Below are 57,671 nucleotides of genomic sequence, written 5' to 3'. Positions count from 1 at the left end.
GAGATGAGAACCTTTGTGCGAGACCACAAAGCCGCATTATCAATTAAATTCCCTATAATTTCTTCTAAATCCTCCCTTTCACCAGAAAAAACAATATCATCGACATCCATAACAAATTGAAACTGTTTTTTAGGATTAAGCTTTTCCATAACTCGCATCAAGCGATCAATCACTCTGCGAACAGATGTATGATAAATGATACTATCACATTGTGCTACAATCCGTGCACGCTGGAGATAATGATTTATTTGTGCCTGCATTATTTGCGTTTGCTCTCTCAATAAAAGAGCCTGTTCTCCACACATCTTATCAACCTCATTCATCATCACTGATAGCGGTGTCTTCAATGAATGAGCGAGATTTCCAACCTGTGTACGAAATCGTTCAATAATACGCTGATTATTATTAATGAGAGCATTCATCTCTTGTACTAGCGGCATGACTTCGCTTACTAAATCCATATTCATATAATGAATTCTACCTTCACGTATATCATTTACTCGTTGTCGTATAAGCTTCAACGGTTGTAAACTAAAAAAAATAAGAGCAATATTGATAAGAACACTACCTATACCAAAACTCCAAAGAAAAATTTGTAAAGTTTGCTTAAATTCCCGTACTTGTGCATGAGCTTCATCAATATTCCCAATAAGGCGAAAACGTGCAATATGATTTTTATTATCAAGAACAACATCACTCTCAATGACTTGTAGCTTTTGACCACGCTCCCCCTTTATCCGATAAGAGCGAAAGAATTTGTTGTCAAAAGGTACATCGATATTGTTGGGTGAAAATATGTTTCCCATTCCCAAGGAAGGTGATGTTAATCTTCCTTTTAGATTATGTGATATTGCAACGACTTCCCAATACCATCCCGTTGTTGGATCAGAATAACGAATACCATCAATCCCAATATTTCCTCTTAAGTTTCCCTCTGGTGAAACTGTCACTGTTGCAATGAGACTATACAGATGTGCAGAGAGAATACGTTCTAAGTTTTGTTCACTTGAGCGCCTATAAAATAAAATACTGACTGCAGAAATTGATGAAAGTGAAATAACAACCCATAACGTTGATAAGATCATAACGCGTAAACTAAGAGATCTACTAACAAAAAAAATAGCCTCCGGAGTTGATTATTTTTCTTTAAAATATTCATTGGTCACCTAACGTTTTCACGCGATAGCCCATTCCTCGAATAGTTTCAATCAAATCCATTCCAAGTTTTTTACGTAAGCGTCTAATAAAAACTTCTATCGTATTGGAATCTTTATCAAAATCCTGATCATAAAGATGTTCAGTAAGTTCCGTTCTCGAAATCACCCTATCACAATGATGCATGAGATATGAAAGAAGTCTGAACTCATAGGATGTTAATTTAATCAACTTGCCATCAATAAAAACACGAGAAGTCTTGGTATCCAATAAAACATTCCCACAACATAATGTACTTGTTACATGCCCTGTTGTGCGACGAATTAACGCCCGCAACCGCGCCATCACTTCTTCCAAATGAAATGGCTTAACAACATAATCATCAGCACCTGCATCAATTCCACGTACCTTATCAGACCAGCGGTCTCGCGCCGTTAGGATTAAAATAGGCATGGAACGTCCTTCTTGGCGCCATTTTTCAACAATACAAATCCCATCTATATAGGGCAAACCTATATCAAGTATCACAGCATCATAAGACTCTGTACTTCCTAAAAAATAAGCCTCCTCACCATCGAAAGCATTATCTGAAACATATCCCGCATTCTTTACAGCTTCCGCTAATTGATGATTGAGGTTTCGATCATCTTCGGCAATTAAAATACGCATGATAACATCTACCAAATACTAATCGGCGGGAACCACAGCCTCAACACGGCGCAGTTTTTCACCGTTACGGGCTGGTATAACAACCACAATCATACACATATCTTTTTTATCATGAACAACTAATTTTGAGCGTACTAATACCCCATTTTCTTGGATGGCAACCTTTCTTCCCACCTCAGTGCACTCAGAAGCTAAAACAGAATTCGCTCCTAAAAAAAATGCTAGCATCATAAATAAGGAATTTTTTTTCATCATAAAGGCTTCATAATCTATTCTAAATGAATATAGGATGAACAATGGCTCTCGTTTCTTCAAAATCATACTAGAGTGAAGATTTAATTTCTGTATAACAGAATAATAAGGCTGTATTGCTTCCAATTTTAAAATTGGAACCTTTTTCGTTATAAAATAATGGAAAGAAAAATGTTTTCAACAAATTATAAAAGCTTAATACATAGTCAAAAAAAATAAATGATCTTTTTTTAAGTAAAATCTTTCTTCGTTAACACTATAGCAAAAAATTACTTTGGCTCCATATAGCTATTGTAAATTTGTTTAATTGTATTGCTTTGCCGTAGGCCCTTTATTTAATGTTTGATTTTTTTAGAAAAAAGAAAAAAAACATCATAAGCCATTTCATAGTCCTGCACTTATTGAATTAGATGCATTGTTTGACACAACAATTTATCGCATCCGCTCTGCTCACAACTCCTTCTGGAATACAGCAAAAATTACCTCACAGTATTTTCATATTCGTGGATGGAAACGCTTTACAGTAGAGCTTCTTGATGAAATACTCACGTTAGGATTAATTGGTCTTACTCTTTTCACTATTATTGGTATTTCTGTTTTTGCGTTAACAAAAAAAGATTGGTATTTGCCTAAAAAAATTTCCATTCTTTTTCTAGATCGTTATGGAAATCCCATAGGCCACCGTGGTGCATTACCAGCTGTATCCGTCCCCGTTGAAGAAATGCCCAGTTTTGTTATTAAAGCAGTTCTTGCAACGGAAGACCGCCGTTTTTTTGATCACTGGGGGATTGATTTGCAAGGTCTTACCCGAGCAATCTCACAAAATATGCAAGCTAAAAATGTAGTTCAAGGTGGCTCAACTCTTACACAACAACTGGCTAAAAATTTATTCTTAACAAATGAACGAACCATAACACGCAAAATTAAAGAAGCTTACCTCGCCCTTTGGTTAGAAGCAAATTTCAGCAAAAAACAGATTTTGCAACTTTATCTTGACCGTGCATATATGGGAGGAAACAATTTTGGTATTGCAGCAGCAGCAAAATTTTATTTTGGGAAAGATATACGCAATATATCTCTTAGTGAATCCGCTATGTTAGCAGGTCTCTTCAAGGCCCCAACTAAATATGCTCCTCATAGCCACCTTTTTGCTGCTCAAGCACGTGCTAATGTAGTACTTGCTAATCTTGTTAATAGTGGTTTCATGACTGAGAGCCAAATTATCGATGCTCATCGCCATCCTGCCAGAGCACTTACAAAAATAAATAATACTCAACCTGATTATTTTCTTGATTGGGCATTCGGCGAAGTCAAAAAAATGGATGACCAACTTCCAAGCCATACTTTGATCGTTCAGACTACTCTCGATCCGGATATTCAAAAAGCAGCAGACGAAGCAATCGCCTATCATTTACATCAGTATGGTCAACAATATCGCGTAACACAAGCAGCCACCGTAATACTTGATAATAACGGAGCTATCTGTGCAATTGTTGGAGGACTTGATTATAGTAAAAGTCAATTTAACAGAGCAACACAAGGCGGTCGGCAACCTGGTTCTTCATTCAAGCCTTATGTTTACGCAGCCGCAATGGAACGTGGTTTGTCTCCCTCCACAATAGTCTCAGATGCCCCCATAAATTGGGGAGGTTGGTCACCCAAAAATAACTCGGGTCGTTATCTTGGTAAAATTGATTTAGCAACCGCTTTAGCTTTTTCTATCAATACAGTGCCTGTCTACCTTACCTATCAATATCTTAACCAAGATACCCAACCTATCATAGATCTGATCAAAAGTATGGGAGTTCATGCACATATTTTATCACACAAAACTATGGTTCTAGGCACATCCAATATGACACCAATGGATCAAGCAATTGGTTTTAATGTTTTTGCTAATGGTGGTATAGCTGGAAATCACCATGGTTTCACACAAATCAAGACAACAGATGGACATGTGCTGTGGGACTTTGAGCATAATGGTAATAAGCCCCATCGAGCACTCAGTAGCCAATCAGCAGCTTATATGAACCAAATGATGGTTGGTGTTACAACACGTGGATCGGGTAAACGTGCAGCTCTTCCTATGACCCTTGTTGCTGGGAAAACTGGAACATCACAATCTTATCGTGATGCTTGGTTTGTCGGCTTTACCGGTAATTATACGGGAGCTGTATGGATGGGTAATGATGATTTTTCATCAATGAATCACGCTTTTGGTGGGGGTGTTCCTGCTATGATATGGCATCGTATTATGCTTTCTGCACACCAAAATATCATGCTTAAACAACTCTATGGCGTAAAAAATTCTCTCCTTTCTTATCAACCTCAAACACTTCCTTCTTATAATGATTCTGAATTTGCTCCGCATATACCTTATACGCTCTCATCTGAAACATTAAATATTTTACGTCTGATTAATGACGATCTGAAAAAGCTATCTGCATTCTCTTTGAGAAAAAAAACTATCGGAGCTTCAAAACTTTGAATTCAAGATATCCTATAATGTTTGTTAAAATTATCACTCCCTTTTTTATTTTTGTTTTTTCCATTTTACTTGGGGTACTAAGTATCGATTATACACTCAATTCCTTTAATTATTTTGGAAGATTCACAATTGGAGCATGGAGTGCTTACCCTCAAGTGGGTACATCCAACACAGACCCTTATACGCGCGCACGCGCTGCAAAACGGGGTGATATTTCAATTGGAAACACAGAAGGGCTTATTTTTAAAATTTGGCAAGATAATTACGGGCGTCCACTACAGCCTCATTGCCATTACTTACTTAAAGGACACATTCCTAAAACCCGTCTCTTTACTCTTTATACAGCGGACAAATCACTCAAACCGTACATTTCATCCAAGGCTATACCTTTCGAGCTCTACACCAATAATACCAATTATGAAAGTGATGGCACATTACGTATTAATATTTCACCAACACCTCAAACCGGCAATTGGCTTGCAACAGTTAGTCAAAAAGAATTCGGTCTTATTCTCACTTTGTATGATACCTCTATCATCTCTGCAACACCATTGCAAAAACTCATTATGCCATCGATAGAACAAATCCCATCAGGACAAATAGACTGTGATTAGATTCATTCACACCGTACTTCTTATAATTATCGGCGCTCTTATTGTTCATATTTGCGTTCTCTTTCTGATCCCTTATTGGATGCAAAATAAAATATGGGAAGAACTTAAAAAAACAGGAAATCCTTATCAGTTTGTTGAGTTGAATATGCGTAATCCTCTTCAGCAGACTACCGATCCACTCTTTCTTCTTAAAGTTTGCAGATTTGATCTCGAAAATGGCCCCGTTCATTTAAAAGCTTCAAAAACAATCCAATTTTGGTCACTCGCAGCTTATACACAAACCGGAACTATTTTTTACAGCCTTAATGACCGTACAGCACCTGATGCAACACTTGATCTCATCATTGGAAAACCGATACAAATCATAGAACTGAAAAAATCAAAACCTCAAAATAATGGAAATGCAATTTTGGTTGCTAAAAATTTGGATAAAGGTTTTGCACTCTTACGCATCTTTGCCCCCTCTGTCCTTGCTAAGAAAAAAAGCGAAGCCTTTTTTTCATCTGCAACCTGTCATATACTGAATCAATAAAAGCACAGCAACTTCTCATTACACAAATGTTTCTTTTCTATAAATCTGCTACACAAATGCATAAAAAAATCCCTTTGCCCAAAAAATTATAAAGATAACTAAAAATACTGAATAAACAGATTTATAAAAAAATTAAAGTGTGTTAGCTAAATTTGTTTTTACATTATGATAATTCTCCTGATAAAATTAGAGTAATACTATCGTAAACCATAAAAGCAATGACCATTGCCTTCATGAGTTAATGAGAATAACGACCACAAACGAATGGAGTATCACACATCCTTGACCTTAAAAGGAAATGCTTTACTTTTGTTGTATGATCAGAAGCTTTTTGTGAGATATAAAATCTAAACAAATTATACTTCTAATCCGTGGTTGAAGGGGAAAAACTTCATGAAGAAGAGATATGTTCGGTTAGTCTCAAGGGCAGCTGTATGGTCCCCTCGTTTTGGTGGATTGGCTTTCTTTATTTTATTGTTTTCAGTTCTTTTACAGCGTTTTTCTGTGATTAATGTCGTTGATTTCATCATTTTGATTATCATCTCTACTTGCTGTGTTGTTGCCTCTCTTTTTCTTGCATTCAAAGCACTGCATAGTTTGTGGGTATATAACGCTCTTGGGGGAATGAAAGCTTTAAAAGGGATCATTTATTCGTTGATTACTGGTACACCATTGGTACTGTTTTTGGGATTTTGGTTTGCTTTGCCAGCTCTTCATGATATTTCTACCGATACACGCAGACCACCAGCTTTTTTTCGTACAACACGTCCCAGCAATGCTTTGCCACTTAAGAGTATTTTGATCGAACAAACAGCATTACAAATGTCACAATGGCCAGAAATGTCAGGGCGTCGTTATGATGGTTCTCCTAATCGTGTTCGTGATTCCGTTCTTAATGTATTAGCTGCTTACGATTGGCCTATTATTGCTCAACGGGAGTTTAAAGGTGAAGAACATGAAATCTATATTGAAACAATAGCAAAAACTTTTTACCTCGGTTTTATTTCAGATATTATTATACGTTTAACCGATGAAGGCGATACGACTTTTGTTGATATGCGCTCTGCTTCACGTTATTTGCCAAGAGACTTGGGGTCTAATGCTGCTTTTATTATCAATTTTATGGATGCGCTTGATACAGAAATAGCTTCACTCCCTATTTCTCAAGATGATAGGTAAAAATTTGAAAGTCTTATACACTCTATATGAATAACGCAGCTTATTCCTAAAATAAATTTCTCAATGTGCGAAGATGAATAAACAACTTATCACCTCTTAATAAATTATTGGTATCTTTCAACCGCGTTCCCCAAAACCTTATAGAAGCTTCTGAGCACATAAATTATGATTAAAATGCTTGAATTCGAATTTTCAATTTTAATATCATCGTAAATTGGCTTTTATTACAAGATTAGGAAATAGAAATGATACAATGAGCTAACAAATACCCTTTATAAGCTTACCTCCCGAAATCAGATAATTGCATTCATCAAAACACTACAATAATATTTACCGAGATATCTAATGTAAATGAATATAATCAAAGAAGAATCAACAATAAATAGCATATTTACATTGTTACCATGCTAAATTTTGTAGCCATTGTTTTGCACACTTGCATTGAGCGAATCGATGTCTAATAATTACCGTCCACATCTTGCTCTTCCGGTGCATGAAAAGCTTCTATGTTTTTGTTATTCTGATGGCTGTTATCATGCTGTTTTGCTTAGCAGATAAAAGGAATTTTACCATGAATCCAACCCCAAAGGCCTAAAAATTGGAAAGAAAAGGAAATAAGTTAAAAGAATCAATGGAATCAAAATTCCCGAACTTTTATATAACCTATTGATTTGATTAAATATTGGCTGGGGTACCTGGATTCGAACCAGGGAATGCCGGTACCAAAAACCGGTGCCTTACCGCTTGGCTATACCCCAAAAATATGCTCACAACCGCTTTTGCACCTTATAGCGATTCCTGTGAATGTGCGCAATATCTGAAAATCAAAGCTTTTACTTTTTCATCATAAAACTTTGAAATCTTATCCCTGTTGTGTTGATACAAAATTTGTCACAAAAATCTTATATTAGCTTTTTTTAATACAAGGAATAGCTATAATTCATCAGTTATTTTGCATTTTGAATCAATATTAGGTATCATTGAACTTATAAAAAGTTGTTCAATTCTATAGTAGCTGTCCCCAAAGAAGCTCCAATACTCTATTCGCAAAACACTGTGATAAATGCAATGCTATAGATATATGAATAGGGGAGAAAAATTGTATGATATTTGGATATTTTTAAATAAAACAATAATTTATAATCTATAATTATCTTTACTGCTCATTTAATAAGCATGGCACTACCATGATTTAAAGTGATAATTGATTTTTATTAGTCCACAGATGAAAAATTTTTCAGAAGCAGCTTTTATAAATTAATGATATTTTTTGTTTAAGCGTGTAAACTAAGAAATACTTTTATGAAGAAATCATCATCAAAATTTTAACATAAATAGCCATTCAACATTTGCTTTTAGATACTGTAAATGGCAAATTGAATTTGTGGAGTGAGCTTAAACAATTAGAATCAAGGAGACTTTTAAATGGCTTTTGAATTGGCCCCTTTGCCTTATGACTATGATGCTCTTTCGCCTTATATGTCACGCGAAACGCTTGAATATCATCATGATAAACATCACCTTGCTTATCTTACCAATACAAATAATTTTGTGAAAGATTTAGGCTTAGAAAATGAAAGCCTTGAAGATATTGTGAAAAAAAGTTTTGGAAAAAATATTGGATTGTTTAATAACGCAGCGCAATATTACAACCATAACCATTTTTGGCTTTGGATGAAGAAAGACGGCGGCGGTCGAAAACTTCCTGAAAAATTAGCAAAAGCTATTGATGTAGATCTAGGTGGATATGATAAATTCCGCGCTGATTTTATTGCTGCTGGCGTTTCCCAATTTGCTTCTGGATGGGCATGGGTTGCTTTTAAAGATGGGAAGCTTGAAATTATGAAAACACCTAATGGTGAAAATCCTTTAGTTCATGGTGCCCAACCTATTCTGGGTGTTGATGTGTGGGAGCATTCCTATTATATTGACTACCGCAATGTGCGTCCAAAATATCTTGAAGCTTTTGTAGATCATCTTATTAATTGGGACTACGTTTTGAAACTTTATGAAGATTGTGAGTTTTAATTTAGTGTTCCATGCTTTATGAAAGGCTTCATAAGCTAGAAATTATAAAGCCTTTCAAAAAAATAAAAATACCTAAATTAATAACAGTTTTTTCCTGTTATTTTTAGAATATATGCATAAATATATGCAACTTCTTCTAATTTTGAAAAACGTCCAGCGGCTCCTACATGACCTGAATCCATATTAATGCGTAATAAAATCTCATTATCGTCTGTTTTTAAATCTCTTAATTTTGCTACCCATTTTACAGGCTCCCAGTAGGTTACACGAGGATCGGTTAATCCTGCAATTGCAAGTATAGGAGGGTATTTTTGTGCTTTAACATTATCATAGGGGGAATAAGAAGCGATAAGCTTATAATCTTCTTTTGATTCAAGAGGATTTCCCCATTCTGGCCATTCAGGGGGAGTCAATGGTAGTGAAGCGTCTAACATTGTCGTTAATACATCAACAAAAGGTACATTTGCTACAATTCCAGCAAAATCCTGTGGTGCTATATTGGCAATAGCCCCCATCAACATCCCCCCTGCTGAGCCACCATAAGCAATAAGCCGGTCGTGAGAAGTAAATTTGTTATTTACAAGATAACGCCCACAAGCAATAAAATCTGTAAATGTATTGTATTTAAAAGAGTGTTTTCCTTTCTCATACCATTCAACTCCCTTTTCTTTTCCTCCACGAATATGGGCAATAGCATAAATAAAACCTCTGTTTACCAAAGAAAGTATATTGCTATTAAAACTAGCTGGTATAGAAATTCCATAAGCACCATAACCATAAAGCAAACAGGGTGCACTACCATTAAGAGTCGTTGTTTTGTGATAAAAAAGTGAAATAGGAATTTTTTCACCATCATCTGCTATCGCTGTAATACGTCGTGTTACATACTCTTCTTGATTATGCCCAGAGGGAATTATTTGCGTTTTTAAAAGTATTCTTTTGCGACTTTTCATCTCATAATCAAACACTTGATCAGGTGTTGTCATAGACGAATAGCAAAAACGAATGGTTTGACTGTTATATTCTGCTGCTCCTTGTAGACCTAACGCATAGGCCTCTTCAGTAAACGCAATGGAGTGAATTTGTTTCGTAATACGCTCCATGATTTTTATACGAGGAAGCCCTTCAAAACGTTCAAGCCAGATAAGAAAATCTTGATAAGCATCATGAGATAATATCAGACACCCAAGTTGATGTGGTACAAATTCAGACCAATTCTCCGATTGTGGAGATGTGTATGGTGCTACCATAATCTTGAAATCTTTTGCGTTATCTAGATTGGTCAAAATATAAAAAACATCACCACCTTCTGTAAGTGAATATTCAATACCTTTTTGTCTTTTCCGTATACATTGAGGAACAGAAAGAGGTTCTTTAGCAGGAATCAACCAAATCTCTGAAGTTTCATGATCATGAATATTAATATAAATAACGTCATTAAGCTTAGAACCATTTACATGTAAGAAAAATCCTGGGTCTTCTTCACGGAAAATAAGCTTATCTTGCGATTGGTTTGTGTTTAATTGGTGATAATATAGCTCTGAAGGTCGGTGGTTTTTATCCATCTTCGTATAAAAAAAACCTTCAGATTTAGCATCCCAGACAATCTGTCCGGATGTATCAATAATTGTGTCCATATAGTCAGATAATGTTTCTAAATTACGAATTTTAGCTGTGTAAAATTCTGATCCTTTATCATCATAGGTCCAGACAACATGTGTATGGTCAGGAGATTCTTGAACTAAACCAAAATTAAAATATTCTTTACCTTCAGCCAAAGCATCACCATTAAGATAAACGTTCTTCTCTCCACCATTCCTTGAGGTACGAAAATAATGTGGTTGTTGACCTCCAGTAACATAAGAGAACCCATAAGCAAAAAGCCCATTTTTTATAGGAACAGAACTATCATTTTCTTGAATACGACCTTTCATTTCAGTAAAAAGTAAATCTTGTAATGATTTTGTATCAGCCATCTGAGCCGCCTGATAAGCATTTTCCTTTTCGAGGTGATGCTGAATATTTGCGTCAAGACAGCTAGGTTTTTTAAAAACATCTTGCCAATTAGATGCACGTAACCAATGATAAGAGTCATCACGACAAATACCGTGATGCACTTCTTGATAAACAATTTTTGATGCTTTGGGAGGAAGTACAAAAGAACCAGTCATACACAATCCTACGTAAAAGATATTGAAAATTTTATTTGTATGTTAGAATCACAAAACATATGCAAGCGTGTATTTTCATAATTTCTACTTAACAACAAAGGAAGAGCTATAATATTTTCCACAATTATACTTTTATATTCCCATTACATAATATCACAAAGATTATCTTCTGAAGAGAAAGCCACTTTTATAAAATTTATACGCTAAAAAAATGAGGCTATTTGATAGCAAAATTGAATTTTTCTTTAAACAATAAAACTAACTTTTGGATATATATAAATTAAGATCTATTTTGATATGGTATACAGATATTAAAAAAGAAAAAGACCTCTCTATGCTATATGACAAATAATTTATTATTCTGTGATATTTTTTATTTCTTCATAGAGTGTAATCATTGCGATTTTTTATTTTATTTATCACATTTTTAATTTTTACGAATCATTTAAGATATTTTTTCTTTTAAAAAAGAAAATTTATAAAAAAATATTTATTTTAGTAATAAAATATTAAATTTGTAAAAGTATAAATTAACATCTTTATTTATATTTTATCTATAAAATACATAACTTTGTGACATATTATTTTTTATCTTTATGATAAATTTTGATTTATACGTGAAATTTTATAGAACAAAACTATATTTAATATCTAAGCGTTTGGTTTTTCTTATTATATATTATGACTAAAAAGAGGTATTTATTTGATTTTTTTGTGTTTTGGTAATTTTGTAGAATAATTGAATTGACAAAAAAGATTTTTGTACAATATGAAACCCATGTGCGTGAGATCTCTGTATCGTGAGTATATGTGCTGTATCTCGATTTTAAATTACTCGATTCTAAATTAAAGGAAACAAGAATGGAACATCGTCCAGTCTTAGAGACTGAAAGCAATTTAGTTATTACATTGGTTGCTGATATTGTTGCTGCCTACGTAAGTAATAATTCTATTCGACCGACTGAAGTACCAAGTTTGATTGCTGATGTCCATGCCGCTTTTCGTAAAGCGGGGAATGTAGAATTAACAGAAAGCGAAATAGAAAAGCAAAGGCCTGCTGTTAACCCAAAGCGTTCGATTTTTCCGGATTATCTCATTTGCCTTGAAGATGGGAAAAAATTTAAATCTTTGAAACGTCATCTCATGACACATTATGGAATGTTGCCAGAAGAATATCGTGAAAAGTGGCAATTAGACAGTTCTTATCCTATGGTAGCACCTAATTATGCGAAAGCTCGTTCAGCTTTAGCAAAAGAAATGGGGCTTGGGCGCAAAAATAAACGGAAAAAAAGCAAATAATTACATTTTCAAACAAATGATATTTCTGAACTGTAAAAGTGTTTTTTCGTAGATGTATTTCTTGTAAGAATGTTGAGTGTTTTTGTTATGAAACATTAGTGCTATATATAACTTTCTTTACGAATTCGTTCAATCATCGATTTAAGACCATTTGAGCGTTGTGGTGTAAGATTGTCGTTTAGGCCAAGTCTTTTAAAGAGTCCTTCGACGTCAGCGTTGCGGATTTCAGAAGCTTTTTTACCCGAATAGAAAGCAAGAAGAATGTAGATAAGCCCACGTACGATATGTGCATCGGAGTCGCCTTGAAATGTTATTGTTGGATTGTCTGTATTAGTACGTGAAGATAAAAGCCATACTTGACTAACACAACCAGGCACTTTATGCGTTTCATTTCGAGCACTTTCAGGAAAAGGCGGCAATTCGTTTCCAAGTTCAATCACATAACGATAACGATCTTCCCAATTATCCAAAAGAGAAAAATTTCCTATAATCTCATCGATCCTTTCTGTCATAATATCAGTCCTGCCCTATTTTGCTAATCCTATTGCACGCAATTATTTTACAGATAAAAATTATTCTTCTTAGTGTAGTGCCAATGATGAATGCTAAAGATTTTGATTTCAAGGTAACACTTTATGTCTCCGTGTGGATTCTTCTGTGCCTATCTTGGAAGTGTCATCTGGAAGAGCTGCCGTCTTCTTGTTATCCAATATATGTCCAAAATATTCATAAGCTGCTCTTGCTCCATCACGTGCACGCTCACCAAGTGAGCTTAAAAATGATTTACCAACTTTGCAGGCTTCTATATTACGGTCACAGAATTTTCCTAAATCATTTAAAGTTTGCCTAAAAGCCACAACCACTTCGCCCGTTGTTGTTTCACTATTTGTTTGAAAAGAGGAATCATTACTGCTTGGTTTTGCTACAAAAAATGAAATGGTGACAAAAATAAAAAATAAAAAAATAATAATTTGATTAAAAAACGTATCATAGGCAACCAATGTACCGCAGTTATAAATGAAACAAAAATAATAATTTATACCCTTCTTCTTTATAAAAAATTTACAAAATTACCATTTTATGGAATTGAACATTTGTTTAGCAAATTTATATCATTGAGAATGAAGCTGGTGCAAAAATGAGCTTTTAAAATCTGTAAGCTTATACTCTCATTAATATAGTCAAATGTATAGCGACAAAAAACGAGGTATCAAAACCATGATATACGAGAACTATAATACGATATAATATTCTGATTCATAATAATAATCTATTATTTCGTATATTAAATGTAAGCCCCTAATACGATCACATTCTCTCATTTTAAACCCTCTTAATGAATGTTCTCAAAGTAAGGGTTATCATAACTCTGAGAGCTGACAAAGAATATGATGGAGCTATCTTGTACAACATATATTACAATTTTTTGTTTTATAAAAAATACTATTACAAAATTATCAAGGCAAAGAAGAAATCTATAGAGATTTTAGAATCACTTGTGTTAATATTTATGAGATTTATCGAATCTGAGTAAAGGATATTTGTACTAAAATATATATGGCATTAGGGAATAATTATGTTCATGATACTATTTTATGAGAATATACCCCTTGTATATATAAGATATTTAAAAAAGATACACACTGCTATCAGTTCCGCAATATAATAAAAAGCCATTTTAACTTAATCTCAAATACTGCTCAATATATTGCACAAAAAAATGAAAAAATAATATAGCATTTTATTAATTTGATAACGATAGGTGACGAGATAACTTATGAAGTATAAAAATGGTACTGTAGAATTGAAACCCCTTTTTACACCTATTAAAAATTCTATAAAATATGGAACTAAAAAATTGTATGAGGGCTATCGTTCATTTATCGCCTTATGCATTTATGTGATAACCTTATTCATTTTTAAAAATCTATAAAGATAGAGATACATCTTCTTCTCATTGGACATAAGAATAATTCATATTCACTTCTATGTAAGAAACAACCGTAATTGGAATAAAAAATAAAAATAATGACAAAAAGACGAAAAATGCGCAAAACAAAAAATGCAAAAAAGCGTAAATACTATAGTAGTCTTGTTATAAGCTTTTTTCTTATAAGTAGTTGTTTTCTTTTTTGGATAGTAAAAACACTTTATTTTTATACACGTAAAAATACTTTTTTTTTCCTTGGAGCCTTTCTCTTTATCATTAGTTTGGGATTTGTTTCCTTTAATGCCTTATTTTCCCAAATGACAATGCATCAGGGTAGCTTTACTAAAATGAAGTTTATATTTCCTCCAGAGTTAAAGCAAAATTCGACTTTATCCGAAAAAAAAGCAATATCTCACCCGATTTCTCACATTCCTTTTATACCTTCTTCAAACAAACTACATAAAAACTCATCTTCACATTCTCTGTCAAAAAATACACTGGAAATGCAAAATAAATTGGCAAAACTAGGTTTCTATGATGGTCCTTTAGATGGAATTGAGGGGCCTAAAACGCGTCGTGCCATAGCACTATGGAAACAACAAACTGCGCAAGAGATGCAAAATAGTACTTTATCCAATACTACAGCAGATGAAATTGCAATATTAATTCAACAGAGTGAAATAAAAATTGCAAATGAAACAAAAGATACGCCGCACTCAGTAAAAACTGTTTTAAATCCTCCTGTAGCAGATATTATACAAGTGCAAAAAGCTTTACGTATTTTTGGTAATCAGGAAGTTATCGTCACAGGTGTAGAAGATCAAAAGACAATAGAAGCTTTAAAACAATTTCAAAAAATGTTTAATCTTCCTATAACAGGTAAGATTGATCATATAGTTTTGGTCAAAATGCGTGAAATTGGTTTGTTGAATTGAAGGAAAACATCTATTTCATAAAGCAAACACTAATAACAGGGTATAATTTACTCTTCTGTCGTATAGTTTTTCTCATAAATATATCAAAGACACTCTTCTTTTTTCATACATAAAATTTGTAACATAGCCTAGAATTTTTTGCTTTTTAGAAAAAATAGAGAGTATATACAATTTATTCTGTATATTTAGATTAATATATTAGTTTATAAAAATAATTATCCGTTTTGCAATTTGAATAAGAACCCAGCATATAGAAATATTATTTTATTTCAATTCCTTAATTCAAAATAAAAAAACATAAAATGCCTCATGAACTACCCTAATATACAAGCGATGACAATATTGGGAACTTGTAAATAGAGTGAAAGTTTAGATCTTGATTTTCATAAGCATAAATATGGCAGTATACAACGAATTTTACACCACACCTCTCATAAAATAATATAATGAGAAGAGCTCTGAATTTAGCTGATTACTATAAGTTCATCGGCTAACTGCACAGTGAGCATGCAATTCTTTGTAAAAGCATACTTCTCTTTAAAACGTGACTAAATAAAGTACACATTAAAAACGTATAAATAATGATTATTTTACTTCTATTTTTGTAGACTTATCAAAAATATACTTTCCTCTCACTACATACAACTTACAGTATATCTTAGAGATATGCTTTTCTCCTTCACAGAAAATAAAAGGTCTGTAATGATTTATTTTAGCGTATGGCAACCACCACACGATAACAGATATTAACTCATTATATTTTTTTAGCTATCACAGCCTGTGCTGCTGCTAAACGCGCAATTGGCACCCGAAAAGGAGAACACGAGACATAATCTAGAACATTTTCTTCACATAAAGCAATAGAAGCAGGATCGCCTCCATGTTCACCGCAAATTCCTAATTTTATTTTTGGTCGCCGTGAACGACCACGTTGCGCAGCAAATGTAATAAGTTCCCCTACTCCATCACGGTCAATGGATACGAAAGGATCTTGTTCTAAAAGTCCTTTTTGAAAATAGATTGCTAAAAAGGGTGCGGCATCATCACGAGAAATGCCAAAAGTGGTTTGTGTCAAATCATTTGTTCCAAATGAAAAAAATTCTGCAGTTTCTGCTATTTCATCTGCCCGAAGAGCTGCTCTTGGAAGCTCAATCATCGTTCCAACCATGTACTGGATACTGCTTCCCTTTTCCTTCATCACTTCACCAGCTACCTGATCAATACGCGCTTTTACAAAATCAAGTTCAGATTTAAGTGCTACGAGTGGTACCATAATTTCAAGCATAACAGAAGAGCCAGATTTTTGCGCAGCTTCTACGGCTGCTTCAAAAATCGCTCGTGCTTGCATTTCTGCAATTTCTGGATAAGTAATAGCCAAACGGCATCCTCGTAATCCAAGCATGGGATTAAATTCGTGCAACTGTTGCGCGCGTTCAGAAAGTACTTCAGTAGAAACCCCCATAGCCGTTGCAACTTCAAGAATTTCTGCATCAGTTTTTGGTAAAAATTCATGTAGTGGTGGATCTAGCAAGCGAATAGTAACAGGCAAACCATGCATAATTTCAAACAATTCAGCAAAATCTGAGCGCTGCATTGGCAAAAGCTTATCGAGTGCTTTACGACGACCACTTTCATCATTGCTTAAAATCATTTCACGCATAGCAACAATACGTTCACCAGAAAAAAACATATGTTCTGTACGACAAAGACCAATACCTTCAGCTCCAAAAGAACGCCCCATACGTGCATCAGACGGTGTTTCAGCATTAGCGCGAACTCTTATACGCCGCATTCCATCAGCCCATTCCATTAATTTTGCAAAATCTCCACAAAGCTCCGGTTGCAACATGGCAACCTTTCCTTTTAAAACTTCTCCGCTTCCACCATCAATCGTAATAACATCACCCTTTTTAAAACTTTGCCCTGAAGCAAACATGGAGTTTGTATTATAATCAATCCTTATACTACCAGCACCAGAAATACACGGCTTTCCCATACCACGGGCGACAACAGCGGCATGGCTCGTCATACCGCCACGCGTGGTTAAAATCCCTTCTGCAGCATGCATACCATGAATATCTTCTGGACTTGTTTCTACACGTACTAAAATAACTTTACGACCTTCTACTGATGCATTTTCTGCTTCTTCCGAAGTAAAAACAATTTCACCCGTTGCCGCTCCTGGAGAAGCAGGTAAACCACGTGCGATAATAAAACGTTCTGCTTTAGGATCGAGGGTGGGATGAAGAAGTTGGTCAAGCGATTTTGCATCAATGCGCATCACCGCTTCTTCACGACTTATCAACCCCTCTTCAACCATTTCCGTCGCGATCTTTAGTGCCGCACGAACCGTTCGTTTTCCTGAACGCGTCTGCAACATCCATAACTTACCTTTTTCAATGGTAAATTCTAAGTCTTGCATATCCCGATAATGCTGTTCAAGCTTCTGCGCGATCTGAGACAGCTTCAAAAAAGCCTCTGGCATAATCTTTTCCAAAGATGGTTTATTTGAACCAGCAACGATACGCGCATTTTCTGTAATATTTTGTGGGGTTCGAATACCCGCTACAACATCTTCACCCTGTGCATCTACTAGAAATTCACCGTACAGTTCTTTTTGTCCTGTTGATGGATTGCGCGTAAAAGCAACACCCGTTGCTGAATCGTCCCCCATATTGCCAAAAACCATCGCCTGTATATTAACTGCCGTTCCCCAATTTTCAGAAATATTATGTAAACGGCGATAAGTCACAGCACGTGCTGTCATCCAACTAGAAAAAACTGCTCCAATCGCCCCCCACAATTGCTGTTCAGGATCTTGCGGAAAAGGCTTCCCTAATTTTTCTTCTACATATGTCTTATAAGAAACAATAATAGCTTTCCAATCATCCGCTGTCATCTCTGTATCAACACTATAACCATTACGCGCTTTTGACTCATCGAGAACCTCTTCAAAATACGAATGGTCTAATCCTAAAACAACATTAGAATACATTTGAATAAAACGACGATAACTATCATAAGCAAAACGTTCATTACCGGTTTGTAAAGCGATTGCTTTCACAGTCTTATCATTCATACCAAGATTGAGCACTGTATCCATCATTCCTGGCATAGAAGCTCTAGCACCTGAGCGAACAGAAAGTAAAAGAGGTCTTTCTTCATTCCCAAATTCACGTCCTGTTTGTTCACCAACACGCTTTAATGCTTGCTTGACAACTTCTTGTAATTCTTCTGGATACGATTTGTTATGTGTATAATAAAAATTACACACTTCTGTTGTAAGAGTAAATCCGGGAGGTACGGGCAAACCAAGATTACTCATTTCCGCTAAATTAGCTCCTTTGCCACCGAGGAGGTTGCGTTTGCTTGCACTTCCTTCCGCACTGCCATCTCCAAAACTATAAACCCATTTTTCCATCGCACAATTCCTCTTAATATAGGCATCAAAATATCATGTGATCCCGCTTCACCACCAAAACAAGGACTCGATCAACACTAGCCAAACAAAAATATTGCTTTATAAATACTCCCCACCTTTTCAAAAGGGCAATCAAACACAACTATCCATACCCATTTTCATACAGAGTTTATACAGAGAAAACTTAATTTTTAAGAAAACCATCAATCACCGAAGAGAAATTTTCTACCGACATGACGCCTTCATACTTATTACCATTGATAAAGAAAGTAGGCGTCGCTGTAACACCAAGTTCTTTACCACGCTCAAAAGATGCATTTACTTCATCTAAAATGGACTGATTTGTTAAACAAGCCTTAAAACTTTCATCTGTAAAATCTGCCTTTAAGCTAATTTCCTTCAACGGTGTCAGAACATCTCTTTCAAAAATCCACTCAGACTGTTTTTGAAATAAAACTTCTATCAAAGGAAAATAGCGATCTTCTGGTGCACATCGTGCCAACATAAAACCCGCCGTTGCCCGAGGTTCAAAAGCATATTCTCGGAAAATAAGTCTTACTTTTCCCGTTTTAATATATTTTTTACGAATTTGAGGAAGTATATCATTATAAAAATGTGCACAATGAATACAGGTTAATGAAGCATATTCAACAATTGTTACTGGTGCATCCAGCTCCCCCTCAAACCTATCTCTTACTTTTCCTGATTGAAGGACCTCTGCCATATCAATAGTTGAAACTGATTTAGCACTATTAGCAACAACGGCAGTTCCACTGATTTGTACAGTTACCATTAAGAAAAAAATTATCCCGAAAGATAAAAAAGAACGATACATGAACATAAATAATACTTTTCTGTTGTTATTAAACGAATAAGAATCCCACCTTTTTCATATAATAAAGGGAAATATATAAGATATCTTATTATTTATTATTTTTTTCTGCAAAAATGCAACAACCAAGTTTATAAAGTGATTGGCGTAAATTCTCATTTTCAATCTCCTTAAGCATTTTTTCTATGTGTTTTTTGTCTTTTTTTTTCGGATCTTGTTTTATTGGCCAATGATTTTTTGGAATAGATACAGATCTTTGCTTAATCTTAATACGATCAATCGCGATATAACCAAAAAAGGCATTAATTCTATGGAGCAATTCATCTGTTTCATGCATTAATTTTAAAGCAGCAAATCCTTCACATGCTACAACAAGTGTTGCAGGTTGGAAAACTTCATCTTGAACGGCACGATATTTCCAAATAATTTTAAGAGGCATTGTATGTTCACTGATATCATAACCTGCAATTTGTGGCCAATGCTCTATAAGTGCAACATTAAGTCCTGTCCGTTTACGTAAAACCGGATCAAGCATTTTAGATACCGTCTCAGAAAGAGAACAAAAATAGCGCTTTTTAAATTGTTTGCTCATTTTTTTAAATCATTATTCAGACATATCTTAAATTATAATAGGTTCTTTTATCTAAAAGCTACTTACCAGAACACCTTATCAAATAGCAAAAAAGCCAATTATTACCTAGCCAAAGTCTCTATAATAAAGTAGCAAAAATAAACCATAAATTGCAAAATACATGCTTTTTTCTTTTGCATTTTATATCTCCCTATGATTGAAAACAATCATGCATGAAATTTCTTCGCGCCTCCTTTCTTGGTACGATCAAAAGCACCGGCATTTACCATGGCGTATTACCCCTGATGAACAAGCACGAGGTATCCGTCCTGATCCCTATCGCATTTGGCTTTCTGAAATCATGCTTCAACAAACAACTGTCGAAGCCGTAAAACCTTATTTTCAAAAATTTGTGAAACTGTGGCCTGATCTTTCTTCTTTAGCAAAAGCCTCACAAGATGATATCATGAAAGCATGGGCTGGTCTTGGTTATTATTCGCGTGCACATAATCTTAAAAATTGTGCTAAGCAGCTTGTTGAAAACTATGCAGGACAATTTCCACAATCTGTAAAAGCATTACGCACCCTATCTGGTATTGGGGATTACACTGCCGCAGCCATCGCTGCAATCGCCTTTAATCAGCCTATAGCAGTTGTGGATAGTAATGTCGAACGCGTAGTTACCCGCCTTTTTGCTATCACTTCAATATTGCCAAAAGCAAAAATTGAAATCAAAGAAAAAACACAAGAAATTACCGCTTTAAATCGCCCAGGTGACTTTGCTCAAGCAATGATGGATCTGGGAGCAGCCATTTGTACACCACGTAAACCATCTTGTTACATTTGCCCTCTTCAAACCTTGTGCCAAGCAGCAAAGATGGAAAGAGCAGAGTCTTTTCCAGTTAAAGCACCTAAAAAAGAACGCCCTGCAAAAACTGGTGTTGCTTTTGTTGTACTGAATGAAAAACGACAAATATATCTAGAAAAACGCCAAGAGAAAAAACTTCTCAATGGAATGACCCAAATTCCTAACAATATTGGGATAGACAACGAAAACGGACTCCAAAATGCGCCATTTAGAGCCAATTGGCAATTCAAAGGACAAATTACACATGTATTTACCCACTTTTCTCTGAAACTCGACGTTTACTACACTAATAGTGTTTACGAAATGAATCATGAAAATGGCTGGTGGTGCGATATACAAAATCTTGCTGAAGAAGCACTTCCTACTGTTATAAAAAAAGCCATTTCTATAGCAGTTCCCGATTGCTTTAGACTAAAATAATTCTTGTCATTAAAATAAGCTGTACATGATGTATCAGAAAAAAAATTCTGCTTGCAAATTACAAAGGAAGTTAAGATAATATAATAAAAATGTTTAAAAAAAAGCAGATATGCCTCTTTGATAAGTTATCTCAATATAAAAACACGACATTTAAGAGCTAATAATTATAATGATACTGTCAGCTTAATTCACACAACACCTGTTTTTAACATTTGTGAACGTATGACCGTCCTTAAATTATCTATAGGCTTTAACCTTCCATTTTCCTGATAATACCAAAAAGTCCAGCCGTTACAGCTTTGTGAATCTTGCGCTTTTCGTCCCATTGCATGTATAGAACCAGCTTCACCACCATGCATGATCGTACCATCAGCTCTTACAATAGCAGATACTTGCTTTTTGCGATCATAAAGAACTTCTCCAGGATAAAGTAAGCCCGCTTCAAGTAAACTATTAAATGCTACACGTGGTTCGGCTTTTTTTCTATCCAAAATCGCCAATTCTGGTTTGTCTAAAGGTTGCACTGCCGCAATCCTCTCACACGCCGCATCAATATAATCTTGTTCGCGTTCAATTCCTACAAAATCACGTCCCAACAGTTTGGCAACAGCGCCTGTCGTTCCCGAACCGAAAAATGGGTCAAGGATAACATCACCAGGCTTACTAGACGCCATAATAATGCGCGCTAATAAAGCTTGTGGCTTTTGTGTTGGATGCAATTTACGTCCTGCTTCATCTTTTAAACGTTCAGTGCCAGTACAGAGGGGGAAAAGCCAATCTGAACGCATTTGTAAATCTTCATTGGCAGCTTTCAAAGCATCATAATTAAACGTATATTTTTTATCCTTTTGATCTCGAACAGCCCAAATAAGTGTCTCATGAGCATTTTGAAAACGACGTCCTCGAAAATTAGGCATAGGATTGTTTTTACGCCAAATAATATCATTAAGCATCCAAAAACCTAAATCTTGTAATGCCGTACCAACCCGAAAAATATTATGATAAGATCCTATAACCCAAATCGTCCCATTGGGTTTTAATACACGACGACACGCAAGCAACCATGCTCGCGTAAAAGCATCATAAGAAGCAAAACTCTCAAACTGATCCCATGCATCATCAACTGCGTCAACAAGCGAATAATCTGGACGATATAGCGCACCATCCAATTGTAAATTATAAGGAGGATCCGCAAAAATCACATCAACAGAATGTTTTGGAAGTTTTTCTAGTACTGCAACACAATCTCCTTTGAAAATTTTATTGCGCCATGGCACCTGTGAGGAAGTACGAGTGAAATCTTTTTGAAGATGAATAACTGTCATGAAAAACCCAACAAAATGAACTAAATTTGCCCTATAATCAACCAAAATGGTTTATAGGCCCGCATTACTCATCCATATTTACAAAATAGAGTAAACGTATCGTTAAACTTCTGCAAAATTGATATTTATTTTTGTACTTTCAAGAAAAATAATGGAATTTCATACTGACAAGTCCCTATTTTCCTCTCTTACACCGCGCTGTTCCCATATTTTTTATTTTATTAAATGAATAAGAATCACTTTCAAAGCATCTTTTTATACAATAGAGTCTCTCAATGGCATTTCTATAAAAGTTTTTCTATAAAAGTTTTCAAGCTTTAAGATAATATGTAAAGGAATATCTCATGCCTCAAATAGATCTTATTATTTTTGATTGTGATGGAGTTTTGGTAGATTCTGAATATCTTGTAGCAAAAATTGGATCTCAGCTACTGAAACAAACAGGATATGAAATATCGCCTGAAGAATTGAGTAAGCGTTATGCGGGACTCATTTTTCGCGATATTCTTAAACACGTTGAAAAGGAAACAGAAAAACCAATTTCTGCTCAGCTCATAGAGCAAATGTCGAATCTTTTTCGCGCACAAATAAAAACTGAATTACGTGCTATTGATGGTATAAGAAAAGCGTTAGAGGTTATTCAAACTCGCTATCCTTATTGTATCTGCTCTAATGCAAAGAGCATAGATATAAAAGAGATGCTTATTGCTGTTAATCTCTACGATCTTTTTAATAATAAAATATTTTCTGCTCCTGAAGTTGGAACAAAAAAACAAAACCAGCTCCTGATGTTTTTCTTTTTGCCGCACAACAATTACATGCAAAACCAGCAAACACTATTGTTATAGAAGACTCACTTCATGGTGTACATGCTGCAATAGCAGCAGGTATGCGCGTCATCGGTTTTACTGGAGGGTCACACAGTTATCTTGGCCACTCTAATGCACTTGCAGAAGCTGGTGCTGAAACAGTTATCGCCAAACATGCTCATTTAGGAGAAGTCTTAGAGGCAATGGCAGTATGGCAAAATTTATCATAAAAAAATCTCTTGAATGCATCTTCATTGATAAACTTGTTCAGTACATTTTTATCAATATGATTTTATCTTGGTTAAAACATATCTCTAAACAATTCGTATTCTGCTTATTATAGAATAATAAATATGCATCTGATTTCCTCTCTATAACAAAATATGAAATTGATAATATTGAAAATGAAGCATGCTATTTTTTTAGTAATAATGACATAGATAAACAACTTAATCAGCTAAAATCAAACTAACCTTTAAATTAGATAATGTGTAATAACTATCATTATAAATAAATCTCTAATAAACAGAAATAGTACTTCATTTAAAAAACTATTTGTATTTAAACAAAATATTTCGAATATCAGACTTTCATAGTTCTTATGTCTATCTCTTAGTAAGATATTATATAATAAAAAATATTTAAAAATACAGACTACAATAATAAATTTAGTAGCTTTATTTTACCTTATGAATTCATATAGATATTGAATTTAAAATTAGTATTTTTAATAGACTATAGTATATTTAATACATAGAATAGCTTTAACAAATTTTATAATATAACTATAAAAAATAACTTAAAACTTATATTTTTTTATATATTTGTAATAAAAACACATAATATATATGTTTTATTATTGACTATAAATTCATAATGTAGTATATAATTGCGGATAGTGAAATCTGTAAGAACATTTTGTGTGTTATTGCGGTATGCTAAACAAGCATCATTAGATTCACTTATTTATTAAAATAAAAAAATATTTGAGGTAAAGTTATGATTAGAATATTTAGAAAATACATATTCAATATCTTCATGGCAACTACTTTTTTTCTTTCACAAATTGTAAATGTTAATGCAAATTACTTGAGAAATGTTTCTCAAAATGACGTTACTGATTGCATAACAGAATACGTGAAAGATACAACATCTAAAGTAGCTAGCACAAGTGCTTCATATATCCCAGCTGTAAATTATGAAACAATAAATGGAACCATAGCTGAAGAAAAAGTTGAAAAAGTTGTTGAACCGATCACAATAGGAATGGGACTCTTGGTTGCTGGATACGCAATAAGCTTCATCAGTTCAATTATAGGATGGATAAAGGATATTGTAATAATCTTTAAATAAAAACCTCTTCTTCAAAACTTCAAAAATGACTCCATTATGTGCTTAATTATTTACTAAAAATATATAATGGGGTCCTTTTCTCTCAATAATAAATACGAGAAATACATTCTATCCTCTGGTTTATTATGACAGATAGTCTGATCTACTAGTTGCTAAGGGTAGAGTGTATTTGAAGTAAAATTTGAGCCTATTATGCTGAGGTTTTTCCATAGTAGAAGCTTTAGGTTTTGAATTTTTTATCAGAATCATTATGGCCATATTTAGTGAAATAATCGGATTAGCAATAGGTAAAATTAAAAAATAAATCATGATGTTATATCTTATGAAAAAGAGAGCTCTTTTTAATAATATAGCAAGCTAGCAAAAAAGGTTTTAAGAGTTACAATTTAAAGGTGTTCCCCCAAAATTGAGGCGCTTATTGAGAAAAAGATAAGCAGATGAATTTCAAAAGGATTGTATCATATCACAAAGGTATGGGATTTTACTCAATTTAAGACAAAAATGATATTGTTTAAAGAATGCTCTATTTTAAAGTTAACAAACCAAAAACTGGATTGGTTGATTTTGCCAACTCAAAATTGAACTGGCTAATTTGTCAAGAGGTTACGTTTGGGAACAAAATGAAAAGATATTTATGAGAGCCTCTCTAAATGAACTTTTAAACGTTTAGAACCATAAATGAGATCTCTATAAGAAATATTTGAAACTGATGTTTTATCACAATTATAAGCTTATTATCCTTTCATTTGCTTTAAGAGAATTTTTTCTTTTGAGTAAACCTCAGCTATAGATTTAATAACAGAGCAAATCTTCAAGCCTTATATTTGTAAAAAACACTGCTTTTATCTTATAAGAGGTTGTTTTGAAAACCAATGCTTGCAAACATAAAAAGAATGTTTTTCAGATATTTACTTAATATGCATTTACTTTTGATTGGATTGATAAAGCTACCAAACGTTTTGATACATTTTGATTTTAGAATTTAAATTATTTCAATCCACTCCGCTCGATTTTGAGCTTAGTATTTTAATAATGCGCCTTGTTTCAAATAAATCGCCTCAAATATGAGGACGTTATTATTGCGCTTGATAACCATAACAAAGTCTCTCTCATGCTAATGAATAATATCAAGATCATACCCATCATTTACATTCCTTTTGATAAATTTTAATCAATAGAATAAAGGACTTGCAATATGATACGTTTTGTATATATGTGGCTCATTACTCTAATTGTAGACGTTATTATGAGAATAGACATTTAAAAGCCGCATTATATGACTTAGCATGGCTTTCTTTTTTAAATTCTCTTTTTGGGAATCAATTTTACTTTGCTTTTTTTGTTGAGTTTTGTATTGCCATATGCCTTCTCCCCAAACCTTAGCACAATATGAGATCTTGGCATTCCTATAGACAAAGCCATAAACCTCAGAAGATCTACCAACACCAGCAGTGCCATAAATCTTTGTACAACCATTAATAACAGCATAATTAATAAATTTTTGCATGGCTATGCATGTGAGAAAAACCAAAAAACTTGGCACGCCCATAAATCCTTGCGTAACTAAACACCACAGCATCATAAAAAACATGGACATGATCATAAATATAGGCATCATCATGAACGCAAGCGCCCACCACTCACATGAGCATTGTACTTTGTAAAAAGCCAGCATATCTCTCCAATCTATAACTGGTTTATCGTGGTTTTATGGCGTTTTTTGCCTAAGAGAGCGCGCGCTTTTTTGTTGCTTGTAAAATCAACATTCAACCCTAACGCAGCAGCATATTTGAGACAAATATTAAGTATTAAGGCGATAAGAGCTCTAACAGCTGTTACAGCTTTTGTATAACAAATAGGGGTAAGAGTATTGCATATCTCTGTTTGTGTAATCTCTGAAATAAGAAGACGATCTAACTTTGGAAGAGTATGAAGTTTTACAAGGTAAAAACCAGTTCCTATTCTTACTATTACTGTTTAATTCAGCTTTACGGCTTTCAAAAGCATCTAAGGCAATATCTTTTAAATAATAGAGATTATACATTGCCACACGCTTTTGTTTATTGCGTTCCTTAATGAGACCACGCCCCTCATACAAAACAGAACGCCATTGGTTTATACATTTACGGGCTTTCTTTTAAGAAACATTTCGCAATGCACCTACCCCCATTTCGCGGTAGCACCCATGAATAGTATAACAATAAAGTCATTGAACACCCCTATCTTTACGCTTAATGAAACAACAAGCTTGCACTATCATTATATTTGCCAGCCCCCAATGTTGCCGACATCCCTTGCATTAGGACGGTTTACAAGAGGTATTTTTAGTCCTTTCTTGTACAGTCTTTATCTATACATACATCCTGCTTATGATACGCAAGAGAATGGTTTTGATTGATTTAAGATAAACAGACTTGGAATAGGAGAATCTGATGATATCCGAGACTCTCATTCAACATGCAAAACAATTAATTATTTTTGTAAATCAATATTTCACCATATAGATGAGAGATAAACTACTTTTTTGTATTTTCTTCATTACCAATAACATTGCAGAACATAGATATAATACGTATTAATATAAAAACCGATAATATAGAAAAAATGCCCCAGATATACACTTAAAGATGAAATGCCATGAAATCACCTTATAAATCTCTCAATCTGCATTCAGACTATATCATTTAAGTATTTATTTTAGAGAGTTTGATCGTTATTAAAAGATTAAAAGCATAAGCAATTGTGTCTTTGCGTGAGGAGGCTTAAATAAATACCGTCTTATGTATTAACCTTATCATTTAGGAAATTGCATAAATGAATACAGATTGTAAAATTAATTTAATGAATAACAAAAAAATCTCTCCAGTATAATAAGCTTTCTGTGAGTATTTATATTTCAAAAAGGAATCGTTAAGGTTGTTTCTTTTCATTCTGTATTAAGAAGAACAAAACAAAGTTTTTTTCATTTAATAATTTAAATATTATTAAAAACATGAAATAAATAACCTCATCAATTTACCAAAAATAAACGAAGGGAAAGATGTATGAGATATATCAGCACGAGAGGTGAGGCTCCTGCTTTAGGTTTTACGGAAACTGTTATGACTGGGCTAGCTAATGATGGTGGACTTTATCTTCCAGAAAAATTTCCCCAATTATCATTCGATGCATTACGAGCACTCCGCGGCCAATCCTATATAACAATTGCTAAAACACTTCTTTGGCCCTTTGTTAATAATGAAATTGAATACACAGCTTTTGAAAATATGATTGCTGAATCTTATGCAACCTTTCATCATCCAGCGGTCTGTCCGTTACTGCAAACTGGAACAAATGAATTTGTTCTTGAACTTTTTCACGGCCCCACTTTAGCATTTAAAGATGTTGCAATGCAGTTTCTTTCTCGACTGATGGATTATATTCTGACTAAAAAAAACAGACGCGCAACGATTATTGCTGCCACATCAGGTGATACAGGTGGCGCTGCAGTACAAGCCTTTGCTGGAAGAAAATATTCCGACGTTTTTATTTTGTTTCCTAAAGGACGCGTATCACCTGTTCAACAGAGGCAAATGACAACCCATAAAAATGTAAATGTTCATGCTATCGCCATTGAAGGAAATTTTGATGATTGCCAAGCGCTTGTTAAAGCAATGTTTAATGATCACACTTTCCGTCAGCAAAAAGCACTTTCAGGAGTTAATTCGATAAATTGGGCGCGTATCATGGCGCAAATTGTTTATTATTTTTCATCTGCACTTTCTCTAGGTGCTCCTGATAGAGCTGTCTCATTTACTGTTCCTACTGGAAACTTCGGTGATATTTTTGCAGGTTATGTCGCTGCACGTATGGGATTACCCATCGCCAAACTGGTCATTGCAACAAATGATAATGATATCCTTGTACGCACATTGAAAAACGGTATTTATGAAACACAACCTATAACCCACACAACATCACCTTCTATGGATATTCAAATCTCTTCTAATTTTGAACGCTTACTGTTTGAAAGTGGTAATCGTGATCCATTATGGATTCGCAATGCTATGGAAAACTTGAAAAAAACAGGATATTTTAATCTCAATGAAAAACAGCTCAAAAATATATCCTCTCTCTTTTCTGCTGGGAAAAGTAGCATAGCCGAGACAGCACAAACAATTAACAGCGTTTATAAGGAAAGCGGCTATCTCGCTGATCCGCATACCGCTGTAGCGCTTAAAGTGGCGCGCGAAAACAAGCAACCACACATTCCAATGATTGTCCTTGCGACTGCTCATCCTGCTAAATTTCCTGATGCCATCAAAAGTGCCTGTGGACTTAATGCCCAATGGCCTCCTCGTCTCAACGATTTAATGGAACGCAAAGAACATTTTATAGATCTTGCTAATGATGAAAAAATAGTCAAAGATTACATTTCTTTAAAATCGCATGCATCTTATTGAATTTAGTTGCATTAATTTAAATCAGCAATATTCCAATTCCCTTAGAAATGAGGTATTGGGCCTGTTTAATGGAGTCGTAAACACATGGGTGTAGATATTAGTTGTCTTAGTAATGGCCTGACTCTCGCCACACATACAATGCAGCATATTGACAGTGTGGCACTCGGGATATGGATTAAAGTTGGCTCACGCAATGAAGCCTTTACACAACATGGTATCGCCCATCTTCTTGAACATATGGCTTTCAAAGGGACAGAAAATCGTACAGCCTTTCAAATTGCAACGGATATTGAAGATGTTGGAGGTGAAATCAACGCTGCCACCAGTACTGAAACAACAGCCTATTTTGCTCGCGTACTCAAAAGCGATATCCCACTTGCTATTGATATTTTAGCCGATATTTTGATGCACTCAAAATTTGATGAAGAAGAATTAGAACGAGAAAAACAAGTTATTCTTCAAGAAATTGGTGCTGCTCATGATGTTCCTGATGACATTGTTTTTGATCACTTTACTGAAACAGCTTTTCGTCATCAATCGCTTGGTCGTTCGATTTTAGGAACCCCTAAAACAATACAATCCTTCACATCTGCTGACCTTCATAATTTTATGAATAAACAATATAGTGCAGACCGTATGATCATCGTGGCCGCAGGAGCTGTACAACACGAAAATTTCTTGCGAGAAGTTGAAAGCCGTCTTGGCACCTTTCGCCCCCATTCAACTGCACCCCTTACCAACCTTGCAAATTATGTTGGGGGTGATTTTCGTGAGTATCGCGATTTAATGGATACACAAATTGTTCTAGGTTTTGAAGGACGTGCTTATCATGCACGTGACTTTTATGCTGCCCAAATTCTTTCCATTATTCTTGGTGGTGGCATGTCATCACGCCTTTTCCAAGAGGTGCGAGAAAAACGTGGATTATGCTATTCTATTTATGCTTTTCATTGGGGATTGTCAGATATCGGACTCTTTGGTATCCATGCCGCTACCGGACAAAAAGGACAAAAAGAACTACTTCCCGTAATTCTTGATGAGCTCTCTCAGATAAGTAAAAATATTCATGCCAATGAACTTCAACGAGCACAAACGCAGTATCGCGCTAATCTTACAATATCGCGAGAAAATCCATGTAGTCAAGCACATCTCATTGCCCGCCAGATGCTCCTTTATGGTCGACCAATTCCCATATCAGAAACAATTGAACGTTTAGATCTTATTACGCCTGCAAGGTTAAAGGATTTAGCGCGTCGTATTTTTATCAATTCTACTCCAACGTTGGCTGCCATTGGTCCTGTAGGTCTCCTGATGAATTTTGAGGATTTAAAATCAACTCTTTCATACAAAATAAAATAAGAAAACAAAATTTTTTTAAATTCTTTTGTAAATATTGGATATATAAAAATTGCTTCACAAGGAGCAGCATACTGCAGATTTTATGATAAAATTTACCAAAAAAGTTTTTATCACTAAATAAGTTTGGGAAATATTTATCAAATAGCTCTACAAAACTACTCAACTCCTACTTCGTGTGATAGAGTATCTAATGGATAAAGCTATATCTATGAAATCTGCAAACTCATAGTTTTATTTTGTCCTAAAAAAGTGTAAATTTCTATTAGCTTTAAGCTTTATTGGAGCAATTTGGGAAGAATTCTTTTTTTATAAAATAGTATAACTTTTCAAAAGAAAATAATAACCGCTTGTTATGTAGCAGAAATTATAAAAGGTGGACGTTTTTTCTCGAAAATCTAAATTAAAATTAAATATCCTAAAATGCTGAGAGTGGGAAATTGTGAAAAGTCTGCGTAAAATCATTGAAATTATTTTCATTGTAGTCATCAGTTTTTTTGTTCAACTTACGTCAGCACAGGCAATTGAGCCCGTTAAAATTTCTTCTCAAGATGCAGTCCTTGATCTTTCAAAAGCAATCGAAATTTACCACACAAATAGCTCTATTTTTCAAACAAGTACAGCCCCAGGACCAGATGGTATTGTGTGGCGCATTGAAGTACAGGCAAAAAGTGAAAATTTTTCTGGAAACTGGGCTGTATTTTCTCTTGCAAACCCAACAGATGAACAAATTGATCGTCTTATCGTTGCTCCACATTATCGCATGGCTCATTCAGGCTTCTTTTGGCCAGATCTTGGATCAGCACGAATTCAATCCATCACTCCAAGTGAAGGTTTTTCTCTCGATCGTCAGCCTAGTGCAAACTCTGATATCTTTCGTATTACACTTAATCCTGGTGCTGTTGTTACGTTTGTTGTTGAACTTAACTCTGCAAATCTACCACAAATTTATTTATGGCAGCCTGAAGCGTATAAGGATTCCATTAATTCTTATACGCTTTACCATGGAATTCTTCTTGGTATATCAGGTCTTTTAGCACTCTTGTTAACTGTTCTTTTTGTTGTTCGTGGAACAGGACTCTTTCCTGCAACAGCTGCTGTCGCATGGGCAGTACTCTTTTATATTGGCATTGATTTTAATTTTTTAAATAAATTCTTTGCTGTAACACTCGCAACACAACCAATCTGGCGCGCTGGTACAGAAGTCGCACTTACTGCTACACTCTTCTTTTTTCTTTTTACCTATCTCTGTCTTAACCGCTGGCATTATCATTTTAGTTATGGTGCTGTTGTATGGATCATTGCTTTTTGTGGTCTGGGAGCATTTGCTATTTATGATCCAGCTAGAGCTGCTGGTATCGCCCGTCTGTCATTTGGCCTCACTGTTGTGCTTGGTATCATTTTAATCGGCTACTTTTCACTCCGAAGCTATGACCGTGCTATCATGCTTATTCCAACATGGTTGCTCATTAGTTTCTGGTGTGTTGGAACTTATGCCTGCATAGCAGGCTATTTAAACAATGACATTATCCAGCCAGCATTAGCAGGAGGACTCGTGCTGATTGTTCTTCTCATCAGTTTCACTGTCATGCAACAAACTTTTTCTCATGATGCTTTCCATGAAGGAATATTTTCTGATCTTGAACAACAAGTGCTTGCCGCAAAGGGAGCTGGAAATATTATTTGGGATTGGAATGTTGAGCGTGACCGCATTGTTGTACACCCAAATATGGCGACCCTTTTTGGCACGGAATCCCATAAACTCAATGGTTCTATGCGCAACTGGATTTCAGCCTTGCACCATGATGATCGTGAGCGTTTTCAAGCCATATTGGATATCATTCTTAAAAATAAAAAAGGACGTATTGATCAAATTTTTCGACTGTCTTCTGGTGGTGGCTATTATCATTGGTTTTCTCTTCGTGCACGTCCTGCCATGCAAAAAGATGGAAAAATCACACGTGTCATTGGTACTATTGTCAATATCACCAATCATAAAAAATCCGAAGAACGCTTATTGCATGATGCCATCCACGACAGCTTAACGGGTTTGCCTAACCAACAGATTTTCTTCGACAGACTCCAAAACTATACCTCTTTGACTAAAGCAAATATCAAAATTAAACCAACTGTCTTTATGATTGACTTCGATAATTTTCGTCAAATTAATCGTAAATTAGGCATAGCTGTTGGTGACACCGTGCTGCTCATTATAGCACGTCGTTTAAGCCGTCTTATTAATTTTCAAGATACATTATCACGTCTTTCTGCAGACCGTTTTGCAATCATTTTACTCAGTGAGACCGAACCACAGAAAATTGCTGCATTTGCAGATCACCTGCATAAAACAATCTCAGCACCTATTTCACTTACAGAACAACAAATAACACTTTCAACATCAATTGGATTGGTTACATGGAGCGAAAATAGATCAACTGCTAAAGATATTCTAAATGATAGTGAACTGGCAATGATCTATGCAAAACAAATGGGTGGCAACCATATTGAACCTTTTCGCCCTAATTTTCGTACCTTAGGCATCGAACATAATACAATGGCAAAGGACATTCATTATGCTATAAAACGTAATGAAATTAAAATCCTTTATCATCCCATTCTTAATTTATCGGATGGACACATTATTGGTTTTGAAACAATTGTAGAATGGCATCATCCAAATTATGGAAATCTCAATATCTCTGATTTTATCAAGATCATAGAAAATGAACAAATCGTTATGGATTTAGCACAATTTATCATTGATAATGCTGTTATTGATCTTACAAATGTACAAGAAAAATTTTCTCAAAAATCTTTTTTTATTTCTATTAATTTACCAAGCACAGAAATGGTACATCCTCGCTTCATTAGTCAATTGCGTTCTGCTTTGCTTCGCTACCCACTAAAAAAAGGAAGCTTGATGATAGAAATATCTGAATGTGTCTTAAGAAAAAATCCTGAACAATCAGCACATTTTCTTGAACAAATTAAAGCTCTCGGAATGAATCTTGCACTCGATAATTTTGGAACAGGTTATTCATCACTTGCTTATCTCGTACGTTATCCATTCGATATGGTTAAATTAGACCGTTCACTTATCTCAATCGACTCTCCTAAGAAAAAGCTTGTTCTCAAATCTATTATTAACATGGCAACAGATCTTAATTTACAAATCATTGCAGAAGGCGTCGAAAATGAAAAAGAAGCTCTCTTCCTCCGCCAAGAAGGTTGTAAATATGTTCAAAGCACACTTGTTACAAAGCCAATTGCCATTGAAGAATTGATAACTCTCGTTCAAACTCACTTTCCTTATACAATTCAACATAATGGATAGAACATTATAAGAAATAAAAAACTAGAAAATAAGAAGTTCTACGCGTGCCCCATTTCAGAAACGAGATAGGCTGGATTGATCCCCATACGAACCAAGCTTTCATCATATTTACGGCTTAAATCACTTTCAAAAAGAAAACTAGGTGATGTAGAGCTAATGAGCCAACCATTTGTAGAGATTTCTGCCTCGAGCTGTCCGGCTTTCCAGCCAGCATAACCTAATGCTATGAGAGCATGTTGAGGGCCTTTCTCACAACTAATTGCTTTTAATATATCAATCGTTGCAGTGAAACAAACCTTATCTGTAATAGAAACTGTTTCTTCACAGGCATAATCATCGGAATGCAATACAAAACCACGTGCGGGATCAACTGGTCCACCATAACGTACGGGAAACTTTTTTATTGGTTCAGCAAGACATTTTTTCTGACCATTGTTTATGACTCCAAGATGAAGTAAAAGTTCTGGAAAATCAATATGGTGCAATTGATTAAGAATAATTCCCATAGCACCGGCATCAGAATGCGCACAAACATAAATAACAGAACGAATAAAGCGTTTGTCATTCATCCCTGGCATTGCTATGAGTAATTGTCCGCCTAAAAAGCTATTAAACTGCTTCATCAATCTGTTATTCTCCATAATTTACATGATAAAATTCACTTTAGTTAGTACAACAGGGAAATAAAGCTCCAATGAGAAAAATTCAAATATTTACAAGTTTAAAAAATATAGTAATTTGCTTTTATAAAAAAATTTTGTTACTTTAATCTTAACATCCATATTTTTAGAATTATTTAATCTCCCTGTCAGTGCTCAAATAAAACAAGAAGCGTATCTTTTTGCAACGACTTGGCATGAATCAGATGGTGGCCGTGTCAGATTAGCTATTACCAAACCATCTCCTTCTGGAATAAGAGACGGTATTATTGAAATTGTTTTGAAACCAGGATGGAAAACATATTGGCGTAATCCAGGCAATTCAGGCATAGCACCATTTTTTAATTTCAATCAAAAAGTTTCTTATGAAATCTTTTATCCTACACCACAGCTCTATGAAATAGAAAATGACTGGTCATTAGGCTATAAAGATAAAGTGATGTTGCCTTTCACTATTTCTGATTCAAATAAAAATTTAAGTGGTTCTTTAACGCTTGGATTATGCTATAAAATTTGTCTTCCATTCACTGTTAACTTTGATTTTTCTCCATCTGTTCAAAAAAATAAACATCTCCCTCTCTCTTTGTTAAAAAAAGCTCAAGATGCCTTACCTCGTACAACACATCATGGATTTAAAATAAGCGCTGAAAAAGAAAAGAATACCCTCTTTATAAAAATACAAAATTACAATAAGAGCATACCTTCTTCTCTTTTCTTGGATGGAGGCGAAATGCAAATTGGTCCAGCAAAAAAAATAAGCGAAAACGCAGAATATATACTTTTTAGCGCACCACTTTATTTCATACCAGATGAAGGAAAGTATACAATTTTTTATACGATTTCTTTTAAAGATCATGCTTTCAGTGGAAAATTTATACTTTTATAGACAACGCATTGATTTATAATGATAATTTATTATATTTAACTTAAATTTTCTCTGAATATGATAAGGTTTTCTTAATTTTAACCCTTCTTATATTGAAACAATCAAAATTATTTGCTTGTATATCATAAACAAAGTTGGCGTATAAACAAAAATGATTGAAGAAAAAAACATCTTTTATGGACCACTTTAAGCGTCAAAAGTTATCGCAACATTTTGAATTGACAAATAGCATGATGGTGGTTTGTGCCTTCATCAACGTAAAGGTGGTGATATGCAATAGATTTTATATTATACCATGCGCAGAAGTGTCGTGAATAATGCTTTGAGAACATTGAAAAATATCTTACATGTAACAAACTCTTCTCTCTACTTATGATAAGAATAAAGCTTGTAAAAAAATTATTTTGAAAAGGATCCTTTTTCACGCAATTCAACAATTGCTTTCCGAGCCAGGGCATCTGCGCGCTCATTATCTGGATGTCCTGCATGTCCTTTCACCCAATGCCATCTGACAATATGATGAGAACAAGCCTCTTCAAGAGCTTGCCACAACTCTATATTTTTTACAGGATTTTTTGATACAGTACGCCAATTATTTTTTTTCCAACCTTCAAGCCACGTGGAGATACCGTTGCGTACATAAACCGAATCCGTATAAAGATCGACAAAACAGGATTGTTTTAGCGCCTTCAATGCACAAATTGCTGCCATTAGTTCCATTTGATTATTAGTGGTATGCGCTTGTCCACCATAAAGTTCACGTTCATAACCTTTCCAGCGTAGAATTGCTCCCCATCCGCCAACTCCAGGATTACCCGAACAAGCACCATCTGTATAAATTTCAACGACTTTCTGTTGATCTGACATACAATTCAAAAACCCAATTCATTCAGTGAACCTATCTTACTGAAAAAACGAAGCTTGTGCCAATATTCCCATGGGTTTTTCTTAATGACAAAGCTCTCTGATGGTGTATTAAACCAATCATAAAGACGCGTAAGTAAAAAACGCAAAGATGCTCCACGCGCCAACAAAATCATCGCATCCAATTCTACAAGAAGCAATGGTCTTATTTTTTGATAATTTTCCAAAAGTCTACGTGCTTTAGTAAGGCTATAGGAATGGTCCGGTTCAAAACACCAAGCATTCAAGCAGATCGCTAAATCATAAGCCAAAAAATCATTACAAGCAAAATAGAAATCTATAATACCAGAAAGATGATGGTTCAAAAAAAACACATTATCATTAAATAAATCAGCATGAATAATGCCGGTTGGTAAATTTGACGGCCAATTTTCCTGCAAAAAAGTCAATTCCATATCAATTTTTTGTTCAAATTCTCTTAATGATGCATCTTTGCTTGTTTGGCAATGTTTCCATAATAGCTTCCAATTCATAATAGAAAGAGTATTTTTACGACAGAGCGTAAAATCCTGTCCTGCTAAATGCAACTGCGCTAAACTCGTTCCCACTTCACCACAATGATATATATTAGGCTGGCGAATCCACATTCCTTCCAGAAAAGTAATAATAGCAGCAGGACGTCCTGCTAATTCACCGACTGTTGTTCCATCATTTTGTGCTACTAGTTGAGGACAAGGAATTCCACGTTGATTTAAATGTTGCATAAGGCTGAAAAAAAAGGCAAATCATCTTTTGCAATACGTTTTTCATAAAGTGTGAGAATAAATTTTCCTTCTGTTGTCTGGAGTATAAAATTAGAATTCTCTATCCCTTCTTCTATGCCTTGGTAGGATACAAGTGAACCTACCGAATAACGTGTCAAAAATATCTTCAAATCACTTGGTCGAATATCTGTATAAACTGCCATTATTTTGCTTTCGTTATAGGCATGATTGCACCTTGTTTTTCATTTTTTAGTGTCTTAACTCCACCATTCACAAAAGCCATATCTTGAGGTGTCAAAGTGATATCACGTAATTCACGACTCACTAAAAATGTTTCCGTTTCTACTACTGTTTCTGCCAATTCTATTGTAACATCATAACGCTTACGAAAAACTGAAATAATTTCATCAATAATAATTTCAGGAGCAGAAGCCCCCGCTGAAAGACTTATAATAGAAAGAGCACCCAGATGATCAAAATCTATTTCATCGGCACGCTGAACTAAAACTGCCCGCCGTGCACCAAACCTTTCAGCAACCTCTACCAAACGTCGCGAATTAGAAGAGTTTGGTGCTCCAACAATCAAAAATAAATCACTTCCCCTTGCTGCTGCCTTAACAGCATCTTGTCGATTCGTTGTAGCATAACAAATTGATTCGGAAGCTGGTGCCTCTAATGTAGGAAAACGTCGGTGTAGTATATCAAGAACTTCCGCCGTATCTTCAACAGAAAGGGTTGTTTGCGTTACAAATCCTAATTTGTCTGGATCATCTGGTTGATAATGTAAAGCATCTTTTACGGTTTCAATTAATGTAACACTCCCCTTTTCAAGCTGTCCCATTGTTCCGATTACCTCAGGATGGCCAGAATGGCCAATCAATATAACGTGACGGCCATGACGTTGATGCCGTATCGCTTGTTTGTGAACTTTAGAAACTAATGGGCAGGTTGCATCGAGATAAAACAAATTATAATGACGTGCCTCTGCTAGTACAGACTTCGGCACCCCATGGGCAGAAAATACCACAGGTTGACCACGGTGTTTTTCCGGAATTTCACTAAGTTCTTCAACAAAAACAGCACCGCGTTGTTGTAATCCTTCAACAACATAGCGGTTGTGTACAATTTCATGACGAACATACACTGGCCGACCATATTTTTTTAAAGCAAGAAGAACAATCTGAATAGCACGATCAACTCCTGCACAAAATCCACGTGGACCACAAAGACGCATTGTTAAAGGAGGAAGTACAGATAAAAACATCTCTAACTTTCACCATATGTTCAAAAAAATATTTTCATGTACTACATAAACAATGAAAAAAACAATTAGCAATAGTATACCCACCTTATAATGTATTCCTACGGTATTTTCTTCAGAAAAAGCTTTTTGTTTTCTCTTTCATCTAGCTCTATTAAAGAGTGATAAAAGACTAAACAAGAGCTTCAATCAAAAGAACTCCAAAGAGAGCAGCTAAATAAAATAACGAAAAGAAAAACAATTTTTTTGCCATCAAAATAGTTACATCATGTGTATCAGCTTTCCATAAGCGACAGGCAAAATAAACAAAAACAATACTTAAAATTGTTGAAAAAATACCATACAAAACTCCTACAAAACCAGTAATGTAGGGTCCAGCCGCACATATTGCCATTAAAACAGTATAAAATAAGATCTGTTTTTTTGTTGAATGCTCACCTCGTACATTAGGCATCATAGGAATGCCAGCTGCTTCATAATCAAGAGATGAAAAGAGAGAAAGAGACCAAAAATGTGGCGGAGTCCACATAAAAATGATTAAAAATAATAAAAAGCTATCAATACTTACTGTACCCGTTGTCGCCGACCACCCAATCATTGGTGGAAAAGCTCCAGATGCACCACCAATAACAATATTTTGCGGCGTTATACGTTTTAGCCAAATCGTATAAATAACGACATAAAAGAAAATTGTGAATGCAAGAAAAAATGCTGCAAACCAATTAATGAAGATCCCCATAACCAATACTGAAAAAATAGATAAAACCATACCAAAAATAAGTGCCCTCTTGCGACTGATTTTACCCATTGGGATAGGGCGATTTTTAGTACGTTCCATCACTGCGTCAATGTCAGCATCATACCACATATTAAGTGCCCCAGCTGCACCACCACCTATAGCAATACAAAAGATCGCTAAAAAACTATAAAATGGATGAATTGAAACAGGCGATACTACCAACCCAACTAGAGCTGTAAAGACAACAAGTGACATAACTCGTGGTTTTAATAACGTGATATAATCACCAATACTGGATTTTGGTTGAACTGATTTACCATTTACTGCCGATAATTCTCCTGAAACAGACATTCCATTCAAAGACCTTTTTCATTTTTGTCACCCACAAACAAATACTGCCTAGTATATGGGGTCGACCAATTAATATTATTGCGCTTCTGGGAACATATAGGATACCTCCCTCGTACATATTCCCTAGAAATAGATAGAAACATTTGCAACAAAAATATGTTTTTTCAGTATATTTTTCTTACATTATAAAGGTACCATAAAAAATATATTCCACCAAACATTATAGAGTAACCCTCCTTCTACCTACTACGATAGGTTTGTTTTTCTTGCTTTTTTATTACGTACATAGAGATTAATATGTTTGGGTAAAAAATGGTTTTGTGTTATACTGATATTGTTTTGAGTTAAGTATTTATTTTTATATAGAGCTATACATTAAGGGTGTATGGTTTGAGAGTTAGGGTTTCCTGTGGTGCTTTATAAATTGTTTAAAAAAATTTTTTCTGTTGGTGTTGTTATTTATACGCTCTGTAATATTTCTTTAAATCACGCGACTGCACAAACATCTCATGCACAAAATGTTCCTGCCCCACAAACTTACGGTGCGTGGACAAAAGTTTGTTCTATGCCACCAGGTACACCTAATATACAATGTGAAATTGTACAAAATGTACACACACAAAATCGCCATGATATTACTCTGCGCGTTACATTTTATAAACTTCCTAAAAATCAGGGAACTTTGATGCGTGTTTTTGTTCCGATCCGCGTGGAATTACGCCCCGGTATTGGACTTAAAATTGATGATAAAAATATGGGAAGATTAGAATATCGTCGCTGTCTTGGTGATAATTGTGTTGCTGAAGCTGTCCTTAAAGAGGATATATTACAGCACTTCTTAAAAGGTAAGATGGCGACCTACTTTATTTTTACAACACCTGAGCAAGCAATTGGAGGGCTCGTTGATCTCCATGGTCTTAGTGATGCTTATGCAACCCTACCAACATAAATAAAATTACGCATATTGAATGATGAAAATCTTATAACATGCTTCACGGCTTCTCAAAATAAAGCAAAGAAAAATCTTTCTCTGTACCCATGAAACAGGATAATGACCATGAAATCGCTTATTGATCATTTTGATATTGCTCCATCTCAAGTGCAATCACTTGTTCAAGAAACACTTCATCATGCTGATGATGGAGAACTTTATCTAGAATATACAGAAAGCGAAGTCCTTTTATTTGACAATGGACAATTTAAAAATGGCTCATTTCATCAAGATATGGGATTTGGTCTGCGCGTGGTTGCTGGAGAAGCTACGGGATATGCGCACTCTAGTGAATTATCAGCAGTTGCACTCAAACGTGCTAGTGAAGCAGCAAAAGCTGTAACCTATAATAATCATGCTGGGCCTTATAGCATAACACCTCAAAAAACAAATAAAAGACTTTATCAACCACATAATCCGCTTGATACCCCATCATTTGAAGAAAAAAGTGCACTTTTACAAAAAATTGATGCCTATTTACGAGCTAAAAATGATAAATTACATCAAGTTACTGTTGCTCTTTCTGGCTCATTACAGCATGTTGAAATTTTACGAGCAGACGGACATCTAGTTTGTGATGTGCGTCCTCTTGTACGTCTTTCTATATCTGTGGTTGCTGCTGAAGGTAATCGGCGTGAAAATGGCTTTTATGGATGTGGTGGGCGACAAGCATTTAGCAAATTCATTCATGAGGAAAATTGGAAACACGCTGCTGATGAAGCTTTGCGTATGGCTCTCATAAACTTAGATGCAGAAGCAGCACCCGCAGGGACATTTGATGTTGTCTTAGCTAATGGATGGCCAGGTGTTATGCTTCATGAAGCCGTAGGTCATGGCTTAGAAGGTGATTTTAATCGTAAAAAAACTTCTGCTTTTTCTGAACTTTTAGGCCAACAGGTTGCCGCAAAAGGTGTTACAGTTGTTGATGATGGGACAATTCCTCAGTGCCGTGGTTCACTCACCATTGATGATGAAGGCACTCCATCAGGATATAACGTTCTTATTGAAGATGGAAAACTTATTGGTTTTATGCAAGACAGGCTGAATGCCCGGCTTATGGGAATGAAGCCAACAGGAAATGGACGACGTGAATCCTATGCGCATGCACCAATGCCAAGAATGACCAATACCATTATGCTAGGAGGTGACAAAACACCTGAAGAAATTCTATCCTCACTCAAAAATGGTATTTATGCTGTTTCATTTGGCGGAGGACAAGTTGATATTACTTCTGGAAAATTTGTTTTCGAATGCACTGAAGCATATCGAGTAGAAAATGGCAAAATTGTAGCCCCCATAAAAGGTGCAACCCTTATCGGAAATGGACCCGATGCTATGAAACGTATCACAATGATTGGCAATGATAGTAAACTTGATAATGGTATCGGTATGTGTGGAAAAGCTGGACAAAATGTTCCTGTGGGCGTTGGACAGCCTCATTTGCGAATTAATAATATGACAATTGGTGGCACAGCACTTTCATGAAATATACCAAATTCATTTCGTTAAAGGATTTTTAATGGAATTAAAAAGTCTTTTCATGAAGCTAAAGCTTCCAGTCTGATTTTACTTTGCGCTTTCTTAAAAGGGCGATAATTTCAACATGCGGTGACCATAAAAATTGATCAATCGGTATGACTTTTTCTACTGTATAGCCACTAGCAATAAGTAAAGATAAATCACGAGCAAATGTAATAGGATTACATGAAATTGCTGCTATACGGGGTATTGTTGCCTTAGCCAATTCACGCACTTGTTTTTCTGCACCACTACGTGGAGGATTAAAAACAACAGATTCAAAACATTCAAGTTCCCTTACAGAGAGTGGACAACGAAAAAGATCGCGTTTTTCACAAGTTACGGTTTTCAAACCAACTGCAAAACGGGCTGCTAATTCTAAGTTTTTTAACGCTTTCTCATCATTCTCTACCGCGTGAACATTCACCTTTTTAGCCATACGCAAAGCAAATGTTCCCACTCCTGAGAACAAATCAAGAGCATTCTTTGTCTTTTTAAAATGAGTTAAAATAATATCGCCCATAATATTTTCTGCTTCAGACGTCGCTTGGAGAAAACCTCCTGCAGGAAATTCAACACAGACATCTCCAAAGTAAATTAATGGTTTTTCTCGTTCAACAAAAACTTCACCTTCAACAGATAAGCGTGTAATTCCACATGCAAGAGCTGTATGAATTATTTTCTGACGGAGCAATTCATGGTGTATAATACAACCGCTTACAGCAACATCTAAACCATTTGCAATACATGTTACCGTTATGTGAAATCGTTTGGCATGATTGCTTAAAAAAGCACAGAGTTTCCTGATATCACCGAGTTTAGATATAATTTGTGAACAGCTTACTGGACATTCTTCAAGAGAGACAATTTCATGAGAGAGGTGACGATTAAATCCGACTCTCTGACCTTGTGGTGTCATAGATGCCGTGAGAGTCATTCGCCGGCGACTATAGGGGGAACACCCTATTAAAGGTGAAACAGCAACATCAAGTTTATATTCTTTCAGAGCATCAATCACCAGTTGTCTCTTCCATTCATGATAAGAATCGATATGCCAATGTTGAAGCATACATCCACCACACTCTCCAAAATGCCTGCATAGAGCATCAATGCGTTGTGGTGATTTTTTCTTTAATGCTATAAGTGTGGCATATTTTCCATGAATAGCGATTTCGGCACATTCTCCTGGTAAAGTAAAAGGAACATAAACAAAGTCATGCAATGTTTTGATAACACCATAACCATTTACTCCAATATGATCGATTATGACATTGTCATTCACTGTTGTTTTTCTCCAAATAACAAATATTCTACATTGCCGTCACCACCGACAATAGGTGAAGGAAGCAAAGCTTTTGCACTCCATCCACTTTGCGTATTCAGCCAATTAAAAAGTTCTTCAGCAGTTTGTTTAGCTATTGATGGGTCTTTTAATACTCCCCTCTTACCAAGATGTTGACGACCAACCTCAAATTGAGGCTTTACCAATAAAACAGCTTGTGCACCCTTCTCGGCTAAAGATAAGACAGGAGGTAATGCAAGCTTGAGAGAAATAAAACTAACATCTGAAACAATGAGATTTATTTTCCGCCCGCCTAAATGTTCTGATTTTAAATCTCTAACATTCAAACCTTCTAATAAGGTTATCGCATCATTGTTCGATAAACGTGTGTCTAATTGATGATGACCGACATCAACAGCAATAACATGGGCTGCTCCACGTTCTAAGAGAACTTGCGTAAAACCACCTGTCGATGCACCAATATCAAGAGCAGTCACTTTATCCGTTATAATTGGAAATGTATCAAGTGCACTAATCAATTTTAATGCCGCACGTGAAACATAATTCTGCGCCGGATCGCAAACGATTATCTCTGCATCATCAGAAACGATTTGCCCAGCTTTTAAAATGATTTCGCCATTAACTTTAACGGTTTTACGTATAACTGCATCACGTGCTCGAGAGCGTGTTTTAAAAAAGTTCCTTTCAACTAAAAAAATATCGAGCCTTTTCCCGGCAACCATTTCACACTCAAATCTTCTGTACTGTCCGAATCTTGCGTCCCAAAGCAGTAAAAACTGTGTTAACAATACCAGTAACATCAAGCCCTATACGTGAAAGAACTTTCTCTGGTGAACCATGATTCAAATATTCATCAGGAAGTTTTAAGGTACGAACTTTTAAACCCTGTTCTAAAAGCCCTTCTTGCGCTAAAAATTGTAATAAATGGGCTCCAAATCCGCCTACCGCACCTTCTTCAATTGTCACCAATACTTCATGCTCACGCGCCAAACGACGCATCAAATCCTTATCTAAAGGCTTTGCAAACCGCGCATCTGCGACCGTTGTAGATAACCCTTCCGCACCCAGCACATCAGCAGCCTCTAACACTTCTGGCATTCGCGTTCCAAAACAAACTAAAGCAACCCTGTTTCCCTCACGTAAAAGACGCCCTTTGCCAATCTCTAATAACTCACCACGCTGCGGTAAATCTATGCCAACACCTTCACCACGCGGATAACGAAAAGAAATTGGTCCCTGATCATAAGCTGCAGCAGTACGTACCATATGCATCAGCTCAACTTCATCAGAGGGCGCCATCACAACAAATTCAGGTAGAGTGGCTAAAAAAACAATATCAAAATTGCCAGCGTGCGTTGCGCCATCTGCTCCTACAAAACCTGCGCGATCAATTGCAAAACGCACAGGCAATTTTTGAATTGATACATCATGAATAATCTGATCATAAGCACGTTGTAAAAAAGTAGAATAAATCGCGACAAAAGGCTTGTAGCCTTCACAAGCAATGCCTGCAGCAAAAGTTACGGCATGCTGCTCAGCAATACCAACATCAAACATTCTTTTAGGAAATTTTTCTGCGAAAGCATCAAGACCTGTCCCTGTTGGCATTGCTGCAGTTATACTCACAATTTTATCATCATGTGTGGCTTCTTCTATTAAAGCCTTAGAAAATACCTTCGTATAGGGCAGAGCACGGCTTGGCGTTTTAACCTGTTTCCCTGTTGTAATATCAAAACGGTTAACACCATGATATTTATCCGATGACGCTTCGGCAGGTGCATATCCTTTACCCTTATGGGTTACAACATGTACCAAAACAGGACCATGAGGATATTCGCGAACATTTTTTAAAACAGGTAATAAATGCTTTAAGTTATGACCATCTATCGGTCCAACATAATAAAAACCAAGCTCTTCAAATAAAGTTCCCCCAACCAAAAGGCCACGTGCAAACTCCTCTGAAAGACGTGCTTTATCTAAAAAAAACCTAGGCAATTTCTCTCCCAGTAACTTTACCCGTTCACGCAAACTACGGTAAGCAGGACGAGAAACCAAACGTGCAAGATGTGCACTCATAGCACCCGTGGGTGGTGCAATAGACATATCGTTGTCATTAAGAATAACAATCAAACGCGCGTTTAAAGCACCTGCATTATTCATCGCTTCATAAGCCATACCAGCGGACATGGCACCATCACCAATGATAGCAATGACATTGCGTTTTGTCTCTGCTTTTAAAGCACTTGCCACAGACATACCAAGACCAGCCGAAATGGAAGTAGAAGAATGGCCCGCACCGAATGGATCATACACACTTTCGGAACGCTTCGTAAAACCTGATAATCCACCCTCTTGACGTAATGTGCGGATTCTATCTCTACGCCCTGTTAAAATTTTATGCGGATAAGCTTGGTGACCAACATCCCAAATGATCCTATCCTCAGGGGTCTGAAAAACATAATGCAACGCAATAGTGAGCTCGACAACACCAAGTCCAGCACCAAGATGGCCACCTGTTACAGAAACCGCATCAATCGTTTCCGTCCGCAACTCATTAGCTAACCTTACCAAATCAGACTCAGGTAATGCCCGCAAATCATGAGGCAAACAAATACGATCAAGTAATGGCGTCAATCTCCGAGACAAAAAAGGCTCCTTAATACTATTTTATCAAATAAATGAAATGATAAGAACATGTTTCCCTCTCTCCTATTTATAGTTTTGCATATTTTCACTGGAAAACATTTTTTATTGGAAACATGTTATGTTTTTTCTTTTTACGTGTTTATTCTACAATAAAGAAATCAATAAAATGCGTTTCCTAAAACTCAATTATTGTATCTCCTGTCTTGCCACATAAATATCCCTAAACGATTCAGTGTTCTTTAGAATCAAGAGGCTCTACACCTTCTGGAAAACCTTCTCGTGAAAGTTGAATTTTTTCAACCTTAGCTTCAGCTACTTTCAAGAGTTTCTCGCAATGCTGTTTAAGAGACTCGCCTCGCTCATAAATATCAATTGACTGTTCTAAAGGAACATCCCCGCGTTCTAAATTCTCAACAATTACTTCAAGTTGTTTAAGTGCTTCTTCAAAACTTAACGTCGTAATATCTCCCTTATTTGTCTCTTGTTTCATGTAATCCTCACAAAATCTCTGTTCTGGATATATGGACTCCAAAACCTTCTAAACCCACATAATGATGCTCTTGAGAAGCATAAACAATAACAGAACGAATCCCTAAATATTTCAAAATTTGCGATGCTAAACCAATTTGGCACCATTTTTTTTCACGTTCAATTGCTTGCACATGGCTTTCTAAATTTTTTTTCATACTCTTCTGACTGCCAATAGCTGATTGTATACCAACAGATTCTTCACGCAAATAAACAAACACACCACATTCTTCTTTTTTCATCATACACTGCATAAGGGCTATGATATCCACAGATTGCCCCAAAACATTGTTCAAAATATTTTCATGATATAAATATACAGGAATATTTTCACCTTTACTGATATCACCAAAAACAATTGTAATATGTTGCACGTCTTCCCAAGGAAGTTGATAACTTTGTACAATAGCTGGTCCTATTGATGTTTCAATCGGCATTTCTCCAACTTGTTTGATCAAAATTTCTTTACATTGGCGATAAGCAATCAAATCTGCAACCGTTATGATATGTAACTTATTCTCTTGTGCAAATTTTGTAATCTCATCTCCATGCTTAACGCTGCCATCATCATTAACCAATTCACCGATAACTCCAACGGGAGGCAAACCAACTAATTTACATAAATCAACAGCTGCTTCCGTGTGACCTGAACGCATAAGAACCCCCCCTTCATGCGCAATTAAAGGAAAAATATGTCCAGGACGAACAAAATCGTTTGGAACAGCATTCGAATTAGCAAGATGACGCACAGCTAATGTACGATCGTGCGCTGAAATTCCCGTTGTTATCCCATGTTTAAAATCAACAGTCACAGTAAACTGGGTACGATGGGCAGAATCGTTATCTGGTACCATAGGAGTAAGATGAAACCGTTGCGCTTCTTCTTTTGGCATAGGAGCACAGACAATACCTGTTGTATGACGAATGATAAATGCCATCTTTTCTTCTGTACAATGGGCAGCAGCAACCGTTAAATCACCTTCATTTTCACGGCCTTCATCATCGGTAACTACGACAATTTCACCACGTTCAAAAGCTTGGAGTGTTGAAACAATTTTTTCTTCGTCATACGCCATTATTTACCTTTCAAATCATCCAACCTGACCGCGATGCCTCAGATAATGGTCTGCAATAGCACAGGCAACCATTGCTTCGCCAACAGGAACAGCACGAATTCCAACACAAGGATCATGACGCCCTTTCGTTACAACATCTATTTCTTTCCCATTAACATCGATCGAACGACACGGTGTTAAAATTGATGAAGTAGGCTTCACAGCGAAACGCGCGATTATTGGCTGTCCACTCGATATTCCACCTAAAACACCACCGGCATGATTAGATAAAAAGTGTGGTTTTCCGTCACTTCCCATTCGCATTTCATCTGCATTTTCTTCTCCTCTCAGGTGAGAGGCAGCAAAACCATCACCTATTTCCACCCCTTTGACCGCATTAATCGACATAAGGAATGACGCGATATCTTGATCAAGTTTTGCGTAAATCGGTGCTCCTAAACCTGGTGGAACATTTTCTGCAATAATTTCAACAACAGCACCAACAGATGAACCATCTTTGCGCACTTTATCGATATAGTCACTAAAAAACTGTACCATCTCGGCATCAGGTGTAAAAAAAGAATTGTTATTAACCTCTGACCAATTCCAACGATCACGATTAATCGTATGGGGACCAATCGCTATCACTGCTCCTCGTACAATCAAATTAGGAACAATTTTACGCGCAAGAGCACCGGCCGCAACACGCGCTGCCGTCTCACGCGCTGAAGCTCGTCCGCCACCTCGAAAATCACGAATGCCATATTTAACATCATATGTATAATCCGCATGGCCAGGACGATACTGATGAGCAATAGCGCCATAATCTTGAGAGCGTTGATTTGTATTTCGAATCAAAAGAGAAATTGGTGTACCCGTTGCTACAAAGGTTGTTCCCTCATCCTGAGAAATAACACCTGAAAGGACCTCTACTCTATCCAGTTCTTGACGCTGCGTTGTATATTTGGACTGTCCTGGTCTGCGTTTATCAAGATAAGCTTGAATATCTGAAAGCGTAAAAGTAATACCAGGAGGGCAACCATCAATAACACAACCAAGAGCAGCTCCATGGCTTTCTCCCCATGTTGTGACGCGAAACAAATGACCAAATGTATTATGCGACATGAAAAATGACCCGTTTCTTCGTCAAATATACGCAACAACAGCCTATATTGTGCTGTATAAAAAAGTTACTCTCCCCAAATACCATTGGCCGTTTTAAATTCGATCAAATCACTTTTATCGAATCAAGCTTTACTCTTTAATGACAGAAATATCCGGCGCATCTACAGCTTTCATGCCTATGATATTATAACCTGAATCAACATGATGCACTTCACCTGTAACAGAACGAGACAAATCTGAAAGAAAGTAAAGAGCAGAATCACCAACTTCTTCAATTGTTACCGTTCGACGTAAGGGAGCATTATATTCATTCCATTTTAAGATATAACGAAAATCACCAATGCCAGAAGCAGCTAAGGTCTTGATTGGTCCAGCAGATAGAGCATTAACACGGATATTCTTTGGACCTAAATCCACTGCAAGATATTTCACACTTGCTTCAAGAGCGGCTTTGGCAACTCCCATCACATTATAATTAGGAACAACTTTTTCTGCACCATAATAACTTAGTGTTAAAATTGAACCACCATCCGGCATCAATTTCTCTGCACGCTTTGCTAAAGCCGTTAAGGAATAAACAGAAATATTCATGGTCATCATAAAATTCGATTCGCTAATATCAATATAACGACCACTTAATTCATCTTTATCAGAAAAACCAATAGCATGAACTAAAAAATCGAGTTTACCCCACTTCTTCTCTATTTCTCTAAAAACTGTATCAATAGATGCACTATCAGAAACATCACAATGACCGCAAACGAAACCTTGTACTTCCGCAGCCAAAGGCTCAACACGCTTTTTCATCGCATCACCCTGATAGGTAAAAGCAAGCTCTGCTCCGGCAGCATTTGCTGCCTTAGCTATCCCCCAAGCGATGGAACGATTATTGGCTAATCCCAAAATTAAACCACGCTTATCGTACAATAAACCATTACCTTTAGCCATTAGCACTGCCCCATTGTTACTTAAAATTAATATTATTCATCTGCCTATGGCATAGGTCAACTTTTTCTTCAAGTAATTGCTTTAAAAACTGTGCTTTTATATCACTCAAGCGTTAATCCTTTTGCATTTGCAAAAATTGCTCTAAACTAGCATCCCCACCTTCTGGTAACATTATACGAACATGCACATAAAGATCATCTCTCGTGCCATTTTTTAAACGAAGCCCTTTTCCTTTCAACCGTAAAACACGATCAGAGCTTGACCAAGCAGGAATCGTTAAAACTACACGGCCTTCTAAGGTCTCAATTTCCTCTTTTGCTCCCAGAACAGCATGTTTAAGAGAAACTGGTAAATCAAGATGGAGGGCTCTTCCTTCAACGCGCAAACGAGGATGTTTTTGAATCTGAATCGTTATCAAAGCATCTCCAGCTTGCCCATAAGCCACCTCTTCTCCTTGGCCTTTTAAACGAATGGTTTGCCCATCTTCAACATAGTCTGGAAGTTTAATTTTTAACCTTTTTCCACCAGGAAAGACAGCTTCTACCTTTTCCGCCCCAACCATCTGTTCCAACGTTATTGCAAGATTAGCACGAACATGCGCCCCTTGTTGAGGCCTATTATATCGTGCTGAATTCGAAAAGCTTCCTCCCCTGCTAAATAGATCGCGAAAAATATCACTGGCATCAAAACCTGCACCACTTGAAGAAGAAAAATCAAACCCTTTTCTTCTTCCTGAAAACGGATTGTGATTATTGCTAAAATTTTCACCAGCACCATAAGCTTGATATAGTGGCTTTCCTTCCATATCAATTTCACCGCGGTCAAATTGTGCCCTTTTGTCCTTATCCCCTATAATTTCATAAGCTTGATTAATTTCAGAAAACTTTTCTTTAGCTTTTACATCATTCACATTGTGGTCTGGATGATATTTCTTTGCTAACTTTCTGAATGCTGATTTAATTTCTTGCGGTTTTGCGGTACGTGCCACACCCAAAATCGTGTAGGGATCACGCATATTGCCCTCTTTTCAATTTTTCTGTTTTTAAAATATCAACTGATATATTGTCCAATATTTTTCATAATTCATCACTCTCTTTCCAAGAATGATTTTTCTTCTCTTTATATGTCTATCAAGAAACTAAAATACCAGATAAAATAGATATTTTATTTCATTTGGCTCATCGCGTTTTATACTAAAGACAAAAATGGTAAAGATACCATAATAGTATGTGACGGTATTAGTTTCTCACAATGAGAAGAAATAGCGTTTTATTTCTTGATGACAAAATAAATTAACGAACTACTCACTCATATTCGTGGACATTTGGAGATATTATGAGCAATAAAATACAAATAGATGATAGTTTTATGCAAATGCAAAAACCTTTCACCCTTTTTGCAAAGTGGCTTGAAGAAGCAAAAATGAGTGAGATAAATGACCCTAATGCTATGGCATTAGCAACCGTTGACGAAACGGGGTTGCCTAATGTCCGTATGGTGCTTCTCAAAGATTATAGTTCTCAAGGTTTCGTTTTCTATACAAATTATGAAAGCCAAAAAGGAAAAGAAATTTTACAATCAATGAAAGCATCCTTAGCCTTTCATTGGAAATCGTTGCGTCGTCAGGTCAGAATTCGGGGAATTGTTGAAAAAATCAGTGTTCAAGAAGCAGATGCATATTTTCAATCGCGTCCACGTCGGAGTCGAATTGGTGCGTGGGCATCTAAACAATCTCGCCCCTTAGAAAACCGTTTTGTCCTCGAAAAAGCAATTGCTCAATATACGACACGTTATGCAGTAGGGAATATCCCACGTCCACCCTATTGGTCTGGATTTCGCGTTAAACCCCTCTCTATCGAATTCTGGCGTGATCGCCCATTTCGTTTACATGATCGCCTCCTTTTTACACGCGATTGTGTTGAACAAAATAATTGGCAAAAGCAAAAACTTTATCCCTAATTCTCCAAAATTTCATTGTTATTGAAAATCTTGTCCTCATAACAATGAGACAATTCTTTTCAAAATAAAAATTAAATCATTGATTTGAAAAAAATCTCTTCTCTTTCTATGAAAACCTTGGCTGATAATAATCTTTTTCTTACTGTATAGCTTGAAAAAAGGTTAAAGTTATAAAGACTTCAACTAAACTTAGCTACCTTTAATGAGAATACTCAGCTTGTTTCAATGGAGCGCAAAATAAAGCTTATCTATCAAATGCAAATAGATTCTTAAAAATTGTCAAGGATAATAAATTTAAAATCAATAAACACAGGCTTTTATCTTCAATATCCTATGACAGATATCCATTTCAACATAACGTAATACATAATGTTATTTTTTAACTTGTTGTTAAATCGCAGAGGAAAATATCATCCATATACCACCACATATTAAACCAGCAAAAATTACAAAACCAATAAATGAGTTCGATTTGAAAAGCTTTAGACATTGTGAACTGTCATTTATATCAATAACTTTAATTTGAATGAACATATGAATACTTGCTACCAAAATCCCCAAAAAGCTAATAAGAGGAACTTTTGCTAAATAAAATGCTAAACTGATGAGCACCACAAAACCGCTATAAAAAAATACCAACGCACGCTTGGTACCTTCACCAAAGAGAAGAGCTGTGGAGAGTACGCCAACAGTTGCATCATCCTCTTTATCTTGATGCGCGTAAATTGTATCATAACCTATCGTCCATAAGATGGATCCCATATAAAGAAAAATTGGTGACCAATTCAAACTTCCCCATACAACTGCCCATCCCATTAATGCTCCCCAATTAAATGCAATACCTAAAAAAACTGTGGCCAATATGTTATGCGTTTCATAAAAGGATAGAGTGCAACTGCTACCAATGACGAGATCCCTAAAAAAAACTATATCTATTAAATTGTGACAAGATGCCTAAACCAACCAAACATTGCACCAATATAAAAAGCTTTGCCTGAAACCGACTTACATGGCCTGTTGGCAATGGACGAGAACGTGTTCTCTCTACCTGAGAATCAATTTGATGATCGATAAGATCGTTCCAAGTACAGCCTGCACCCCGCATTGCTATGGAACCTAAAAGGAAAAGCAAGAGATACCAAAACCAATGCAATAACGCTGATAAAAGAGGTAATGGGTACGTTTCAAAGGAATACATTTCGTAAGAGATAAAAGCCATCGTTGTGGACCAAAAACAAGGCCACATCAATAACTGCCAACCAATAGGCCTATCCCAACGTGCTAATTGAGCATAAAACCATACAGAAGGAGGTAGAAAACGATAGACCCACTGTCTAGAAGATGCATCCATCACTCGTCCCCGATTCTCGCAGGATTGAATATGTGCAATATTTTTATTTTTTTTCATCAAATAATTTTACCTTTAGTCTTGCGATAGAGGCATTTCATTCTTATGACAGGAATCATTTAATTATTTTCTATAATAGGAGCATAAGCAATGAACATCCTTCTTATCGGCTCAGGCGGACGAGAACATGCTTTAGCATGGAAAATAGCGACATCACCACTGCTAACAAAATTATATTGTGCTCCAGGAAATCCTGCAACAGTAGAACATGGTGAAAATGTTGATTTAAACATTGATGATCATTCTCTGGTTATTGACTTTTGTAAAACGCATTTTATTGATCTTGTGGTTGTTGGACCAGAAGCACCACTCGTTGCGGGTATAACAGACTCCCTTAACAAGGCTAATATCTACGTATTTGGACCAACTCAAAAGGCTGCTCAGCTAGAAGGTTCAAAAGCTTTTACAAAGAATCTGTGCCGTAAAAATAACATTCCTACAGCATCTTACCAATGCTTTAGTGATTCTGCAAAAGCCAAAGCCTACATTCATCAACAAAGTGTTCCTATTGTTATTAAAGCGGATGGTTTAGCTGCTGGTAAAGGTGTTGTTGTGGCAACAACTATAGAGGAAGCATTTAATGCCGTTGATGCTTGCTTCAAAAATACCTCCTGTGATGTAGAAAAAAAAATTGTTATAGAATCTTTTCTTGAAGGTGAGGAAGTAAGCTTCTTTTGTCTTTGTGATGGTAAAGTTGCTCTGCCCTTTGGCTCCGCGCAAGATCATAAACGTGTGGGTGAAGGTGATACTGGAGCAAATACCGGTGGCATGGGTGCTTATTCTCCAGCGACCATCATGACTGAAGAAATGGTTAATCGTACCCTCAAAGAAATTGTTGAACCAACTCTACACAGTATGAACGCTATGGGAGCTCCCTTTAAAGGCGTTCTTTTCGTCGGATTGATGATAACACAAAAAGGACCTGAACTCATTGAGTTTAACGTGCGATTTGGTGATCCTGAATGTCAAGTTTTAATGATGCGTCTTAAAGATGATATTCTTCCCATACTTCTTGCAGCAGCTCAAGGAAATCTTGAACAAAAAAACCTTCAATGGTCTGAAAAAACTGCTTTGACTGTTGTTATGGCGGCAAAAGGTTACCCGGATTGCCCCCAAAAAGGGACTATTATCGGCAATCTTGATAAGGTAAACGCTCTGCCTGATGTGAAAGTTTTTCAAGCCGGCACTCTATTGCGTAATGGAAAGCTTATTGCCAATGGTGGACGTGTTTTAAATATAACAGCAACGGGAGAAACCGCTATGCATGCACAAAAACGCGCCTATGAAGCTGTTGATTGTATTGATTGGCCAGAAGGATTTGTTCGTCGTGATATTGGATGGAGAGCTATAGCGCAAAAAAGTTAAATACTTCGAACATTTCTTTTTATGATTTCATAACTTTACTTAAGATAATATGCAGCATAAATCTGCTAACTGTTCCATATTTCCTATCACCTTGAAAGAGGTCAAATCTTCTTTTACTCACATCCACCAAAACATAGATAAAATAAGAATCATGCTCTGTTATTGCCTATGCATTAAGAAGGTATTGTCATATCATCAAAGTCAATAGTTTAACTATCTCAAAAAAAGGTATTACTGTTATCACGATAAAAGAAACATCTCGTGCAAATGCTTACTAAGAACATACTTTGCAAACAAAACGCTCAAAAATGCAAAATACACGTATCGTAGCAGCACAATGGCAAAAATAGCAAAAAATGAATACACAGCAATACTACCGTAGCACGGTCTGATTTGCGATCACCAAATGTAAACCCAATGGTTTTTTATAACGGAGTAAAAAGTGCTTTTGTTTAGAATGCAACGTCGTGCAAAAAAATCGACGTAAATCAGAGCGATCTTTGACCACTATGACACGATTATCTTCACTGATCATAAGCATAGGAAGATTATAAATATCCGCCCATAATCGCCAGTCTAGAAGAATATTATTCAAATCTCTAGATACCAAAAGTAGAATGCACGCTTCCTCATCCTTATGCAGAAGTTCTAATGCAACAGCTCTCTCTCCTGAATACGTTTTTACAGTACGTGCCGCAATGCCTTTAAAATGATAAGATGGCATTAAACGCGATAAGCTTGAAGGCGTATCCATTTTAAAAAAAACACCGCGATCACTTAACAAGCAAATTATTTTATTGCCCGTTTTTGATGAAAAATATGTTGTTGTTTGTGGCAAATGGCACGGATCTAACCGAAATTCAAGCACCGCTTTTGCCTGATTAAAGCATTGATTAGCCATATAATGTGTCCCAATTTATCTTAACAATATACACCCTTTAACAGCTTTTCCTCATTGAACTATTAAAAGATTGAATTAAAAACAACTGCTTTCTTTCTTGGTTATTGAAATCTAAATAAAAACACATAACAATACTCATACCTTTTGAATTATAATATTTTTCCAGGGTTCATAATCCCTAAAGGATCAAGTGCTTTCTTAATCCCTTGCATAATTTCTAACGCAACGGGTGATTTGAAAGTACGAAGTTCCCTGCGCTTAAGTTGACCAATTCCATGTTCAGCAGAAAATGCACCTTGATAGTGCATCACTAAGCTGTGAATGCTCTGATTCATTCGTGACCATAACTGCAAAAAAACTTCGGAATCAGCGCCAATAGGCTGTGTGATATTATAGTGTAAATTTCCATCGCCCATATGGCCAAAACAAACCACCCGCGCACCCGGAGAAATCTCTTCAACAATATCTGCTGCCTCAGAGATAAAATTAGGAATGGAGGTAAGTGGTACCGCAATATCATGCTTAATGGATCCTCCTGCTAATTTCTGCGCTGATGATATAGTTTCACGCAATTGCCAAAAAAAATCTTGCTGCTTTAACGATTGCGCAACAACTGCGTCCTCTATCACAGCTTCATGTAAAGACTCTTCCAAAATAATACTGAGTACTGTTAATGCTTCATCCTCACCTTTTAATGAAGAAATATGAATCAATACATACCATTCATGCTCATGCTCAAGAGGAGACCTCTCACACATCTTATAATCTAAAGCCATTTGCAAGCTGAGTTTGCCCATCAGCTCAAAACCAGTCAACATCCCCCCTCCATAACATTGCGCGAGAGATAAAAGCTTAAGAGCTTTCGCTGGACTACATAACCCCACCAAAGCAACTGCTTGTCCTTTAGGTTTTGGGAAAAGCTTTAAAACTGCTGCTGTTATAACTCCTAGAGTCCCTTCTGCACCAATAAAAAGATTTTTCAAATCATACCCGCTATTGTCTTTCTTGACAAAACGCAAATCATCCAAAATACGCCCATCAGGCAAAACAACTTCCAAACCAAGACAAAGTTCGCGCATATTACCATAAGCCAAAACAGCTGTTCCTCCAGCATTCGATGAAAGATTCCCTCCTATCTGGCAAGCCCCCTCTGAAGCCAAAGAAAGAGGAAAAAAACGATCTGACTCATCTGCTTTTTTCTGTAAGTCTTGTAAAATAACTCCAGCTTCCACTACAGCAAAATTACCTTCAAGATTTAAACATCTCACCTTATTCAATCGTTCCATGGATAAAACAACGCTGCTTCCACTCTCATCTGGTTGTTGACCACCTACAAGACCTGTATTCCCCCCCTGAGGTACAATTGATGTACGTGTTTGGCTCGCTAACTGCATAATCGAAGATACTTCTGCGGTAGAGGATGGTCGTAAAAGTAAAGGGGTTTTTCCATGAAAAAGTCCACGTTCTTCAAGTAAATAGGGTGCAATTAACACCTGATCTGTAATAGCATGCCCAACACCAACAATTTTTGTAAATTTCTCAATTAACTCCTGCTCCATATTCATTTCTCCTTTGGAGCTGCAGCACGTATAAGACGATCATTAATAGCCTCACCTAATCCGTATGATGGTATAGGTTCTACTGCAATAGATTTAACTTTCAACGAATCTAATTCCCTCATATATTGAAATAAATGGGAAGCTGCCTCTTCTAATTGTCCATTCTCGCTAAGATTTAAAACAGAAATGGCATTTTCAACCCCTATAACGCGCTTCCTACCAAATGCTAAAAGTGCTTCACCACTTTCTACCTTGTTCACATTCAAACGCATCACAGCACTTGGTGCATAATGCGACGTTAACATGCCTGGTGCCTCAATAGCAGTCTGCTGATCTATTCGTTTTAACAATTTCCCGGCAACTTCTTCAATCTCTTCAGCTACAAGCCCCCCAGGACGCAAAAGATAAATATTTTCACCAAAAACTTTAATAATTGTCGATTCAATTCCTATTTTACAAAATCCTCCGTCAAGAATCAAAGGAACAGATCTCCCTAAAGATGCAAAAACAGCTTCCGCAGAAGTAGGACTAAGATACCCTGATTGATTTGCACTAGGAGCAGCAAGAGGTCGACCACAATATTCTACAACTTCTGCAAAAGGACCATTTGGAAGACGAACAGCCAATGTACTCAAACCAGCAGTCGTTAAAGGATGGATATTATGCTGTGCTTTTAGAGGTAAAACCAATGTCAAAGGTCCTGGCCAAAATACCTCCATTAATCGACGTGAAAGAAAATCAATTTCAACATAACACTCCGCCATATCGATGCTACTGACATGCGCAATAAGAGGATTAAATTGTGGGCGTCTCTTTGTAGAAAAAATAGATGACACAGCCCTCCCATTGGTTGCATCA

General features: G+C 36.0%; 38 protein-coding genes, 1 tRNA gene and 8 pseudogenes (2 of these 47 cut by a window edge). 18 read left to right on the top strand and 29 right to left on the bottom strand.

The features are described from left to right. The 3 genes and pseudogenes from QWU_RS09140 to QWU_RS04805 form a co-directional block, all read right to left on the bottom strand. Positions 1-1,159: pseudogene (locus tag QWU_RS09140) on the bottom strand (ATP-binding protein); it reaches 256 nt to the left of the window's first position. Then, on the bottom strand, positions 1,156-1,824 hold the full coding sequence (locus QWU_RS04810) for a response regulator transcription factor (protein ID WP_006589226.1): 669 nt from the start codon (positions 1,822-1,824) through the stop codon (positions 1,156-1,158). The pseudogene QWU_RS09140 and the gene QWU_RS04810 overlap by 4 nt, the downstream one beginning before the upstream one ends. Before the next feature lie 18 nt (positions 1,825-1,842). Further along, positions 1,843-2,079, bottom strand: coding sequence for a hypothetical protein (locus QWU_RS04805; protein ID WP_006589225.1), 237 nt, complete (start codon positions 2,077-2,079; stop codon positions 1,843-1,845). 335 nt (positions 2,080-2,414) lie between these two features. Here QWU_RS04805 and QWU_RS09135 point away from each other — a divergent pair. From QWU_RS09135 to QWU_RS04785, 4 genes and pseudogenes are all read left to right on the top strand, one after another. Continuing rightward, positions 2,415-4,564 (top strand): annotated as a pseudogene (locus tag QWU_RS09135) (transglycosylase domain-containing protein). 17 nt (positions 4,565-4,581) lie between these two features. Next, positions 4,582-5,178, top strand: a complete 597-nt coding sequence (locus QWU_RS04795) for a DUF1214 domain-containing protein (protein ID WP_017196310.1) — start codon at positions 4,582-4,584, stop codon at positions 5,176-5,178. After that, positions 5,171-5,710: a DUF1254 domain-containing protein gene (locus QWU_RS04790; RefSeq protein WP_006589222.1), complete on the top strand. Its 540-nt coding sequence runs from the start codon at positions 5,171-5,173 to the stop codon at positions 5,708-5,710. The genes QWU_RS04795 and QWU_RS04790 overlap by 8 nt, the downstream gene beginning before the upstream one ends. A 393-nt stretch (positions 5,711-6,103) precedes the next feature. Then, positions 6,104-6,889 (top strand): DUF1499 domain-containing protein, encoded by a 786-nt coding sequence (locus tag QWU_RS04785; RefSeq protein ID WP_006589221.1) that lies wholly within the window; start codon positions 6,104-6,106, stop codon positions 6,887-6,889. 683 nt (positions 6,890-7,572) lie between these two features. Here the strand turns inward: QWU_RS04785 and QWU_RS04780 are convergent. Next, positions 7,573-7,647: transfer RNA gene (locus tag QWU_RS04780), tRNA-Gln, on the bottom strand. A gap of 667 nt (positions 7,648-8,314) precedes the next feature. On the opposite strand from QWU_RS04780, the gene QWU_RS04775 reads away from it, so the two are divergent. Continuing rightward, complete coding sequence (locus tag QWU_RS04775; protein WP_006589220.1) at positions 8,315-8,917, top strand: superoxide dismutase; 603 nt, start codon at positions 8,315-8,317, stop codon at positions 8,915-8,917. 77 nt (positions 8,918-8,994) lie between these two features. Here QWU_RS04775 and QWU_RS04770 read toward each other — a convergent pair whose 3' ends face one another. Beyond that, positions 8,995-11,088 carry a S9 family peptidase gene (locus tag QWU_RS04770; protein WP_006589219.1) on the bottom strand — a complete coding sequence of 698 codons (2,094 nt, stop codon included), beginning with the start codon at positions 11,086-11,088 and terminating at the stop codon, positions 8,995-8,997. Between the two features lie 861 nt (positions 11,089-11,949). On the opposite strand from QWU_RS04770, the gene QWU_RS04765 reads away from it, so the two are divergent. After that, a complete protein-coding gene (locus QWU_RS04765; protein WP_006589218.1) occupies positions 11,950-12,387 on the top strand; it encodes a Ros/MucR family transcriptional regulator in 438 nt (145 codons plus the stop codon). Positions 12,388-12,488: 101 nt separating this feature from the next. Here the strand turns inward: QWU_RS04765 and QWU_RS04760 are convergent, their stop codons facing one another. Further along, complete coding sequence (locus QWU_RS04760) at positions 12,489-12,899, bottom strand: SufE family protein (RefSeq protein WP_006589217.1); 411 nt, start codon at positions 12,897-12,899, stop codon at positions 12,489-12,491. 108 nt (positions 12,900-13,007) lie between these two features. Beyond that, a pseudogene (locus tag QWU_RS09130) lies at positions 13,008-13,378 on the bottom strand (DUF5330 domain-containing protein). A gap of 1,037 nt (positions 13,379-14,415) precedes the next feature. On the opposite strand from QWU_RS09130, the gene QWU_RS10570 reads away from it, so the two are divergent. Beyond that, complete coding sequence (locus tag QWU_RS10570; protein WP_017196309.1) at positions 14,416-15,252, top strand: peptidoglycan-binding domain-containing protein; 837 nt, start codon at positions 14,416-14,418, stop codon at positions 15,250-15,252. Positions 15,253-16,006: 754 nt separating this feature from the next. Here the strand turns inward: QWU_RS10570 and ppdK are convergent. The 3 genes from ppdK to QWU_RS04735 all read right to left on the bottom strand — a co-directional run bounded on the left by ppdK (position 16,007) and on the right by QWU_RS04735 (position 20,097). Continuing rightward, positions 16,007-18,673 (bottom strand): pyruvate, phosphate dikinase, encoded by a 2,667-nt coding sequence (ppdK, locus tag QWU_RS04745; RefSeq protein WP_006589213.1) that lies wholly within the window; start codon positions 18,671-18,673, stop codon positions 16,007-16,009. Between the two features lie 184 nt (positions 18,674-18,857). Beyond that, positions 18,858-19,514 (bottom strand): DsbA family protein, encoded by a 657-nt coding sequence (locus tag QWU_RS04740; RefSeq protein ID WP_026017302.1) that lies wholly within the window; start codon positions 19,512-19,514, stop codon positions 18,858-18,860. Positions 19,515-19,596: 82 nt separating this feature from the next. Beyond that, positions 19,597-20,097, bottom strand: a complete 501-nt coding sequence (locus QWU_RS04735) for a DUF721 domain-containing protein (RefSeq protein WP_006589211.1) — start codon at positions 20,095-20,097, stop codon at positions 19,597-19,599. Positions 20,098-20,305: 208 nt separating this feature from the next. On the opposite strand from QWU_RS04735, the gene mutY reads away from it, so the two are divergent. Next, entirely contained in the window at positions 20,306-21,364 is a 1,059-nt protein-coding gene (mutY, locus tag QWU_RS04730; protein ID WP_006589210.1) for an A/G-specific adenine glycosylase, read from the top strand. A 188-nt stretch (positions 21,365-21,552) separates the two neighbouring features. On the opposite strand, the gene QWU_RS04725 is transcribed toward mutY, so the two are convergent. After that, positions 21,553-22,689: a site-specific DNA-methyltransferase gene (locus tag QWU_RS04725; protein WP_006589209.1), complete on the bottom strand. Its 1,137-nt coding sequence runs from the start codon at positions 22,687-22,689 to the stop codon at positions 21,553-21,555. Between the two features lie 344 nt (positions 22,690-23,033). On the opposite strand from QWU_RS04725, the pseudogene QWU_RS09125 reads away from it, so the two are divergent. Then, positions 23,034-23,728 (top strand): annotated as a pseudogene (locus tag QWU_RS09125) (HAD family hydrolase). Between the two features lie 769 nt (positions 23,729-24,497). Then, positions 24,498-24,851, top strand: coding sequence for a hypothetical protein (locus QWU_RS04715; RefSeq protein ID WP_006589207.1), 354 nt, complete (start codon positions 24,498-24,500; stop codon positions 24,849-24,851). A 1,648-nt stretch (positions 24,852-26,499) separates the two neighbouring features. On the opposite strand, the pseudogene QWU_RS10330 reads toward QWU_RS04715, so the two are convergent. After that, positions 26,500-27,173: pseudogene (locus tag QWU_RS10330) on the bottom strand (integrase); the annotation flags it as partial. A gap of 722 nt (positions 27,174-27,895) precedes the next feature. On the opposite strand from QWU_RS10330, the gene thrC reads away from it, so the two are divergent. The 3 genes from thrC to QWU_RS04695 all read left to right on the top strand — a co-directional run bounded on the left by thrC (position 27,896) and on the right by QWU_RS04695 (position 33,983). Then, complete coding sequence (thrC, locus tag QWU_RS04705) at positions 27,896-29,293, top strand: threonine synthase (RefSeq protein ID WP_006589205.1); 1,398 nt, start codon at positions 27,896-27,898, stop codon at positions 29,291-29,293. 84 nt (positions 29,294-29,377) lie between these two features. Next, positions 29,378-30,652 carry a M16 family metallopeptidase gene (locus tag QWU_RS04700; protein WP_006589204.1) on the top strand — a complete coding sequence of 425 codons (1,275 nt, stop codon included), beginning with the start codon at positions 29,378-29,380 and terminating at the stop codon, positions 30,650-30,652. A 439-nt stretch (positions 30,653-31,091) separates the two neighbouring features. After that, a complete protein-coding gene (locus QWU_RS04695) occupies positions 31,092-33,983 on the top strand; it encodes an EAL domain-containing protein (protein ID WP_006589203.1) in 2,892 nt (963 codons plus the stop codon). A gap of 38 nt (positions 33,984-34,021) precedes the next feature. Here the strand turns inward: QWU_RS04695 and QWU_RS04690 are convergent, their stop codons facing one another. Continuing rightward, on the bottom strand, positions 34,022-34,606 hold the full coding sequence (locus tag QWU_RS04690; protein WP_006589202.1) for a YqgE/AlgH family protein: 585 nt from the start codon (positions 34,604-34,606) through the stop codon (positions 34,022-34,024). A 71-nt stretch (positions 34,607-34,677) separates the two neighbouring features. On the opposite strand from QWU_RS04690, the pseudogene QWU_RS09115 reads away from it, so the two are divergent. Further along, a pseudogene (locus tag QWU_RS09115) lies at positions 34,678-35,528 on the top strand (protein-disulfide reductase DsbD domain-containing protein). A 399-nt stretch (positions 35,529-35,927) separates the two neighbouring features. On the opposite strand, the gene rnhA reads toward QWU_RS09115, so the two are convergent. The 4 genes and pseudogenes from rnhA to cyoE all read right to left on the bottom strand — a co-directional run bounded on the left by rnhA (position 35,928) and on the right by cyoE (position 39,507). After that, the gene (gene rnhA, locus QWU_RS04680) at positions 35,928-36,395 is read right to left on the bottom strand and encodes a ribonuclease HI (RefSeq protein WP_006589200.1); all 468 of its coding nucleotides are present in this window, start codon (positions 36,393-36,395) and stop codon (positions 35,928-35,930) included. A gap of 5 nt (positions 36,396-36,400) precedes the next feature. Then, positions 36,401-37,359: pseudogene (locus QWU_RS09110) on the bottom strand (homoserine kinase). After that, a complete protein-coding gene (gene ispH, locus QWU_RS04670) occupies positions 37,359-38,420 on the bottom strand; it encodes a 4-hydroxy-3-methylbut-2-enyl diphosphate reductase (protein WP_006589198.1) in 1,062 nt (353 codons plus the stop codon). The pseudogene QWU_RS09110 and the gene ispH overlap by 1 nt, the downstream one beginning before the upstream one ends. A gap of 169 nt (positions 38,421-38,589) precedes the next feature. Further along, on the bottom strand, positions 38,590-39,507 hold the full coding sequence (gene cyoE / locus QWU_RS04665) for a heme o synthase (protein ID WP_006589197.1): 918 nt from the start codon (positions 39,505-39,507) through the stop codon (positions 38,590-38,592). A 409-nt stretch (positions 39,508-39,916) separates the two neighbouring features. Here cyoE and QWU_RS04660 point away from each other — a divergent pair, with 409 nt between their 5' ends. Together QWU_RS04660 and tldD are read left to right on the top strand one after the other, a co-directional pair. Beyond that, positions 39,917-40,456, top strand: coding sequence for an invasion associated locus B family protein (locus QWU_RS04660; protein ID WP_006589196.1), 540 nt, complete (start codon positions 39,917-39,919; stop codon positions 40,454-40,456). A gap of 108 nt (positions 40,457-40,564) precedes the next feature. Next, on the top strand, positions 40,565-41,983 hold the full coding sequence (gene tldD / locus QWU_RS04655) for a metalloprotease TldD (protein ID WP_006589195.1): 1,419 nt from the start codon (positions 40,565-40,567) through the stop codon (positions 41,981-41,983). Positions 41,984-42,044: 61 nt separating this feature from the next. Here tldD and QWU_RS04650 read toward each other — a convergent pair whose 3' ends face one another. The 8 genes from QWU_RS04650 to QWU_RS04615 form a co-directional block, all read right to left on the bottom strand. Then, complete coding sequence (locus QWU_RS04650; RefSeq protein WP_006589194.1) at positions 42,045-43,298, bottom strand: class I SAM-dependent RNA methyltransferase; 1,254 nt, start codon at positions 43,296-43,298, stop codon at positions 42,045-42,047. Next, positions 43,295-44,041, bottom strand: a complete 747-nt coding sequence (locus QWU_RS04645) for a TlyA family RNA methyltransferase (protein ID WP_006589193.1) — start codon at positions 44,039-44,041, stop codon at positions 43,295-43,297. The genes QWU_RS04650 and QWU_RS04645 overlap by 4 nt, the downstream gene beginning before the upstream one ends. Before the next feature lie 7 nt (positions 44,042-44,048). Next, positions 44,049-45,965 carry a 1-deoxy-D-xylulose-5-phosphate synthase gene (dxs, locus tag QWU_RS04640; protein WP_006589192.1) on the bottom strand — a complete coding sequence of 639 codons (1,917 nt, stop codon included), beginning with the start codon at positions 45,963-45,965 and terminating at the stop codon, positions 44,049-44,051. Positions 45,966-46,194: 229 nt separating this feature from the next. Continuing rightward, the gene (locus tag QWU_RS04635) at positions 46,195-46,455 is read right to left on the bottom strand and encodes an exodeoxyribonuclease VII small subunit (protein ID WP_006589191.1); all 261 of its coding nucleotides are present in this window, start codon (positions 46,453-46,455) and stop codon (positions 46,195-46,197) included. Positions 46,456-46,462: 7 nt separating this feature from the next. Beyond that, positions 46,463-47,569, bottom strand: a complete 1,107-nt coding sequence (gene ribB / locus QWU_RS04630) for a 3,4-dihydroxy-2-butanone-4-phosphate synthase (protein ID WP_017196305.1) — start codon at positions 47,567-47,569, stop codon at positions 46,463-46,465. A gap of 15 nt (positions 47,570-47,584) precedes the next feature. Beyond that, positions 47,585-48,673: a chorismate synthase gene (gene aroC / locus QWU_RS04625; RefSeq protein ID WP_006589189.1), complete on the bottom strand. Its 1,089-nt coding sequence runs from the start codon at positions 48,671-48,673 to the stop codon at positions 47,585-47,587. A 129-nt stretch (positions 48,674-48,802) separates the two neighbouring features. Continuing rightward, positions 48,803-49,621, bottom strand: coding sequence for an enoyl-ACP reductase FabI (gene fabI, locus QWU_RS04620; protein ID WP_006589188.1), 819 nt, complete (start codon positions 49,619-49,621; stop codon positions 48,803-48,805). 112 nt (positions 49,622-49,733) lie between these two features. Then, the gene (locus tag QWU_RS04615) at positions 49,734-50,636 is read right to left on the bottom strand and encodes a DnaJ C-terminal domain-containing protein (RefSeq protein ID WP_006589187.1); all 903 of its coding nucleotides are present in this window, start codon (positions 50,634-50,636) and stop codon (positions 49,734-49,736) included. A gap of 320 nt (positions 50,637-50,956) precedes the next feature. On the opposite strand from QWU_RS04615, the gene pdxH reads away from it, so the two are divergent. Then, positions 50,957-51,580, top strand: a complete 624-nt coding sequence (gene pdxH / locus QWU_RS04610) for a pyridoxamine 5'-phosphate oxidase (RefSeq protein ID WP_006589186.1) — start codon at positions 50,957-50,959, stop codon at positions 51,578-51,580. Between the two features lie 390 nt (positions 51,581-51,970). Here pdxH and ubiA read toward each other — a convergent pair. Further along, positions 51,971-52,988 (bottom strand): annotated as a pseudogene (ubiA, locus tag QWU_RS09105) (4-hydroxybenzoate octaprenyltransferase). Positions 52,989-53,078: 90 nt separating this feature from the next. On the opposite strand from ubiA, the gene purD reads away from it, so the two are divergent. Further along, entirely contained in the window at positions 53,079-54,353 is a 1,275-nt protein-coding gene (gene purD / locus QWU_RS04600; RefSeq protein ID WP_017196304.1) for a phosphoribosylamine--glycine ligase, read from the top strand. Positions 54,354-54,726: 373 nt separating this feature from the next. Here purD and QWU_RS04595 read toward each other — a convergent pair whose 3' ends face one another. From QWU_RS04595 to QWU_RS04585, 3 genes are all read right to left on the bottom strand, one after another. Next, the gene (locus QWU_RS04595; RefSeq protein WP_006589183.1) at positions 54,727-55,254 is read right to left on the bottom strand and encodes a DUF6101 family protein; all 528 of its coding nucleotides are present in this window, start codon (positions 55,252-55,254) and stop codon (positions 54,727-54,729) included. A gap of 149 nt (positions 55,255-55,403) precedes the next feature. Then, positions 55,404-56,813 carry an FAD-binding oxidoreductase gene (locus QWU_RS04590; protein ID WP_017196303.1) on the bottom strand — a complete coding sequence of 470 codons (1,410 nt, stop codon included), beginning with the start codon at positions 56,811-56,813 and terminating at the stop codon, positions 55,404-55,406. Between the two features lie 2 nt (positions 56,814-56,815). Continuing rightward, positions 56,816-57,671, bottom strand: partial view of an L-threonylcarbamoyladenylate synthase gene (locus tag QWU_RS04585; protein WP_006589181.1) — the 3' portion only. It continues 107 nt past the right edge of the window; 856 of the gene's 963 nt are visible here — the last part of the coding sequence; the start codon falls outside the window, past its right edge; the stop codon is at positions 56,816-56,818.

The sequence above is a fragment of the Bartonella birtlesii IBS 325 genome (assembly GCF_000273375.1).
GTDB lineage: Bacteria > Pseudomonadota > Alphaproteobacteria > Rhizobiales > Rhizobiaceae > Bartonella > Bartonella birtlesii.
The sequence above is the reverse complement of the archived record's forward strand: the minus strand, read 5'-3'. Positions and strand labels throughout refer to the sequence as shown.

Coding starts and splice junctions, on each gene's coding strand:
- fabI (WP_006589188.1), bottom strand. CDS start 49,621: ATGGCTAAAGGTAATGGTTTATTGTACGATAAGCGTGGTTTAATTTTG.
- QWU_RS04805 (WP_006589225.1), bottom strand. CDS start 2,079: ATGATGAAAAAAAATTCCTTATTTATGATGCTAGCATTTTTTTTAGGA.
- QWU_RS04725 (WP_006589209.1), bottom strand. CDS start 22,689: ATGACAGTTATTCATCTTCAAAAAGATTTCACTCGTACTTCCTCACAG.
- QWU_RS04700 (WP_006589204.1), top strand. CDS start 29,378: ATGGGTGTAGATATTAGTTGTCTTAGTAATGGCCTGACTCTCGCCACA.
- QWU_RS04715 (WP_006589207.1), top strand. CDS start 24,498: ATGATTAGAATATTTAGAAAATACATATTCAATATCTTCATGGCAACT.
- QWU_RS04795 (WP_017196310.1), top strand. CDS start 4,582: ATGTTTGTTAAAATTATCACTCCCTTTTTTATTTTTGTTTTTTCCATT.
- QWU_RS04645 (WP_006589193.1), bottom strand. CDS start 44,041: ATGGTTGCCGGGAAAAGGCTCGATATTTTTTTAGTTGAAAGGAACTTT.
- tldD (WP_006589195.1), top strand. CDS start 40,565: ATGAAATCGCTTATTGATCATTTTGATATTGCTCCATCTCAAGTGCAA.
- cyoE (WP_006589197.1), bottom strand. CDS start 39,507: ATGTCTGTTTCAGGAGAATTATCGGCAGTAAATGGTAAATCAGTTCAA.
- QWU_RS04590 (WP_017196303.1), bottom strand. CDS start 56,813: ATGGAGCAGGAGTTAATTGAGAAATTTACAAAAATTGTTGGTGTTGGG.
- QWU_RS10570 (WP_017196309.1), top strand. CDS start 14,416: ATGACAAAAAGACGAAAAATGCGCAAAACAAAAAATGCAAAAAAGCGT.
- QWU_RS04740 (WP_026017302.1), bottom strand. CDS start 19,514: ATGTTCATGTATCGTTCTTTTTTATCTTTCGGGATAATTTTTTTCTTA.
- QWU_RS04595 (WP_006589183.1), bottom strand. CDS start 55,254: ATGGCTAATCAATGCTTTAATCAGGCAAAAGCGGTGCTTGAATTTCGG.
- QWU_RS04735 (WP_006589211.1), bottom strand. CDS start 20,097: ATGAGCAAACAATTTAAAAAGCGCTATTTTTGTTCTCTTTCTGAGACG.
- QWU_RS04775 (WP_006589220.1), top strand. CDS start 8,315: ATGGCTTTTGAATTGGCCCCTTTGCCTTATGACTATGATGCTCTTTCG.
- QWU_RS04690 (WP_006589202.1), bottom strand. CDS start 34,606: ATGAAGCAGTTTAATAGCTTTTTAGGCGGACAATTACTCATAGCAATG.
- mutY (WP_006589210.1), top strand. CDS start 20,306: ATGCATGAAATTTCTTCGCGCCTCCTTTCTTGGTACGATCAAAAGCAC.
- QWU_RS04635 (WP_006589191.1), bottom strand. CDS start 46,455: ATGAAACAAGAGACAAATAAGGGAGATATTACGACGTTAAGTTTTGAA.
- QWU_RS04615 (WP_006589187.1), bottom strand. CDS start 50,636: ATGCGTGATCCCTACACGATTTTGGGTGTGGCACGTACCGCAAAACCG.
- ispH (WP_006589198.1), bottom strand. CDS start 38,420: ATGTTTTTATCTGTACTTCCTCCTTTAACAATGCGTCTTTGTGGTCCA.
- thrC (WP_006589205.1), top strand. CDS start 27,896: ATGAGATATATCAGCACGAGAGGTGAGGCTCCTGCTTTAGGTTTTACG.
- pdxH (WP_006589186.1), top strand. CDS start 50,957: ATGAGCAATAAAATACAAATAGATGATAGTTTTATGCAAATGCAAAAA.
- ribB (WP_017196305.1), bottom strand. CDS start 47,569: ATGGCGTATGACGAAGAAAAAATTGTTTCAACACTCCAAGCTTTTGAA.
- purD (WP_017196304.1), top strand. CDS start 53,079: ATGAACATCCTTCTTATCGGCTCAGGCGGACGAGAACATGCTTTAGCA.
- QWU_RS04765 (WP_006589218.1), top strand. CDS start 11,950: ATGGAACATCGTCCAGTCTTAGAGACTGAAAGCAATTTAGTTATTACA.
- QWU_RS04770 (WP_006589219.1), bottom strand. CDS start 11,088: ATGACTGGTTCTTTTGTACTTCCTCCCAAAGCATCAAAAATTGTTTAT.
- ppdK (WP_006589213.1), bottom strand. CDS start 18,673: ATGGAAAAATGGGTTTATAGTTTTGGAGATGGCAGTGCGGAAGGAAGT.
- QWU_RS04760 (WP_006589217.1), bottom strand. CDS start 12,899: ATGACAGAAAGGATCGATGAGATTATAGGAAATTTTTCTCTTTTGGAT.
- QWU_RS04810 (WP_006589226.1), bottom strand. CDS start 1,824: ATGCGTATTTTAATTGCCGAAGATGATCGAAACCTCAATCATCAATTA.
- aroC (WP_006589189.1), bottom strand. CDS start 48,673: ATGTCGCATAATACATTTGGTCATTTGTTTCGCGTCACAACATGGGGA.
- QWU_RS04785 (WP_006589221.1), top strand. CDS start 6,104: ATGAAGAAGAGATATGTTCGGTTAGTCTCAAGGGCAGCTGTATGGTCC.
- rnhA (WP_006589200.1), bottom strand. CDS start 36,395: ATGTCAGATCAACAGAAAGTCGTTGAAATTTATACAGATGGTGCTTGT.